This is a genomic window from Streptomyces sp. NPDC107550, from assembly GCF_055639095.1.
This window is the reverse complement of the sequence record NZ_JBVKBC010000018.1, coordinates 1-56,349: the sequence shown is the minus strand read 5'-3', so window position 1 is coordinate 56,349 and position 56,349 is coordinate 1. Positions and strand designations below refer to the sequence as shown.

The following is a 56,349-nucleotide window of genomic DNA, read 5'->3' as shown; positions in this document are numbered from 1 at the left end:
TCCGCGTGTCGGCGGGCACGGTCTTCACCGCCCTGCACCACGGCCCGGCCGTCTGGGAGCGCACCTGGGAGCACGTCGCGTCCATCGCCGCGCTGACCCGGGACATGGGCGCCGAGCACCTCGTCGTCATCCCGTCCTTCTGGCGCGACGACAAGAGCGGCGAGGTCCTGGAGGACGACACGCTCAGCGCCGAGCAGTGGCGGTGGCTGGCCGAGGGCACCGAACGGCTGGGCCGCGAGGTGCGTGAGCGGTTCGGGCTGCGGATCGCCGTCCACCCGCACGCGGACACGCACATCGACACCGAGGAGAACGTGACGCGCCTCCTCGACGCCACCGACCCCGAACTCGTCGCGCTCTGCCTGGACACCGGGCATTACGCGTACTGCGGCGGCGACAGCGTCAAGCTGATCGAGACGTACGGGGAACGGCTCGGCTATCTGCATCTCAAGCAGGTCGACCCCCGCGTCCTCGCGGACGTACGGGCGGCGGGCACGCCCTTCGGACCGGCCGTCGCGCAGGGCGTGATGGTCGAACCACCGCAGGGCGTACCGGAGTTGGAGCCGGTGCTCGCGGCGGCGGCCGCGCTGGACGTGGATCTGTTCGCCATCGTCGAGCAGGACATGTACCCGTGCGATCCGGACCGCCCGCTGCCGGTGGCGCGCCGCACCAGGGGCTACCTGAGGTCGTGCGGTGTGTAGCACTATCGGCGGATGACCTCACGTGCCCCTCGCACGCCGGGTTCGCCCGGCCTCGTGACGCGCTCCTCCCGTGGCCCGTACGGGAGTTGGGAGTCCGTCACCGCCCGCCCGCACCCCCGGCTGCGGCCCGGCGTCCTCGGCTACCGGGGCTTCCGGCTCGACCTGCCGTCCCCGCGCGCCCGCCTGGAGGCACCGATCGGGGCGGTGACGCTGATGCTCGGCTTCCAGGGTTCCGTACGGATCACGGAGGCGTCAGGCGGCTGGGTCGGGGTGGGCCGGCGCCCGGCCGAACGCCCGGCGGGGCTGCGCTCGGTGGAGCTGTCGACGGTGCTGTCCGCGCTGACGACGACGTCCGTCCTCGGCGAGCATGACGGCCATCTGGCGGGCGTGGAGGTGCTGTTGACGCCCTGGGCCGCGTTCTCCCTCTTCGGTACGTCCCTGCACGAGCTGGCCCGCTGGAAGGTGGACCCGGACGATCTGGGCGGCCTTCCCGCCGGGGCCGTCGCCGAACTCACGTACCGGCTCGGCGCGTTGCCGACCTGGCGGGCGCGGTTCCAGCTCCTGGACACGGTGTTGGACCAGTGGGCGCAGGCGGGCCCCCGTCCCTGCGGCGGTACCGTACGCGCCTGGTACGCGCTGACGCACAGCGGCGGCACCCTGCCGGTGTCCGGCCTCGCGGAGCAGGCGGGCTGGGGCGTACGGCATCTGGAGAACCGCTTCCGGCAGCAGATCGGCCTGAGCCCGAAGGCGGCGGCGCGCGTGCTGCGGCTCCAGCGGGCGCGGCGGCTGCTGTGCGCGGGCAGCACGCAGGCGGAGACGGCGGCGGCGTGCGGCTACTACGACCAGGCGCATCTGAGCGGCGAGTTCAAGGCGATGACGGGGTGCACGCCCCGCGAATTCGCGCTCGCGCGCGGCATCCCCGAGCCGGGCGGTCCGCCCGCGAACGACCGGCTGGCCGGTGAGGCGACGAGCCTGGTACTGCGCCGCCCGGCCGCGTGAGCCCGGGCCTGTCCTTCGGATCACGCCGGGGTCGCGGGCCCTGGCACCGCACCCTGATCCGGCCTGACCCGAAGGAAAGGCCCTGACAGCGACTCCTGTCCGCTCTCGCCCCGGTTCATGCGTCTACGCGCCGCCCTCTTTGCATCATTCCCGTCACAAACGACCCCTTCCTGTCACACATGTCCGCCCTACGCGGGTTCTGCGTCACAGGCGTCTCACAGGCCCACGCTCCCCCACCCGCCCCTCGTTGTCGGGGCACAGGGTGGGTGATCGCCGGCGGCCACCCCCGAGCCGCCGCAGCGACGCCCGTCAGGGAGGAGCCACTCATGACCGACCGCAGGCTCTGGTCGTACAAGGAGATCGCCGCGCACATCCGGGTCCAGCCCGACACCGTGCGCTCGTATCGCAAGCACGGCCTGCTGCCGCCGCCGGACCACGTGGAGGGCGGCAAGCCCTACTGGTACGCCGACACGGTCAGAGCCTGGGTCGCCTCCCGCCCCCGCAACCGGGGCCGCGCCGGCGACTGACGGTCCGGGGGCCGTTCACCGCCCCGGTTCGACGACGGTGACGCCCGCGCCCGCCCTGCCGCCCATCGCGGCGAGCGCGGCGGGCGCCGCGTCCAGCGGCAGCACCGACGTGACGAGCCGGTCGGGCCGCAGCACCCCGGCGCGTACGAGTTCCAGCATGCCGGGGTAGGTGTGGGCGGCCATGCCGTGGCTGCCGAGCAGTTCCAGCTCCAGCGCGACGGCACGGCCGAGCGGCACGACGGGGTCCTCGGGCAGCAGCCCCACCTGCACGTGCCGGCCCCGGCGCCGCAGGCTCCGGACGGACGCGGCGCAGGTGACGGCGGCGCCCAGCGCGTCGAGGGACAGATGGGCGCCGCCGCCGGTGAGGTCCCGTACCGCCTCGGCCGCGTCGGGCACCGCGCCCGCGTCGACGGTCTCGGCGGCGCCGAACGCGCGGGCCAGTTCGAGGGCGGCGGGCGACACGTCCACCGCGACGACGCGGGCGCCGGCCGCCGCCGCGATCATCACCGCCGACAGGCCGACGCCGCCGCAGCCGTGCACCGCGACCCACTCCCCCGCCGCGAGCCGGCCCTGCTGCACGACCGCGCGATAGGCGGTGGCGAACCGGCAGCCGAGCCCGGCGGCCGTCGCGTACGCCATGTCGTCCGGCACCGCGACGAGGTTCACGTCGGCGTGGTCCAGGGCCACGTACCGCGCGAACGAGCCCCAGTGCGTGAAGCCGGGCTGCGTCTGCCGCTCGCACACCTGCTGGTCCCCGGCCGCGCACGCGGCGCACCGGCCGCACGCGCACACGAACGGCACGGTCACCCGGTCGCCCGCCCGCCACTCGCGCACGTCGGCGCCCGTCTCGACGACGACACCCGCGAGTTCGTGGCCCGGCACGTGCGGCAGGACGATGTCCGGGTCGTGGCCCTGCCAGCCGTGCCAGTCGCTGCGGCACAGGCCCGTCGCCTCGACCTGGACGACGACGCCGTGCGCCGCCGGCGCCGGGTCCGGCACCTCCCGTACCTCGGGAATCTCGCCGAACCGCTCGAACACCACGGCCCGCATGCCGTCCACCCCATCTCACTGACACCACCGGCGACTCTCGCCGCCCCACGCTAACCCCGCCCCTCCCGCACCCCCGTCCGGACTGCGGCATATCGGGACTGACCGTAGGATTCCGGCACATCGTCCGACGCCTGCGCCAAGCCAAGGGAAGCCGAGGGAAGCGACGTGAGCCACCCCCAGCCCTCCGGGGCGCCCCAGGCCCGTATCCCCCAGCAGCCACCGCCGCCCGGACCGCACATCCGGGCGGGCCTGTGGAAGCGGTGCCTGTGGTCGGGGCTCGCCCTGTGGGTGCTGACGGCGCTCGTCACGTACGCCACGAAGAACACGACCCTGCTGCCGACGCTGATCCTGCTCGGCAGCTTCCTCGCGCCGGCCGTCTTCGTGCTGTGGGCGTACGAGCGGCACGGCCGCGACCTCGGCGTCAGCCTGATCCTCGGCTGCTTCCTGGTGGGCGGGGTGCTCGGCGTGCTCGGCGCGTCGGTCATGGAGTATTACCTCGTCCACCCGTCCGTGTGGATGTTCGTCGCGGTCGGCCTGATCGAGGAGGCCGTGAAGCTGCTCGCCCTCATGTACGTGCTCCACCGCCATCCCCGGGTACGGGGACTGCGGGCGGGCCTGGTGCTCGGCGCGGCCGTCGGCTTCGGCTTCGCGGCGTTCGAGAGCGCGGGGTACGCGTTCAACGCGGCGGTCACCATGCAGGGCATCGACCTGCGCTCCCTGCTGGAGACGGAGGTGCTGCGCGGGCTGCTCGCCCCCTTCGGGCACGGGCTGTGGACGGCCGTCGCGGGCGCGGCCCTGCTCTCCTTCCGGCGGCCCGACGGGCGTTGGCGCCTCGCGGCGCCGGTGCTGGTGACGTACCTGGGCGTCTCGCTGCTGCACGCCCTGTGGGACTCGATGCACGGGATCGCGATCTGGCTGGTGGTACGGCTGACGACGACGGACCTGGACCGGTCGCTGTTCGCGGAGGGGTACATCCCCGCGCCGACCGACGCGCAGAAGCATCTGTTCACGTTGTTCTCGGTGGGCGGGCTCGTGCTCGTGTCGTTGGTCGGGCTGGCGTGGGCGCGGGCGCTGGCGCGGCGCGACCCCTCTTGGAAAAATACCCCCTAGGGGTATAGAGTCGAGTGCGTCGGGCGGTGCCGGGGGTACTCGGTTCCGAACGACGACCCACGGCCCTCTTCCCCAAGGAGAACGACATGAGCGCCCAGACCGAGCTGCCCCAGATCGACGCGGAGACCGGTGGCTCCTGCTGCGGCGGTGCCTGCCACTCGGGTGCGGAGGCGCCCGCGGCGGAGGGTGCCGTCACCACCGTGTACCAGGTCAAGGGGATGACGTGCGGCCACTGCGAGGGGGCCGTGGCGGGCGAGATCTCCGAGATCGCCGGGGTGTCGTCCGTGACGGCGGTTGCCGCGAGCGGTCAGGTGACGGTGGTCTCCGACGGCGTGCTTGACCGGGAGGCCGTGCGGGCGGCGGTCGATGAGGCCGGCTACGAACTCATCGACGAGGCCTGACCTCGCCCACTCCCTCACTTCCAGCGGGGGCCGCTCCCACCCCAAGGGGCGGCCCCTCCGGCATCCCGGCCAGCGCGCACCCCGGTGGGGCCAGGTCGCGCAGTTCCCCGCGCCCCTGGGTTGTCGTTCACCTGCGGCCCGGTGGGGGCTGGTCGCGCAGTTCCCCGCGCCCCTTCGGGGCACGACCGTGCGTGGTCATCTGCGGCCCGGTGGGGCTTCTCGCGCAGTTCCCCGCGCCCCTGAAGCATGCACTCCGTGCAGCTTCCCCCAGGGGGGAGGGTGCGACGCAGTCGCCCCTCCAGGGGCGCGGGGAACTGCGCGAGCAACCACGACGCGACCGTCAGACGGAGAACCCGCCCGGAGGGGCTGTCACCCAAGGGGCGCCGCCGGCCCGACAGGCCGTCAGATGAATCCCCGCCCCCACAAAGCGCCCCCGTGAGACCAGGAACACGGTCCCCCAAAAACACCCGCCCCCAAGAAAGGGTGGACCTCCACACAATCCACACGGCACAATTGCACCACGCTCACGCGGAGATCCGATATCCCCATATCGGACCTCCGCGTATACACGGGACACACGAGACATCCGCAAGAGACGCAGGTCACAGTGATCTGAACGTAACCCTTCGCAGGTCTCGTGAGTCTATGGAGGCGATGCAGAAACGTCTTGGGGGGCGTTTCCGTATCGGCCGAGCCCGTCTTGGGGGACGGACTCGACTGCGTTGGCCGGGGCACGTGCACCGGGGAGCTTGAGCGGCCCACCCGTACGTACACGTGCCCCCGGCAGCCCGACGCGACCACAGACGCCCGGCCGGATCCCGTGGGGGGAATCCGCACCGGGAAAAGGAAAGCGCCCCGACTGCCGGCCCGTGGGGGGACCGGCAGCGGGGCGCTTTCCGCTAACTGGAGCTAACTGGATCTGTGCGGGACCCAGCGGCAGGCGCGGCGAGCGTTCAGGCTCAGCGCTGCTCGACGGGGACGAAGTCCCGCTCGACGACGCCCGTGTAGATCTGGCGCGGGCGGCCGATGCGCGACCCCGGCTCCTTGATCATCTCGTGCCATTGCGCGATCCAGCCCGGAAGCCGGCCCAGCGCGAACAGCACGGTGAACATCTCGGTCGGGAAGCCCATGGCCCGGTAGATCAGGCCGGTGTAGAAGTCGACGTTCGGGTAGAGCTTGCGCTCGACGAAGTAGTCGTCGGCCAGCGCGTGCTCCTCCAGCTTGAGCGCGATGTCCAGCAGCTCGTCGGACTTGCCGAGCGCGGAGAGGACGTCGTGCGCCGCCGCCTTGATGATCTTCGCCCGGGGGTCGAAGTTCTTGTAGACGCGGTGCCCGAAGCCCATGAGCTTCACGCCGTCTTCCTTGTTCTTCACCTTGCGGATGAAGGTGTCGACGTCGCCGCCGGACGCCTGGATGCCTTCCAGCATCTCCAGCACCGACTGGTTGGCGCCACCGTGCAGCGGACCCCACAGCGCGGAGATGCCGGCGGAGATCGACGCGAACATGTTGGCCTGCGAGGAGCCGACCAGACGCACGGTGGACGTCGAACAGTTCTGCTCGTGGTCCGCGTGCAGGATGAGCAGCTTGTCCAGCGCGGAGACGACGACCGGGTCGAGGTCGTACTCGGCGGCCGGCACCGAGAAGGTCATGCGCAGGAAGTTCTCGACGTAACCGAGGTCGTTGCGCGGGTAGACCACCGGGTGGCCGACCGACTTCTTGTACGCGTACGCCGCGATCGTCGGAAGCTTGGCGAGCAGGCGGATCGTCGAGAGGTGACGCTGCTTCTCGTCGAACGGGTTGTGGCTGTCCTGGTAGAAGGTGGACAGCGCCGAGACCACGGACGACAGCATCGCCATCGGGTGGGCGTCACGCGGGAAGCCGTCGTAGAACCGCTTCACGTCCTCGTGGAGCAGGGTGTGCTGCGTGATCTCGTTCTTGAAGGTGGAGAGCTCGTCCACGGTGGGGAGCTCGCCGTTGATCAGCAGGTACGCCACCTCAAGGAAGGTGGAACGCTCGGCGAGCTGCTCGATCGGGTAGCCGCGGTAGCGGAGGATGCCCTCTTCGCCGTCGAGGTAGGTGATCGCGGATTTGTAGGCGGCGGTGTTGCCGTATCCGCTGTCGAGGGTCACCAGTCCTGTCTGGGCCCGGAGCTTCCCGATGTCGAAGCCCTTGTCGCCGACGGTGCTGTCGATCACCGGGTAGGTGTACTCGCCATCGCCGTACCGCAGTACTACAGAGTTGTCGCTCACGTCATCCCTCACCGACGTAGTGCCTCTTCTTCGAGGTGCCCTGACTGTCTCTACCATCCCCCACTTGGCCCAGCAGAGTGCACTCGGGGTCGGCCGTTAGGCCTATAGGCGGCACTCAGTGCCGCCAACCTGTTCATCCTGCCCCCTTCGCCCTGGTTCCGAAAGTGCCGTGTGAGCTTTGCGACGAATTTGATCGATCAAAATTTTCGAAGCTGCGCGCCGGCCAGCCGGAAGTCCAGGGCGGTGCAGCGCCTGCCCGCGGAAACGGTACGGACAGCCTGCCCCAGAGCCTTGCGCGAACCCACCAGGACGACCAGTTTCTTGGCCCGCGTCACCGCCGTGTAGAGCAGATTGCGCTGCAACATCATCCAGGCCCCGGTGGTGACCGGGATCACCACGCAGGGGTACTCGCTCCCCTGTGAGCGGTGGATGGTCACAGCGTAGGCATGGGCCAGCTCGTCCAGCTCGTCGAAGTCGTACGGCACTTCCTCGTCCTCGTCGGTGAGGACGGTGAGCCGCTGCTCGTCGGCGTCGAGGGAGGTGACGACGCCGACCGTCCCGTTGAACACGCCGTTCGCCCCCTTCTCGTAGTTGTTCCTGATCTGGGTGACTTTGTCGCCGACGCGGAAGACCCGGCCGCCGAACCGCTTCTCGGGCAGCTCGGGCCGGCCGGGGGTGATCGCCTGCTGGAGCAGTCCGTTGAGCGTGCCCGCGCCGGCCGGGCCGCGGTGCATGGGCGCGAGGACCTGCACGTCACGCCGCGGGTCGAGGCCGAAGCGTGCGGGCACCCGGCGGGCCGCGACGTCCACGGTGAGCCGGCCCGCGGCCTCCGTGTCCTCCTCGACGAACAGGAAGAAGTCCTTGAGGCCCTCGGTGAGCGGCGGCGCGCCCGCGTTGATCCGGTGCGCGTTCCGCACGACGCCCGACTCCTGGGCCTGGCGGAAGACGCGGGTCAGGCGCACGGCCGGTACGGGACCGCCCTCGGCGAGCAGATCGCGCAGCACCTCGCCCGCGCCGACGCTCGGCAACTGGTCCACGTCCCCGACGAACAGCAGGTGCGCGCCGGGCGGGACGGCCTTCACCAGCTTGTTCGCCAGCAGCAGGTCGAGCATCGACGCCTCGTCCACGACGACGAGGTCCGCGTCGAGCGGCCGGTCCTTGTCGTACGCGGCGTCGCCGCCCGGCTTCAGCTCGAGCAGGCGGTGCACGGTGGAGGCGTCGGCGCCGGTCAGCTCGGCGAGCCGCTTGGCGGCGCGGCCGGTCGGCGCGGCGAGCACGACCTTGGCGCGCTTGGCGCGGGCCAGCTCCACGATCGAGCGGACGGTGAACGACTTGCCGCAGCCCGGCCCGCCGGTGAGCACCGCGACCTTCCGGGTGAGCGCGAGCCGCACCGCCTCCTCCTGCTCGGGCGCGAGGTCGGTGCCGGTGCGCTCGGCGAGCCAGGCCAGCGCCTTGTCCCAGGCCACGTCGCGGAAGGCGGGCATGCGGTCCTCGTCGGCGCGCAGCAGCCGCGACACCTGGGCGGCGAGCGAGAGTTCGGCGCGGTGGAAGGGGACGAGGTAGACGGCGGTCACCGGCGTCACGCCGTCCTCGCCGGGCACTTCTTCCCGTACGACACCGGGCTCGCCGGACTCCTCGTCGGGCAGCGCCAGTTCGGCCAGGCAGTCGATGACCAGGCCCGTGTCGACCTGGAGCAGCTTGACCGCGTCGGCGATGAGCCGCTCCTCGGGCAGGAAGCAGTGGCCCTGGTCGGTCGACTGCGAAAGGGCGTACTGGAGACCGGCCTTGACGCGCTCGGGGCTGTCGTGCGGGATGCCGACGGCGCGGGCGATGCGGTCGGCGGTGAGGAAGCCGATGCCCCACACGTCGGAGGCGAGCCGGTAGGGGCGGTTCTTCACCACGGAGATGGAGGCGTCCCCGTACTTCTTGTAGATGCGTACGGCGATGGAGGTGGAGACCTCGACGCTCTGGAGGAAGACCATCACCTCCTTGATCGCCTTCTGCTCCTCCCACGCGTCGGCGATCTTCTTGGTGCGCTTGGGGCCGAGGCCGGGCACTTCGATGAGGCGCTTCGGCTCCTGCTCGATGATGTCCAGGGTGTCGAGCCCGAAGTGCTGGGTGATGCGATCGGCGAAGACCGGGCCGATGCCCTTGACCAGGCCGGATCCGAGGTAGCGGCGGATGCCCTGGATGGTGGCGGGCAGCACCGTCACATAGTTCTCCACGGTGAACTGCTTGCCGTACTGCGGGTGCGAGCCCCAACGCCCCTCCATCCGCAGCGACTCACCCACCTGCGCGCCGAGCAGCGCGCCGACGACCGTGAGCAGATCGCCCGCGCCTCTGCCGGTGTCGACGCGCGCGACCGTGTACCCCGTCTCCTCGTTGGCGTACGTGATCCTTTCGAGGACCCCCTCGACCACCGCCATCGGGCGCGCCGCCGCTTGGTTGGACATGATCCGACGGTAGCGCCCGCCACTGACAGCGGGGCGGACGGGCGCATGCGGTGCCCCAGGCCGCCGGGCAACTTGATGGTTCGCGCGGCCAGTTGAGCGGGCCACCGACCAGGGGAGGGTTACCGCGGGTAGGGGTGGGCGTGGCCGAATCGAGACGTTCAGGACGACCGTGTTGTACGTCTTTGCCCATGCCGTCTGCGATGTGGCTGATGAGGCGCGTGGAGACGGATTGACAGGCGAGAAAGGCTCATTGAAGCTTCTACCTGTTCCCGGGTTCCGACCGGCCCGGCACCCTTCCACGACTTCCGGCTGTGCTCCCGGCCGCGCGCGCTGACCTGCGCGCGGCCGGATCCCCCGCACGCTCGCCCGGGGTCCCCCGATGTCCGCGCCACGCCCGTACGGGCCGCGCCGCGCCCGGGGCGAGAAGCGCGCCGCGTCCGCCGACGAGCCCTCCATCTTGCTCCAAGGGGGTACGCGCCATGACTCGGCGCATCGCCATCCGCCTCGCCGGCACCACGGCCTCGGCCGCGCTTCTCGCCCTGTCCGCCGCCGGTGTGGCCGCGGCTCACGGCGGCGGCCACGGCTGGAAGAACTCCGACAGCACGTACGAGTCGCAGCACACCGGGCCCGGCACCGCCGCGCCGTCGGACAAGTGCGTGTTCTCGGCGGACGGTTCGTCCTGGACCGGGCGTCCGGGGCTGCGGGACATAGCGCCCGACGCGAGCGGCAAGATCAGCCTCCAGGTCAAGGGCGACGGCAGCACCTGCACCGTCTCCCTCGCCTCCTACCTGGCGCACGGCGCGACCTTCGACGACGGCGGCGTGCAGCAGCTCGTCGACCACGCGTCGGTGTCGGTCGGCGCGGGCGAGACGGGCACGCTGACCATCGCCGTGCCGGACGCGGTCTGCTTCGCGCAGCTCGACCTGTACCGCGGCACGACCATCTTCGACGGCAAGGAGGGCGACGGCCACGGGCCCGTCCCCGCCGCCGGCAAGCCGGTGATCGGCAGCGCGCTCATCGCCTCCTGGAACGGCCCGTCGGAGGGCGGCACCGACTGCATCTCCAACCCGCCGAAGCAGACGGAGGAGCCGTCCGCGTCGCCGTCCTCCCCCGCGCCGGGCGGTGAGGCGTCGACGCCGGCCACGGACGCGCCGTCCGCGTCGGCCTCCGTCCCCGGTGACAAGCCGAGCGAGCCCGTCGGGTCCGGGACCCCGTCTCCCGTGTCGTCCGCGTCGCCCTCCGCGCCCTCGTCGTCGGCTTCCCCGGCGGCCGGTACGGGGGGCCAGGGCGGTGACGGTGACCTGGCGCAGACCGGTGCGGACAACACCGGGGTGCTGGTCGGGGGTGCGGCTGCGCTGCTCGCGGTCGGGGGCGGGGCCGTGTTCGTGGCCCGGCGCAAGGCGTCCGCTCGGCGCGCCTGACCTTTCGCCTCTCCGGCGCGGGTGCGGTTGAGCCCCGTACGGCTGTCCCCTTCAAGGGGGTTGCTGTACGGGGCTTTCCCTTACGGGGGGTCTTTCTCGGCGGGGCTGAATGTGACGTGCGCGGTTCCTCGCGCCCCTGGGGGGGGGAGACTCCGGGGCTTTGAACTGGGCGGGGTCCTAGCTGATGTGCGCGGTTCCTCGCGCCCCTGGGGGGGTGGGGCTCCGGGGTTTATCGGTGGGCGGGGTCGAAGGTGATGTGCGCGGTTCCTCGCGCCCCTGGAGGGGGTTGGGGGCGTCCCGAGAGGGTCGGTTCGGTTAATTCGGGCGGGGGGTGGGGGGTGTGGGGTTTTATGGGCGCGTCTTTTGCGCTCACCGAAACGGAGTTTCTCGCCATGTCCGATATGACAACTCCCCCCGCCCCCGGCCCTCGTGACGTCCTGGTCCGCTATCGGCAGGCGATGCGCGACATGTCCGCGGACGACCTCGCGGACCTGTACGCGGCCGACGCCGTGCACGAGTTCCCGTTCCTCTTCCCCGGGATGCCCGAGCGGTACCGGGGGCGCGAGGAGATCCGGGCGGGTTACCGGGCGGCCTGGGGCGCGAGCCCGGCGCGGCCCGAGGAGATCCGCGAAGTCGCCGTGCACGGGAGCACCGACCCGGAGGTGATCGTCGTCGAGCAGACCGTCTCGGGGACGGTGACGACGACCGGTCGGCCCTTCGCGTTCCCGGGGCTGCTCGTGATGCGGGTGCGCGATGGCGAGATCACGCATGTCCGCGACTACATGGACGGGCTCGGCGTGGCCCACGCGATGGACCGGCTGCCGGCGGTGACCGCCGCCCTCACCAAGCGCGCCTGAACCGGCCGCTGCTCAGGCGCGGTCGTGGAGGGTGACGTGGTAGCCGTCGGGGTCGGCGAACGTGAAGGTGCGGCCGAAGGGCCCGTCGACGGGCGCGGAGACGATGGTGTGGCCGTCGGCGGCGAGCGCGTCGTGGATGTCCTGGACGTCGGTGGCGTGGAGCCAGATCGCGGCGCCGACGCCGGGGCGTGCGCCGGAGTCGAGGTCGGTGCCGGGGACGACCTCGCGCAGCGCGAACGCGATCGGCTTCGTCTCGAAGACGACGGCGTGCGGAGGGCCGGCCGGCGAACGGACGAGACCGAGGTACTGCTCGTAGAACGCCTGCGAGACGTCGAGGTCGCGAGCCTGGAGCGAGATGAAGTCGGGGCCGGTGGCGGGCATGGTGATGCTCCTTCTCTCCGTGTCAGAATCCTGACACGAACCACCGTATGTCAGAATCCTGACATGAGTCAAAGCGGCGACGGCATCCACCTCGACACCTCCCTGGGCTATCTGCTGAAGGAGGCGTCGAGTGCTCTGCGTACGGCCATGGAGGAGGTGCTGCGGCCGCTCGGGATGAACGTGACGCGCTACTCGTGCCTCGAACTGCTCGCGCAGCGGCCCGGCCTGTCCAACTCCGAGCTGGCGCGCGGGGCGTTCGTGACACGGCAGTCGATGAACACGCTGCTTCAGGCGCTGGAGCGGGAGGGGCTGGTGACGCGGCCGGCGGAGGCGCGCGTCGGCAAGATCCTCCCCGCGCGGCTCACGCCGCTCGGCCGGCAGGCACTCCGGCAGGCGTCCGAGGCGGTCCGCTCGGTCGAACTGAGGATGCTGGCGGGCCTGACCGAACCCGAACAGGCGGCCACCCTGCGCGCCCTGCGCAGCATGACGAACTCCCTCCGGGAAGGGACAGCGGACGACGACCTCTAGTTTCCGGGCCCACGCCTGACTGTTCGCGTCAGTGCAGGCCCCGGTGCGTGGACCACTGGGTCGCCGCCTGGGTGGCCGCCGCTTCGATGAGTGCCGTCAGTTCGGGGGTGTCGGGGGCGGGGAACGAGACGTAGGCGCCCCGGCCGCCCGCGACCGGCCTGCCGTACGCCTTCACGGCGAGGTGGCCGTCGGGGAGGAGCCGGACGTTGAGCGTGGTCAGCGTGTACGTCTCACCGCGCCGGGTGTCCGTCCAGCGGAGTTCCTCCGGGACCGCCACGTTGATCGCCAGGGCGCTGACTTCCGGGGCCGGGTCGTTGCTCATCGGCGGATGCTCTCACGTCCGGAGAGCGTCCGGTTCCGGGCGGCTCTAGACGCCGCCCATCGGCTCGACGTCGACCTTCGTCGGGGTGCCCCAGACGCGGACCACCTCGTAGTCCGTGAACTCGTGCACCAAGCGGTACGCCATCGCCGCGTCGGGGCGCCTGCGCTGTGCCGCCAGATAGAGGTCCGCCTCGCGGCGGTCGTGGCGGGGCGTGCCGCACAGCTGCCAGACCTGGCCCGTCCACATCTCCGGGATCCAGCGCTGCTGCGGCTGCGGCCGGTCCTCGCGCGTCCCGTACCGGGACATCACCGCCTGCCGCGCCCCCCGCGCGGGGCCCGGCCCTCCCCCGTACTCGGCGCGGCGGGCCTGCCGGCGGCGTGTCTCGCAGAGCAGGCAGAGGTCGGGGGCCGACTCGTCCACCGCGCCCTGCGGGTGCTCCGGGCAGCGGGTCGTGGGGGCGGCACCCGTGACCGTGTCGTCTAGCAGTTCCAGGGCGCGCTTCACGTCGCCGCGGACCTCGTGGAGCTTGGCGTCCGACGTGTCGCCGCTCAGGCCCTCGCCGTGCTCGCCGAGCAGGCGCAGGGCGCGGCCCAGTGCGGTGAGCTGCGCGTGGTTCACGGTCTCGTACTCCGTCCGTCTTCTACATCCCGCGGTCCATGGTCCAACACCCCCACGATCCCACGCCCCACCGACAACCCCGGCACGGCTCCTCAATCGCCGGAGAGGCTGGAAGCACGCGCCGAGGCCAGCCCCCTCAGGGGCGCGGGGAACTGCGCGCCCAGCCACGACGCACCCGGCACTCTGGGGCGCCACCCCAGCCCCCGGCCCCTCAATCGCCGGAGGGGCTGGGAGTTGGCGCTGAGGTCAGCCCCGTAAGGGGCGCGGGGAACTGCGCGAGAAGCCCCACCGGGGCTGCACCCGAGGTACAACCTTCACGCACCCGGCGCTGGGGTGCCGCCTTGCCCACCCGTGCCGCCCCAGGCGGCAGACTGCCCAAGGCGGCGGGGCGCCTGAGAAGTACCGGGGCTGACAGCCCCCTCAGGGGCGCGGGGAACTGCGCGACCAGCCACGACCACGCCCGTCCCCGGCACCGACAGTCCCATTCATCACGATCCGGTCACGACAAGTGGAACCCCCCTTGCCAGCAACCCGTGTAATCGATTCCAATCCTCCGTGTAATCGATTCCACGCACATGTGCGCCAGCACCGCCCCACATGAGTACAACCGGCAAGCGGAAGCGAAAGAGGTGGCCCGCGATGGCGAGCATCAAGGATGTCGCGGCGGCGGCCGGAGTGTCGGTCGCCACCGTCTCGCGCGTCCTGAACAGCCACCCCTCGGTCAGCCCCGACGCCCGCACCCGCGTCCTCGCCGCCGTCGAGACGCTCGGCTACCGGCCCAACGCCGTCGCCCGCTCCCTGCGCACCGACCAGACCCGCACCCTCGGCCTCGTCATCAGCGACGTGCTGAACCCGTACTTCACCGAGCTGGCGCGGTCCGTCGAGGAAGAGGCCCGTTCGCTCGGGTACAGCGTGATCATCGGGAACGCCGACGAGCGGCCCGACCTCCAGGACCACCACGTCCAGAACCTGCTGGACCGCCGCATCGACGGCCTGCTCGTCTCCCCCACCGACGGCGGCTCCCCGCTGATGCTCGCCGCCGCGCGCGCGGGCACGCCGATGGTCTTCGTCGACCGCTGGATCCCCGGCGTCGACGTGCCCGTCGTGCGGTCCGAGGGGCGGGCGGCCGTCGCGGACCTCGTCGCCCATCTGCACGGCCTCGGTCACCGCAGGCTCGCCATCATCGCGGGCCCGGCGGCGACCACGACGGGCAGCGAGCGCGTCGCCGCGTTCCGGGAGGCGCTCGCCTCGTACGACATCGAGCTGCCCGACGTCTACATCGGGCAGGGCGACTTCCAGGCCGACAGCGGGCGCCGGGTCACCGAGGGGTTCCTCGACCTGCCCGAGCCGCCGCAGGTCGTCTTCGCGGCCGACAACCTCATGGCGCTGGGCGCGCTCGACGCCGTACGCGCGCGCGGGCTGCGCGTACCGGACGATCTCGCGCTCGCCGCGTTCGACGACATCCCCTGGTTCGTGCACACCGACCCGCCCGTCACCGCCATCGCGCAGCCCACCAAGGAGCTGGGCCGGGCGGCCGTGCGGGCGCTCGTGGACCGCATCGAGGGCCGGACGCCCGAGTCGGTGACCCTGCCCGCCCATCTGATCGTCCGCCGCTCTTGCGGCGAACCCCGTGAACCGCGTACCTCGACGGAGAGGAGCAACCGGTGAGCAACCCGGACGAGTTGCTGCGTATCGAAGGGATACGGAAGACCTTCCCCGGCGTGGTCGCGCTCGACAGCGTCGACTTCGACCTGCGCAGGGGCGAGGTGCACGTCCTGCTCGGTGAGAACGGGGCCGGCAAGAGCACGCTGATCAAGATGCTCTCCGGCGCCTACACGCCCGACGAGGGGCGCGTCGTCGTGGGCGGCGAGCAGGTCCGTATCCAGGGCGCGCAGGACGCCGAACGGCTCGGTATCGCGACGATCTACCAGGAGTTCAACCTCGTACCCGACCTCACGGTCGCCGAGAACATCTTCCTGGGCCGCCAGCCGCGCCGCTTCGGTCTCATCGACCGCAAGAAGATGGAGGCGGACGCGGAGGCGCTCCTCGCGCGCGTGGGCGTCGACGTGTCACCACGCGCGCGTGTACGCGAACTGGGCATCGCCCGCCTCCAGATGGTGGAGATCGCCAAGGCGCTCAGCCTCGACGCGCGCGTGCTGATCATGGACGAGCCGACGGCCGTGCTGACCTCCGAGGAGGTCGACAAGCTGTTCGCCATCGTGCGGGCGCTGCGCGCGGACGGTGTCGGCGTCGTCTTCATCACGCACCACCTGGAGGAGATCGCGGCGCTCGGCGACCGGGTCACCGTGATCCGCGACGGCCGCAGCGTCGGCCAGGTCCCCGCGACGACGGCCGAGGACGAGCTGGTCCGCCTGATGGTGGGCCGGTCCATCGCGCAGCAGTACCCGCGCGAGCGGCCCGAGACCGGCGAGCCGCTGCTCAGGGTCGAGGGGCTGACCCGCGACGGCGTCTTCCACGACGTGAGCTTCGAGGTGCGCGCCGGTGAGGTCGTCGGCATCGCCGGCCTGGTCGGCGCGGGCCGCACCGAGGTCGTGCGGGCGGTGTTCGGCGCCGACCCCTACGACGCCGGTTCGGTGGAGGTCGCGGGCGCGCGGCTGCCCCGTAACGACGTGAACGCGGCGATGGGCGCGGGCGTCGGCCTGGTGCCCGAGGACCGCAAGGGGCAGGGCCTGGTGCTCGACCAGTCCGTCGCCGAGAACCTGGGGCTCGTGACGATGCGGGCCGCGACGCGCGGCGGGCTCGTCGACCTCAAGGGCCAGTACACGGCGGCCGAGCGGATCGCGGGGCAGCTCGGGGTGCGGATGGCCGGGCTCGGCCAGCACGTGCGCACGCTGTCCGGCGGCAACCAGCAGAAGGTCGTCATCGGCAAGTGGCTGCTCGCGGACGTCAAGGTGCTGATCCTCGACGAGCCGACGCGCGGTATCGACGTCGGCGCGAAGGTCGAGATCTACCAGCTCGTCAACGAGCTGACGGCCGCCGGGCACGCCGTCCTCATGATCTCCAGCGATCTGCCCGAGGTCCTCGGCATGAGCGACCGCGTCCTCGTCATGGCGCAGGGCCGGATCGCCGGTGAACTCGCCGCCGCCGACGCCACGCAGGACTCCGTGATGGCGCTCGCCGTCAGCAACCAGAACAGCGCCTTCGAGGAGGAGGGCTCCCGTGACCACTGACACCGTCAAGAACACACCGGCCAAGAACGGGAGCCTGCTGCGGCTGCTCCTCGACAACGGCGCGCTGACCGCGCTCGTCGTCCTCGTCATCGCCATGTCGCTGCTCTCCGGCGACTTCCTCACCACGCAGAACCTGCTGAACGTGGGCGTGCAGGCGGCCGTCACCGCCATCCTCGCGTTCGGTGTCACCTTCGTCATCGTCTCGGCGGGCATCGACCTGTCGGTGGGTTCGGTGGCGGCCCTGTCCGCGACGGTCCTCGCGTGGGCGGCGACCAGCGAGGGCGTGCCGGTCGTCATAGCCGTCCTGCTCGCCGTCGTGACCGGCGTCGCCTGCGGCCTCGTCAACGGTGCGCTCATCTCGTACGGGAAGCTGCCGCCGTTCATCGCCACGCTCGCCATGCTGTCGGTGGGCCGGGGCCTCTCGCTCGTCATCTCGCAGGGCTCGCCGATCCCCTTCCCCGGCTCGGTGTCGCGGCTCGGTGACACGCTCGGCGGCTGGCTGCCGGTGCCGGTGATCGTGATGGTCGTCATGGGCGTGATCACGGCGGTGGTCCTGGCCCGTACGTTCATCGGCCGCTCGATGTACGCGATCGGCGGCAACGAGGAGGCGGCCCGGCTGTCCGGGCTGCGCGTGAAGCGGCAGAAGCTCGTCATCTACGGCCTGTCGGGCCTGTTCGCGGCGGTCGCCGGCATCGTCCTCGCCTCCCGGCTCTCCTCCGCGCAGCCGCAGGCCGCGCAGGGGTACGAGCTGGACGCCATCGCCGCTGTCGTCATCGGCGGCGCCTCGCTCGCGGGCGGGGTCGGCAAGGCGTCGGGCACGTTCATCGGCGCGCTGATCCTCGCGGTGCTGCGCAACGGGCTGAACCTGCTGTCGGTGTCCGCGTTCTGGCAGCAGGTCGTCATCGGCGTCGTCATCGCGCTGGCCGTGCTCCTCGACACCGCGCGCCGCAAGGCCGGCGCCACGCCCACGGCGGCCGGCGCGGGGTCTGGCGGGCCGAGGCAGCGGATGCAGTACCTGATCGCGGCCGTGGTCGCGGCGGCGATCGTCGGCGGGCTCGCGCTGTGGAACAACACGGGCTCCTCGGGCGGTTCGAAGGACCTCAAGCTCGGCATGGCCGTCTCCACTCTCAACAACCCGTTCTTCACGGAGATGCGGGCGGGCGCGCAGGCCGAGGCGAAGAAGGAGGGCGTGGAGCTGACCGTCACCGACGCGCAGAACGACGCCTCCCAGCAGGCCAACCAGTTGCAGAACTTCACCAGCGAGGGCATGGGCGCGGTCATCGTCAACCCGGTGGACTCCGACGCGGTCGGCCCGTCGGTGCGCGGCGCGAACAAGGCGGACATCCCCGTCGTCGCCGCCGACCGAGGCGTCAACAAGGCGAAGACGGCGACGCTGGTCGCCTCCGACAACGTCGCGGGCGGCAAGCAGGCCGCGAAGACCCTCGCGGACAAGCTCGGCGGCAAGGGCACCATCGTCGTCCTCCAGGGCCAGGCCGGCACGTCCGCGAGCCGGGAGCGCGGCGCCGGGTTCGCCGCCGGGATCAAGCGGTTCCCCGGCATCAAGGTCGTCGCCAAGCAGCCCGCGGACTTCGACCGCACCAAGGGCCTGGACGTCATGACGAACCTGCTCCAGTCGCACCCCGGCATCGACGGCGTGTTCGCGGAGAACGACGAGATGGCGCTCGGCGCGATCAAGGCGCTCGGCGCGAAGGCCGGCAAGTCCGTCACCGTCGTCGGCTTCGACGGCACCCCCGACGGCTTCAAGGCGGTCGAGGCGGGCACGCTGTACGCGTCCGTCGCCCAGCAGCCGCGCGAACTCGGCAGGATGGCCGTGCGGAACGCGATCGAGGCGGCCCGCGACAAGAAGATCCCCGGCGCGGTCAAGGTGCCCGTGAAGGTCGTCACCGCGAAGAACGTCGCCGACTTCGGGTGAGCGCGCCCCCGTACCCTCTGGGGCGACGTACGAAGAAAGGCTCAGCATGAACACGTACGACCTCCTTGTCGTCGGGTCGGCCAACGCGGATCTCGTCGTGGGCGTCGAGCGGCGCCCCGGCGCGGGCGAGACCGTCCTCGGCTCCGACCTGGCCGTCCACCCCGGCGGCAAGGGCGCCAACCAGGCGGTCGCCGCGGCCCGGCTCGGCGCGCGTACGGCACTGCTCGCGCGGGTCGGTGACGACGGGCACGGGCGGCTGCTGCGGGAGTCGCTCGACTCGGCGGGCGTCGACACGTCCGGCGTCCTGACCGGCGGCGCGCCGACCGGTGTCGCGCTGATCACCGTCGACCCGTCCGGCGACAACTCCATCGTGGTGTCGCCGGGCGCGAACGGGCGGCTGACGCCGGACGACGTACGGGAGGCGGGGGCGCTGTTCGCCGGGGCGAAGGTGGTCTCGGTGATGCTGGAGATCCCCCTGGAGACGGTCGCGGAGGTCGCCCGTTCGGTGCCCGAGGGCGCCCGGCTCGTGCTCAACCCGTCGCCGCCCGCGCCGCTGCCGGACGAGGTGCTCGCCGCGTGCGATCCGCTCATCGTCAACGAGCACGAGGCGAAGGTCGTCCTCGGTACGGATCCGGGGTCCGGGCCGGAGGAGTGGGCGCGGCGGCTGCTGGCGCTCGGGCCGCGGTCCGTCGTGGTGACGCTCGGCGCGGAGGGCGCGCTCGTCGCGGACGCGTCCGGTGCGGTACGGGTGCCCGCGGTGCGGGTGAAGGCCGTCGACACGACGGGTGCGGGCGACGCGTTCACCGCTGCGCTGGCGTGGCGGCTCGGGGGCGGGGCGGCTCTCGCGGACGCCGCCGCGTATGCCGCGCGGGTCGGGGCCGCCGCCGTCACCAAGGAAGGGGCGCAGGCGTCCTATCCGACCGCCGAGGAGGTCGGCTCGCTGTGAAGAAGTCCGGCATCCTCAACCGTCATCTCGCGGGCGCGATCGCGGAGTTGGGGCACGGGGACGGGGTGCTCGTGTGCGACGCGGGCCTTCCGGTGCCGGCCGTCGGGCCGCGGGTCGTGGATCTGGCGTTCCGGGCGGGCGTGCCGGGGTTCTGCGAGGTGCTGGACGGGCTGCTCGACGAGTTGGTCGTGGAGGGCGGGGTCGCCGCCGGTGAGGTACGTGCCGTCAACCCTTCCGTCGCCGGGGTGTTGGAGGCGCGGCTTCCTCGCGTGGAGTACGTCTCGCATGAGGAGTTGAAGGGGCTCGCGGGGGCGGCTCGGCTCGTCGTCCGCACGGGGGAGGCTTCGCCGTTCGCCAATGTGCTGCTTCGGTGCGGGGTGTTTTTCTGACGGGTGGTGTGTGAGGGGCGCTTCGAGGGGCCCGGGCCGTGCTTCCTACGGTCCGGGCCCCTCGGGCCCTTCCCCCTCGTCGCCGGGGTTCTCGATCCCCCCAGATCCCCTCCCCAGAACCTCCGGCACGACGTAGACCCTCCGGGTGGCGGGATGGTTGTACGCCCCGCCCGACGAATATTTCCCTACGGGGATTCTGGGGGGGCGGGGTCGCTACCGCGCGGGGTTCGCCAAGTCCGGGCCCGTCGTGGCCGCTCGCGCAGTTCCCCGCGCCCCTGGGTAGGACTGGGTAGGTGGGTGGCCCCGGCCGGTGGACATCCCCGACTCTCGTCGTGGCTGAGCGCGCAGTTCCCCGCGCCCCTGGAGGGGCGACTGCGTCGCACCCTCCCCCCGGAGGGGAACGGGGCTCCGCCCCTGGGAAGCTGGGGCGGAGCCCCGCTTCCGTCTGGGGGAAGCTGCACGAAGTGCATGCTTCAGGGGCGCGGGGAACTGCGCGACCAGCCCCCACCGCGCCGCAGACGACTACGCACCGTAGTGCCCCGATAGGGGCGCGGGGAACTGCGCGAGAAGCCCCACCGGCCCGCAGAAAACTACGCACGGTAGTGCCCCGATAGGGGCGCGGGGAACTGCGCGGGCGGTACTGCAAGCGGCCTCCGCCTGATGGCGCCTCCCGGCGAAGGGGGCCTCAGCGGATCGCGTTGAACGCCGAGATCGTTTCCGTCAGCACCGCCCGACCAGGCCGCTCCCACAACCCCGAGTTGAAAAGCTCGACCTCCACGGCCCCGGCGTACCCGTGCCCGTCCAGCAAGTCCCACCAGTACCGCAGGTCCACACTCCCCTCCCCCAACTGCCCCCGCCCCTCAAGCACCCCGGCCGGCAGGGGCGTCACCCAGTCGGCAAGCTGAAACGTGGCGATCCGCCCCCCACCCGCCGCCCGCGCGACCTCCGCCTCCGCCCGCTCGTCCCACCACACGTGGTACGTGTCGACGCACACCCCCACCTGCCCGGCGGGGAACCGCTCCGCGATGTCCAGCGCCTGCCCCAGCGTGGACACCACGCACCGGTCGGACGCGAACATCGGATGCAGCGGCTCGATCGCCAGCCGCACCCCGCATTCGGCGGCGTACGGGGCGAGTTCACCGAGCGCGTCGGCGACCCGCTCCCGCGCCCCGGCGAGGTCGCGGGACCCGGCGGGCAGCCCCCCGGAGACGAGGACGAGGATGTCGGTGCCGAGGGTGGCCGCCTCGTCCACGGCCCGTTTGTTGTCCGCGACGGCCCGCGCCCGCTCCCCCGCGTCGATCGCCGTGAGGAACCCGCCCCGGCAGTGCGTGGAGACGGACAGGTCCGCCTCGCGGAGCAGACGCGCGGCGGCCTCGACCCCGTACGCCTGGACGGGCTCGCGCCAGGTCCCCACGTACTGGACGCCGAACTCGACGCAGGCGGCGACGAGTTCGGGCGGGCTGAGCTGCTTGACCGTCATCTGGTTGAGGGAGAAGCGCGGGTGGGCTCTCACGGTCATCCTTCCACTCCGTGCACGGCGAGCAGGTTCCTCATACGGGCTTCGGCGAGCGCCGGGTCGGGGAACAGCCCGAGCCGGTCGGCGAGTTCGTAGGCCCGGGCGAGGTGCGGCAGGGAGCGGGCGGACTGGAGGCCGCCGACCATCGTGAAGTGGTCCTGGTGCCCGGCGAGCCAGGCCAGCAGGACGACCCCGGTCTTGTAGTAGCGGGTCGGCGCCTGGAAGAGATGGCGGGACAACTCGACGGTGGGGTCGAGGAGTTCACGGAAGCCGGTCGTGTCGCCGGTGTCCAGGACGCGTACGGCGTGGGCCGCGAGCGGTCCGAGCGGGTCGAAGATGCCGAGCAGGGCGTGGCTGAAGCCGTGCGCGTCGCCCGCGATCAGCTCGGGGTAGTGGAAGTCGTCGCCGGTGTAGCAGCGCACGCCGTCCGGCAGGCGGCGGCGCAGCTCGACCTCGCGGCGGGCGTCGAGGAGGGAGACCTTGATGCCGTCGACCTTGTCGGGGTGCGCGGCGATGACGTCGAGGAACGTCTCGGTGGCGGCATCGAGGTCGGCGGAGCCCCAGTAGCCGTCGAGCGCCGGGTCGAACATGGGCCCGAGCCAGTGCAGGACGACGGGTTCGGCGGCCTGGCGCAGCAGGTGCCCGTACACGTCGAGGTAGTCCTCGGGCCCCTTCGCCACCGCCGCGAGGGCGCGCGACGCCATGAGGACGGCCCGCGCGCCGGTGGACTCGACGAGCGCGAGCTGTTCCTCGTACGCGGCCTTCACCTCGGCCAGATCCCGTGCGGGCGCGGTCAGTTGGTCGGTGCCGGCGCCGCAGGCGATGCGTCCGCCGACGGCCTCGGCCTCGGCTGCGGAGCGGCGGACGAGTTCGGCGGCGCCCGCCCAGTCGAGGCCCATGCCGCGCTGCGCGGTGTCCATCGCCTCGGCGACCCCGAGGCCGTGGGACCACAGGTGGCGGCGGAAGGCGAGGGTGGCGTCCCAGTCGACGGCGGCGGGCCCGCCCGGGTGCGTGTCGGCGAACGGGTCGGCGACGACATGCGCGGCGGAGTACACGACGCGGGAGGCGGGCGGCGCGCCGGGCGCGAGGGCGAGGGGCTGGTCGCGCGGCTCGTAGGCGTACAACGCCCCGTCCGCGCCCGGGAGTCGGAGGGTCACAGCGCGATCTCCGGGACGTCGAGGCGGCGGCCCTCGGCGGACGACTTCAGGCCCAGCTCCGCGAGTTGGACGCCGCGCGCCCCGGCGAGCAGGTCCCAGCGGTAGGGGGCGTCGGCGTAGACGTGCTTGAGGAACAGTTCCCACTGCGTCTTGAAGCCGTTGTCGTACGTGGCGTTGTCGGGGACCTCCTGCCACTGCTCGCGGAAGGAGTGGGTGGCGGGGATGTCGGGGTTCCACACGGGCTTCGGGGTCGTCGCGCGGTGCTGGACGCGGCAGTCGCGCAGTCCGGCGACGGCGGAGCCCTCGGTGCCGTCGACCTGGAACTCCACGAGTTCGTCGCGGTGGACGCGGACCGCCCAGGAGGAGTTGATCTGCGCGACGGCGCCCCCCTCCAGCTCGAAGATGCCGTACGCGGCGTCGTCGGCGGTCGCTTCGTAGGGCTTGCCCTGCTCGTCCCAGCGGCGCGGGATGTGCGTGGCGGTGAGCGCCTGCACGGACGCGACCCGGCCGAACAGCTCGTGCAGCACGTACTCCCAGTGCGGGAACATGTCGACGACGATGCCGCCGCCGTCCTGCGCCCGGTAGTTCCAGCTCGGGCGCTGCGCCTCCTGCCAGTCGCCCTCGAACACCCAGTAGCCGAACTCGCCGCGCACGGACAGGACTTGGCCGAAGAAGCCGCCGTCGATGAGGCGCTTCAGCTTGAGCAGGCCCGGCAGGAAGATCTTGTCCTGGACGACCCCGGTCCGTACGCCCGCGTCCCGGGCGAGGCGGGCGAGTGCGAGGGCGCCGTCGAGGCCGGTCGCGGTGGGCTTCTCGGTGTAGACGTGCTTGCCGGCGGCGATGGCCTTCTTGAGCGCGTCCTCGCGGGCGGAGGTGACCTGGGCGTCGAAGTAGATGTCCACCGAGTCGTCGGCGAGGACCGCGTCGAGGTCGGTGGAGATGTGCGCGGGGTCGAGGCCGTGGCGTTCGGCGAGCGCGCGCAGGGCGTGTTCGCGGCGGCCGACGAGGACGGGCTCGGGCCACAGCACCCTGCCGTCGCCGAGGTCGAGGCCGCCTTGCTCGCGCAGGGCGAGGATCGAGCGTACGAGGTGCTGGCGGTAGCCCATACGGCCGGTCACGCCGTTCATGGCGATGCGCACGGTCAGACGACTCACGAACGTTCCCTTCGGGGGCGGGCGGAGAGCGGAGTGGGGAGGCGGAGTGGAGAAGCGGGGCGACAGGCGCCGCAGCAAGCGCTTTCTGTCGGGCATGACGCTAGCCTCTGCACAGTCACTCGGACAAGAGGCAGACCCGGCTCGTCCGCCCGGCCCCGCGTCCGCACCCCTCACCACCCCCCCAGCCCGGAGGCTGACGACCCGATGACCGTGACCCTGGCGGACGTGGCAGCCCGCGCGCAGGTGTCCCCCGCGACCGTCTCGCGCGTGCTCAACGGCAACTACCCCGTGGCCGCCGCCACCCGCGAGCGCGTCCTCAAGGCGGTCGACGAGCTGGACTACGTACTGAACGGCCCCGCGAGCGCGCTCGCCGCCGCCACGTCCGATCTCGTGGGCGTGCTGGTCAACGACATCGCGGACCCGTTCTTCGGGATCATGGCGTCGGCCGTCCAGGCGGAGATCGTCGGGCCCGGCGGGCGCGCCGGCGGCGAACGGCTCGCCGTCGTCTGCAACACCGGCGGGTCGCCCGAGCGCGAACTCACGTACCTCACGCTGCTCCAGCGCCAGCGCGCGGCGGCCGTCGTCCTGACCGGCGGCGCGATCGAGGACGCGGAGCATGTCGCCGCCGTGACGGGCAAGTTGAGGCGGCTGACGGAGGCGGGGACGCGGGTGGTGCTGTGCGGGCGGCCGCCGCTGCCGGACGCCGGGGCGGTGGCACTGCCGTTCGACAACCGGGGCGGGGGGCGGGCGGTCACCCGGCATCTTCTGGAGCTCGGGCACCGGCGGATCGGGTACGTGGCCGGGCCCGAGGAGCGGACGACGACGCGGCATCGGCTGGAGGGGCACCGGGAGGCGCTCGCGGAGGCGGGTGCCGGCGGCGGCCTGGACGGGCTTGTGGTGTACGGGGCGTACGACCGGGCGGCGGGATACGCGGCCACCGTCGAACTGCTGCGCAGGGAGCCGGGGTTGACGGCTGTAGTCGCGGCGAACGACACGGTGGCGCTGGGGGCGGGGGCGGCGCTGCGGGAGGCCGGGTTGCGGATTCCGGAGGACGTGTCGGTGGCGGGGTTCGACGATCTGCCGTTCAGTGTGGACGCGGTGCCGGCGTTGACGACGTTTCGACTGCCGTTGGGGGAGGCCGGGGGGCGGGCCGGGCGGATTGCCGTGGGGCGGGAGGGGGTGCCGGTGGGGGGTGTCGCACTTGTTCCGGGGGAGCTTGTCGTGCGCGGCTCCACGGCTCCGCTCCGCGGGTAGCGGGCGTTTTGCCCAAGGTCACCGTCGAGGTGCACGCCCCTTCTCTCAGCGCAGTTCCCCGCGCCCCTGGGTCGCACTTCGTCCGCGGACCGGTGGGGCTTCTCGCGCAGTTCCCCGCGCCCCTGAAGCATGCACTTCGTGCAGCTTCCCCTTGGAGGAAGCGGGGCTTCGCCCCTACTTCCCCAGGGAGGAGGTGGCGGCGCAGTCGCCCCTCCCGCTCCCTCCGGGGGAGGTGGCGACGCAGTCGCCCCTCCAGGGGCGCGGGGAACTGCGCGACCAGCCACGACGAGAGGCGAGGAGACCCACCGGCCGGGGCCACCCGCTCACCTCAGGGGCGCGGGGAACTGCGCGAACCGAGGTCCGAGCCGGCCCGCTTGGGGTACGTCACCCCGGGTACGTTCAGCGCCATGAAACTCGCGTTCTCCACCCTCGGCACCCCCACCCTCCCCGTAGAAGACGTCCTCACCCTCGCCACCACCCACGGCTACCACGGAGTGGAACTGCGCGCCCACCCCGAGGAGCCCGTCCACCCGGACCTGCCCCCCGCGGAGCGCGAAGCCGTGGCCGCCGCCTTCAAGGAGGCCGGCGTCGAGATCCTCGGCGTAGCGGGGTACGCCCGCGTGGCCGCCCCCGGCGACGACGCCCCGGTCCTCGACGAGATCCGCGCCCTGGTCGGCCTCGCCCGCGACCTCGGCGCCCCCTTCGTCCGCGTGTTCCCGGGCGGCGGCGACGAGCAGAGCGCCGAGGAGGCGGACGCGGTGGCGGCCCGGCGCCTGGGCGTGGCGGCCGAGTTCGCCGCCGACCACGGCGTACGGGTCCTGCTGGAGACGCACGACTCGCACCGCACCGGCGCCGACGCCTCCCGCGTCGTGGGCCAGGTCGGTCACCTCAACGTCGGCGTGCTGTGGGACGTCATGCACACCTGGCTCGGCGGCGAACAGCCGGCCGTGTCGCACGCGGCCCTCGCCCCCTACCTCGGCTACGTCCAGGTCAAGGACATCGCCGGCCCCGACGACACCACCCCGCTCCCCCTCGGCGCGGGCGCGCTCCCGCTCGGGGAGTGCGTGGAGGTGCTGGCCCGCGCCGGCTGGGACGGCTGGCTGTGCTGGGAGTACGAGGCCCGCTGGTACCCCGGCGCCCGCCCGTTCCCCGAGGCGATGGGCGCCGGCCGCGAGTCGCTCGTACGGCTGCTCACGGAGTCGGCGTAGGCGCTGCTGCCGCAGAGGGCGCGGGCAGCGGCGCGGCGGGCTTGCGGGCGCCGGACAGGGAGGTCAGGGCGACGCCCGCGACCAGCAGGGCCGCCGCGCACCAGCGCAGGGGGCTGACCGGTTCCCCGAGCAGCAGCGCGGCGGAGGACATGCCGAAGACGGGCACGAGCAGGGAGTACGGGGCGACGGTCGAGGCGTCGTAGCGCTGGAGCAGGCGGCTCCAGGCGCTGAACCCGAACAGGGTCGTCACGAGCGCCACGTACAGGATCGCGCCGATGCCCGGGGCGTCGAGGGAGCGCAGCGCGGCGGCGTCCCGGGCGGGCCCCTCGAAGATCAGGGAGAGCGCGAGCAGCGGCAGGACGGGCACGGCGCTCGACCAGACCATGAAGGTGAACGGCGCGGTCGGCGACGCCTTGCGCGTCAGGACGTTCGACACACCCCAGAACACGGCCGCGACGACGACCAGCGCGAACGCGCCGAGCGGCCCCGAGCCGCCCTCGTCGACGGCGGCGACGGCGATCCCCGCGACCGCGACGGCCATGCCGAGGAGGCGTACGGGCCGGGGGCGCTCCCCGAGGAACGCGCACGCGATCAGGGCCGTGAACACCGCCTGGATCTGGAGCACCAGGGAGGAGAGTCCTGCGGGCATCCCGGCGTTCATGCCGAGGAACAGCAGGCCGAACTTGCCGACGCCCAGGGCGAGTCCGACGCCCACGATCCAGCGCCAGGGCACGCTGGGCCGGCCGACGAGGAACACGGCGGGCAGCGCCGCGAGCAGGAAGCGCAGGGCGCAGAACAGCAGCGGCGGGAAGTGGTCGAGGCCGATGTCGATGACGACGAAGTTCACGCCCCACAGGGCGGCGACGAGGACGGCGAGGCCGATGTGCGCGGGTCTCATACGGCCAGGATCACGCGGGCGGACCATGTAGCACCAGCGATGATTCGTGCATGGTTGGATTAAGCAACGCTGAATCCAGGAGGGAAGGGCGGGCGGTCCGGGATGCTCGATCTGCAACGGCTGCGGGCGCTGCACGCGGTCTCCGTGCACGGGACGGTCGGCGCCGCCGCGGCCGCGCTCGGCTACACCCCCTCGGCCGTCTCGCAGCAGATCGCCAAGCTGGAACGGGAGACCAGGACCACCCTTCTCGTACGGGAGGGCCGGGGCGTGCGACTCACCGACGAGGCGCTGCAACTCGCCGCGACGGCGCAGGAGTTGATGGCGATCGTGGAGCGCGCCGAGACGGGCATCGAGGAACGGCGCGGGGTGCCGTCCGGGCGGTTGAGCGTGGCGGCGTTCGCGTCGGCGGCGCGGGGACTGCTGCCGGGGGCGCTCGCGGAACTGGCCGCGCGGTATCCGGCGCTCGACGTACGGATGAGCGAGGTGGACCCGCACCTGTCCGTGGACCTCGTCGCCAAGGGCGCGGTCGATCTCGCCGTCGCCCACGACTGGGACATCGCGCCGCTGCCGGCCCCTGCCGGGGTGGAGCAGGCGGTGCTCGGCGACGACCTGTGCGATCTCCTGGTGCCGCAGGAGCATCGACTGGCGGGGCGGGGGGCCGTCCGGCGGGAGGAGTTGAGGGACGAGCGGTGGGTGTCGCAGCCGGCGGGGCGGGTGTGCCATGACTGGCTCGTACGGACGATGCGGGCGGTGGGGGCGGAGCCGGTGATCGTGCATCGGGCGGAGGAGAACCACACGTTGGCGGCGTTGGTCGCGGCGGGGTTGGGGGTGGCGGTGTTGCCTCGGCTCGGGCGGGGGGTGTTGCCGGGGGGTGTGGCGGTCGTCGGGCTCGAGCCGGTTCCTCGGCGGAGGCTTTACGCGTTGTGGCGTACGGGGTCGGGCTCGCGCCCGGCGATCCAGGCCACGCGCAGCGCCCTCCGCGCCCAAGCCACCATCACCCTCACCCCTTGACTCCATCACCCCCAGCCCCCTGGGGTTGCCGTTCACCTTTCGCCGGGTGGTGGGCTGGTCGCGCAGTTCCCCGCGCCCCTGGGGAGTTCTCCAGGTGAGGCCCGCTGCCCTGAACGTCGCGCAGTTCCCCGCGCCCCTGGAGGCGGGGCTTCGCCCCTGCCTCCCCCGATAGAGGTAGCGCACGAAGTGCGCACCGAAGGGGCGCGAGGAACTGCGCAACCTCAGCTACAAGCAGCCTCCGCCCGGAGAACTCCCCAGGGGCGCGGGGAACTGCGCGACCAGCCCACCACCGGGCGAAAGGTGAACGACGACCCCAGGGGCGCGGGGAACTGCGCATCGGCGGTCACTTCAGGTGACCCCGGGAAGAAGGCGCCGCGAGGGAGAACTCCCTGCCCCCCGTTCACAAGCAAGGGCCACGTCTCTTGACTGGCAGAAACTTTCCGCATAACCATGACGCGCGGAAGTTTCCTTCACCACGCCCCTCCCCCGGAAGGAGCGCACGTGCAAGACCACCCCAGACCCGCCCTGTCCAGGCGCACACTCCTCGCCGCCACCACGGCGACAGCCGCCGCCACCGCCCTCTCCCTGCGCACCGCACCCCCCGCCTCCGCCGCCGCCCCCGGCAACGACCAGACCCTGAAGAAGCTCATCTCCGGGATGTCCCTGGAGGAGAAGGTCGGCCAGCTCTTCGTGATGCGGGTCTACGGCCACTCCGCGACCGCCCCGGACCAGGCCGACATCGACGCCAACCTCAAGGAGATCGGCGTCCGCACGGCGGCAGAGCTGATCGACCGTTACAAGCTGGGCGGCATCATCTACTTCGCGTGGGCGCACAACGTCCGCGACCCCCACCAGATCGCCGACCTCAGCAACGGCATCCAGCGGGCCGGCCTCGCCCAGCCCTCCCGTGTCCCGCTGCTGATCTCGACGGACCAGGAGCACGGCATCGTCGCCCGCGTCGGCAAGCCGGCGACCCTGTTCCCCGGCGCGATGGCCCTCGGCGCGGGCGGTTCGCGCGCGGACGCCCGCAAGGCCGGCCAGATCGCGGGCACGGAGCTGCGCGCACTCGGCATCCGTCAGGACTACGCGCCCGACGCCGACGTGAACGTCAACCCGGCGAACCCGGTGATCGGCGTGCGGTCCTTCGGCGCGGACCCGGGCGCGGTCGCCGGGATGGTCGCCGCGCAGGTCAAGGGGTACCAGTCGGCCGACATCGCCTCGACGGCCAAGCACTTCCCCGGCCACGGCGACACGGTCGACGACTCGCACGCGAAGCTTCCGTACATCCACCACACGCGCGAGCAGTGGGAGAAGCTGGACGCGCCGTCGTTCAAGGCGGCCATCGCGGCCGGCATCGACTCGATCATGACGGCGCACATCGTCGTCCCCGCCCTCGACCCGGCCGAGGACCCGGCGACCCTGTCCCGCCCGATCCTCACCGGCATCCTGCGCGAACAGCTCGGCTACGACGGCGTCGTGGTCACCGACTCGCTCGGCATGGAGGGCGTGCGCACCAAGTACGGCGACGACCGCGTCCCCGTCCTCGCGCTGAAGGCGGGTGTGGACCAGCTCCTCAACCCGCCGAACCTGTCGGTCGCCTGGAACGCGGTCCTGAACGCCGTGCGCGGCGGCGAGCTGACCGAGGCGCGGCTCGACGAGTCCCTGCTGCGCATCCTGCGGCTCAAGGCGAAGCTCGGGCTGTTCAAGGACCCGTACGTCACACACAGGGGTGTGGACAAGAACGTGGGGACGGCCGCGCACCTGGCCGCCGCCGACCGGATCGCCGAGCGTACGACGACGCTGCTGGTGAACAAGGACAGGCTGCTGCCGCTGAACCGGCGCACTCACCGCGACATCCTCGTCCTCGGCGCCAACCCCGCGTCCCCCTCGCTCAGCGACGGCCCGCCGACCACCGTGCTCGGCGCGACCCTGGCCGAACTGGGCTTCTCCCCCACGGTGTTGCCGACCGGCACCGCCCCGAGCAAGGCCGTCATCGACCAGGCGGTCGCGGCGGCGCAGGGCAAGGACGCGGTCCTCGTCGGCACGTACAACGTGGCGGCGGGCAGCGCGCAGCAGGCGCTGGTGAACGCCGTCGCGGCGACGGGCGTCCCGGTCATCACCCTGTCCATGCGCAACCCGTACGACGTTGCTCAACTCGCGGCGTCCAGCGCGCACTTGGCCGCGTACTCGTGGATCGACGTCGAACTGCGGGCGGCCGTACGGGTGCTGGCGGGGCAGGCCGATCCGCGCGGGCGGCTGCCCGTGCCGGTGCAGCGGGCCGACGACCCGGCGAAGGTGCTCTACCCGATCGGCTACGGCCTGTCCTACTGACTGACCGGGCAGGCAGCAGCGGGGCCGCACCCCCGAGAGAGGGTGCGGCCCCGCTTCGTCCGCCCGCGCTCAGGCGGTCACGCGATCAGGCGATCAGGGGCGCAGCTTCAGCTCGCGGGCCGGCGCCTTGTCCAGCTTCGCGTCGTGCTTGGCCTTGGCGGTCGTGCCCGACAGGCCCGCCCAGTCGAGGATGCGCGCGGTGGCGAGGGCCTTGTCGTCGGGGTTGAGGGCCGCGACGTTCGCACCGTGGTTGGCGTGCGGCGCGGTCAGCACGTACGAGTCGCGGGCGCCCTTGCCGAGGTGGAAGCGCTCGGCGCCCCACGGGTCGTTCTCGCCGTACACGTACAGCATGCGGGTGGCGTTGTGGCGTACCCACGTGTCGACGTCGCGCATGGCCTGCGGCTGGAACTTCATCGGGATGTCGCGCGGGACGAAGTTGCGCGGCGGCTGGTAGCCGTAACGGGACAGCTTGCCGAGCCAGGGCTGCTTGATGTCGGGCGAGCCGAGCTGCGTGCCCGCCTGGTAGTAGTACGGGGTGTAGCGCTCCAGGCCCTGGTCCGCGTAGGAGGACCAGCCGCCGACCTCGTCGACGTAGTCGAACAGCGCCTGGTCGCTGACGGTCTTGGCGTCCGGCACGTCCGCGCAGGCCGACTCGGGCTGGTACTGCCAGAAGCCCCACACGAGGTCGAGGACGGTCGCCTCGTACGCCTTGTCCAGCGAACCGACCGTGTTCACCGTGTAGTTGTTGGCGTCGAGGTACTCCTTGTACTTCTTCTCCAGGGCGTCGCGGCGCACGAGCGTCTCGCGCTGCACGTCCTGGAGCGCGACGCGGCACTCCTTGGGGCCGACCGCGGTGAAGAACTTGTCGTACGCCGAGTCCTCCTTGTTCACCACGTCGTTGGGGGCGACGTAGGCGACGACGCCGTCCATGTCCTTCGGGTAGAAGCGCTCGTAGTACGTGGCGGTCATGCCGCCCTTGGAGCCGCCCGTGGTCAGCCAGTTCTTGCCGTAGAGCGGCTTGAGGGCCTGGTAGATGCGGTGCTGGTCGCTGGCGGCCTGCCAGATGTCGAGCTTGGACCAGTCGGCGGGCGCCGGGCGCGAGGGGGTGAAGAAGCGGTACTCGACGGAGACCTGGTTGCCGTCGACGATGCGGGTGGGCTCGCTGCGCGAGGGCGACGTCGAGACGTTGTAACCGCTGGTGAACATGACCGTCGGGCGGCTGACGTCCTTGTGCAGCACGGTGATGCGCTGCTGGAAGGTGCCCTTGGACGGGTGGCGGTGGTCGATGGGCTGCGTGTAGTTGAGGACGAAGTACCGGTAGCCGGCGTACGGCTTCTCCTCGACGATGCTCATGCCGGGTATGGCGAGGAGCCGGTCCTTGATGTCGGCGGTGGCGGCGGCGTCGGACGCCGCCGGGGTCACCGTCTGGCGGGTGTCGGCGGCGGCACCTGCGGTGCCGGCCGTTCCCGCGGTGCCTATGAGCACCGCGAGGGACAGCAGCCATCTGGACGTCTTGCGCATGCACCCTCCCCTGGAGATACGCGCGTTCACGAGTGTCCCCGGAAACTATCGGAGCCGCTCGCGTACCACCAGAGGTACCGGGTGTCCGCTCAGCACAAGATCCAGCCCGATCTGACCGACTTCGACCCGACCTGTCCGGTGACGCGGACGCAGCGGTGCCCGGCGTGCACGGTGACCGGTCCCGCGCGGCGGGTGTACGTCCCCTTGTCCTTGACCGGGCGGTTGCCGCGCGCCTGGACGCTGACCGCGATGGTCTGCCGCACCCCGGGCTTCTTCGGGTACGTCACCGCGCAGACGTAGGCACGGGTCTTGTAGACGACCGTATGGCCGGTGGCGAAGGGCAGGGTGCGGACCTTGCGCCCGGAGCAGGGCGCCTTGGCGGTGTCGGCGTGGGCGAGCGCCGGGCCGCCGAGCAGCAGGGCGCACGCGACCAGAAGGGCCGTCAGCAGGCGTGGGAGGAGGCGGGATCCGCGGCGCGGGCGGGATCCGCGGCGGGGGCGGGATCTACGGCGGGGGCGGTGCCGGTCGGGACGCGGGGTGGTGCCGCGTATGCCGTCTTCCTCACCTCTGCGCACCCTCGCCCTCCTGTCACATCCGTCTCAGCGTACTGGTGTACGACGCGCCGGAGGCCGGGGTGGTTGCCCCCCCGGGCCCCGCCGGACCTCAGGCGCCCGTCAGAGGCAGTGGCCTCGGGCGCCTGCCTCAGGGGTGGCCTCAGGCGGTGGTGTCCGCGCGCTCGGGCGTGCCGAGGAAGGTGTGCCACAGGGTGGCGTACGGGCCCTGCTGCCGCAGGAGTTCGTCGTGCGGGCCGTCCTGGGCGACGCGGCCGTCCGCCATGACGACGACGCGGTCGGCGCGGGCGGCCGTGGTCAGGCGGTGGGCGACGACGAGCGTGGTGCGCTTGCCGGCGATCCGGTCAGTGGCCTGGTTGACCTGGGCCTCGGTGGCGAGGTCGAGGGCGGCGGTCGCCTCGTCGAGGAGCAGGATGTCCGGGTCGACGAGTTCGGCGCGGGCCAGGGCGATGAGCTGGCGCTGGCCCGCCGACAGGTTCCGGCCGCGCTCGGCGACCTCGTGCAGATAGCCGCCGTCGAGCGTGGCGATCATCTCGTGGGCGCCGACCGCGCGGGCCGCCGCCTCGACCTCGGCGTCGCTCGCGTCGGGCCGCCCGTAGGCGATGGCGTCGCGGATCGTGCCGGGGAAGAGGTACGCCTCCTGCGGCACGACCCCGAGCCGGTGCCGGTAGGAGGTGAGGTCGAGGTCGCGCAGGTCCGTGCCGTCGACGGTGACGCGGCCCGAGGTCGGGTCGTAGAACCGCGCGACCAGCTTGACCAGCGTCGACTTGCCCGCGCCCGTCTCGCCGACGAACGCGACGGTCTGCCCGGCCGGGATGCGCAGGTCCACGCCGCTGAGGGCGGCCTCCCCGTCCCCGTACGCGAAGTCGACGTTCTCGAAGGCGATCTCGCCGCGCAGGGAGAGGACGTCGAGGGGTTCGCGGGCGCTCTTGGTGGAGGTCGGCTCGCGCAGCAACTCCTGGATGCGGCCGAGGGAGACGGTGGCCTGCTGGTAGCCGTCGAAGACCTGCGAGAGCTGCTGGACCGGCGCGAAGAACAGGTCGATGTAGAGCAGGTAGGCGACGAGCGCGCCGGTGGTGAGGGTGCCCGCGCCGACCCGGTGTGCGCCCACCATGAGGACGGCGGCGGCGGCCACCGACGACAGGAGCTGTACGAAGGGGAAGTACACGGAGATCAGCCACTGGCCGCGGATGCGGGCCGCGCGGTAGCTCTGGCTGTGCGCGGCGAACCGGCGCCCGCCGTCCCGCTCCCGGCCGAACGCCTGCACGACGCGCAGCCCGGCGACCATCTCCTGGAGTTCGGCGTTGACGACGGAGACCCGCTCACGGGCCAGCTCGTACGCCTTGACGCTCGCGCGGCGGAAGAAGAACGTGCCGATGATCAGCGGCGGCAGCGTGGCGAAGACGACGAGCGCGAGCTGTACGTCGATGACGAGCAGCGCCACCATGATCCCGAAGAAGGTGACGACGGAGACGAACGCGGTGACGAGACCGGTCTGCAGGAACGACGACAGGGCGTCCACGTCCGTCGTCATCCGCGTCATGATCCGGCCGGTCAGCTCGCGCTCGTAGTAGTCGAGGCCGAGCCGCTGGAGCTGCGCGAAGATCTTCAGGCGCAGCGCGTACAGGACCCGCTCGCCGGTGCGGCCGGTCATGCGCGTCTCGCCGATCTGCGCGGCCCACTGCACGAGCACCGCGACGAGCGCGAGCCCGGCCGCCGCCCACACCGCGCCGAGCGCGAGCTTGCTGACGCCCTGGTCGATGCCGTGCCGGATGAGGATGGGCAGCAGCAGCCCGACGCCCGCGTCCACGGCGACGAGCCCGAGGCTGACGAGCAGCGCGGGCCCGAACCCGCGCAGCAGCCTGCGCAGCCCGTACGAGTCCTCGGGCGTGACCGCGCGGACCTCGTCCACGTCGGGGGTGTCGGTGGCCGGGGGCAGCGCGTCGACCTGGCCGAGCAGTTCGGGTGTGGCCGGCATGCCGGTCAGCGCGGTGTCCTTGGGCTCGCGGTCGCCGGTCCACAGCCGGGGCGTGACGCCGCGCTCCGCGTCGAACTCGGCGTCCAGCTCGTCGCGTACGGAGGTGTCCTCTGCGGGCTCGCCGCTCACCCGCGCGGTGTGGCCCGGGGAGGGGGCGCCCAGCTCGTCGGGGTCGGTGAGCAGGCGGCGGTAGAGCGGCGAGCCGGCCTCCAGCTCCGCGTGCGTGCCGATCGCGGCGAGCCGGCCGCCGTCGAGTACGGCGATGCGGTCGGCGAGGTTCAGGGTGGAGCGGCGGTGCGCGATGAGCAGGGTGGTGCGGCCCGCCATGACGTGCGCGAGGGCCTCGTGGATCTCGTGCTCGACGCGGGCGTCGACGGCGGAGGTCGCGTCGTCGAGGACGAGCAGGCGCGGATCGGTGAGCAGGGCGCGGGCGAGCGCGAGGCGCTGGCGCTGGCCGCCGGAGAGGGTCAGGCCGTGCTCGCCGACCTTCGTGGCGTAGCCGTCGGGCAGCTCGGCGATGAACCGGTCGGCCTGCGCGGCCCGGGCCGCCGCCTCCACCTGCTCGTCGGTGGCGTCGGGGACGCCGTAGGCGATGTTCTCGCGGACGGTGGTGGAGAAGAGGAAGGAGTCCTCGGGGACGAGCCCGATGGCCGAGCGCAGCGAGGTGAGCGTCAGCTCGCGCACGTCGTGGCCGCCGACGAGGACGGCGCCGCGCGAGACGTCGTAGAAGCGCGGCAGGAGCAGGGAGACGGTGGACTTGCCGGAGCCGGACGCGCCGACGACGGCGAGGGTCTCCCCGGCGCGGATCTCGAACGACAGGCCGTCGAGTACGGGCTTGTCGGCGCCCGCGTACGCGAAGGACACGTCGTCGAACTCGACGGTCGCGGGCGCGTCGGCGGGCAGGTCCTTGGTGCCGTCGGTGAGGGACGGCTCGGTGTCGACGAGTTCGAGGACGCGCTCGACGCCCGCGCGGGCCTGCTGGCCGACGGTCAGGACGACGGCCAGCATGCGGACCGGGCCGACGAGCTGGGCGAGGTAGGAGGAGAACGCGACGAACGTGCCGAGGGTGACCTGGCCGCGCACCGCGAGCCAGCCGCCGAGCGCCAGCATGGCGACCTGGCCGAGCGCGGGGACGGCCTGGAGGGCGGGGGTGAACTTCGAGTTCAGCCGGATCGTGCGCAGCCGCCCGGCGAACAGCCGCCGCCCGACCTCGCGCAGCTTGCCGGTCTCCTGGTCCTCCTGCCCGAAGCCCTTGACGACGCGGACACCGCTGACCGCGCCGTCCACAACACCGGCGGCGGCGGCGGCCTGCGCCTGCGCGTACCAGGTGGCGGGGTGGAGGCGGGAGCGGCTGCGCCGGGCGATGAACCAGAGGGCGGGGGCGACGGCGAGCGCGACGAGGGTCAGCGGCAGCGACAGCCAGGCCATGATCACCAGGGAGATCAGGAACAGCAGGACGTTGCCGATGGTCATGGGCAGCATGAACAGCAGGCCCTGGATGAGCTGGAGGTCGCTGGTGGCGCGGCCGACGACCTGCCCGGTGGACAGCTCGTCCTGGCGCCGCCCGTCGAGCCGGGTGATCGTGTCGTACATCTCGGTGCGCAGGTCGTGCTGGACGTCGAGCGCGAGCCGGCCGCCGTAGTAGCGGCGCACGTAGGTGAGGGCGTAGACGATGACGGCGGCGCCGATGAGCGCGCCGGCCCAGGGGCCCATGGAGCGGGTGTGGTTCCCGATCACGTCATCGATGATGATCTTCGTGATGAGGGGGACGAGGGCCATGACGGCCATGCCGCCCAGCGAGGCCCCGAGCGCGAGCACGACGTCCTTGGGATAGCGCCAGGCGTATCCCGCGAGCCTGCGTGCCCAGCCCCGATTCTCCGCCACCCTGTGCCGCCTCCACTCGTCGCACCCGCCCGGGACCATGCGGCCCCGCGGCCCTGACCTGCCGAAGGGCCCAACACACGGGGGTACGGATTTCATCCCGCGGCAACAATCGGGCGCGCGGGACGGCACTGCGGCGGGGCTGCCCTACAGATGTCCGCCACACGATCGCCGCACGGCGTTCACCCACTTCCTACGTGTCCATGTCACGCTCCCGGTGGCCACTCAACCCGCGTAGATCGGACGGTCACCCCCATGCCCGGAACGCGCATACGCACCCTCGCCCTCGCCACCTCCGTCGTCCTCGCCGCCCTCACCCTCCCGGCGGCGACCGCGACGGCGTCCTCATCGGCGGCGTCCACCACGTCCCCGTACGACGACACGTACTACAAGGACGCGCTCGGCAAGACCGGCACCGCGCTCAAGTCCTCCCTGCACACCATCATCAAGACGCAGACGACGGTCACGTACGACGGCGTCTGGAACGCCCTCAAGGTCACCGACCAGGACCCGAACAACAGCAACAACGTCATCCTGGTCTACAGCGGCGCCTCCCGCGCCAAGTCACTGAGCGGCGGCAACACCGGCAACTGGAACCGCGAGCACGTCTGGGCCAAGTCCCACGGCGACTTCGGCACCGCGACCGGCCCCGGCACCGACCTGCACCACCTGCGCCCCGAGGACGTCACGGTCAACTCCGTACGCGGCAACAAGGACTTCGACGAGGGCGGCACCGCGGTGGCCAACGGCGGCGGCAGCCGCACCGACGCCGACTCCTTCGAACCCCGCGACGCCGTCAAGGGCGACGTCGCCCGCATGATCCTCTACATGGCGGTCCGCTACGAGGGCGACGACGGCTTCCCCGACCTCGAACCCGACGACAAGGTCGGCAACGGCAGCGCGCCCTACATCGGCAAGCTCTCGGTCCTGAAGAAGTGGAACGACGAGGACCCGCCGGACGCCTTCGAGAAGAACCGCAACGAGGTCATCTACAAGACCTACCAACACAACCGCAACCCCTTCATAGACCACCCGGAATGGGCCGACGCGATCTGGTAGGACGTGCGGGGTACGGGCGCGCCCGGCGCCGGACGGCTCTGTCGCCGGGCGGTGGTAACTGTAAGCAGGGAATGTGCTGCACGGGATCGCTGGTGTGGAGAGGGAGCTTGGTCGGGTTTTCCGGCGGCCCGGACAGGAGCCTGGTACGCCTGTCCTCGTCCACATCGTGGTGACTCCGGACGGCGATCCCGAGGCGTACGCCGGGCGGCTGCGCGCGGTCTTCGCGGCGGTGTTCGCCCTTGCCGCGCACGAGGGCTTCGACGCGGACGACGTGTGCGTGGACACCCTTCCTGACTGGTTCCTCCGGGTCTGCGAGGGCGAGGGCGCCGCCGAGCGGTTCGCCTCCGACGGGCCCTGGGGGATCCAGGACTGGCTTTCCCGCTTCGATCCCGAACTGGAGGCCAGGGGCTGGGAGTTCTGGGACCTGACGCGTTCCGCCGACGACAGTGGGCGGCTGCGGTTGTGGCTGGACACGTGGGGGGAGCCGTTCTTCCCCTGGGAGGAGCTGCGCCGGCTCCTGTACGTCTGCGGCGCGGACTCCGTCGCCGACCCGGTGGTGACCACCTCCGACTCCTGGGCGCGGGAGCAGTCCGTATGAGTGACGATCCCGTGCGCCCGGCCCGGGAGGGTGGGGTCGGGGTCAGGTGCCGTAGAGGTCGGGGCGGCGGTCGGTGAAGACGTTGTTGTGGGGGCCCAGGCGTTTGTCCGTGGCCTCGGTCAGGTCGCAGGGGGCCAGGAGGAGGGCGGGGCCGTCGGTGGGGGCGTGGCCGGCCAGGGGGAAGCCGTCGGGGTCCGTGATGATCGAGCCGCCCGTCCAGCTCACCCCGCGCTCCTCGCCCGCGCGGTCGCAGGCGGCGACGTACATGCGGTTGACGGCGGCGTCGGCCTGGACGCGGACCGCCTCGCCGGGGCGTTCGCCCTCGGGGCGGGGGAACAGCGGCCAGTTGACCGGCGCGCACAGCAGTTGCGTACCGGCCAGCGCGGCGAGGCGGACCCACTCCGGGAACTCCAGGTCGTAGCAGACCATGACGCCGACGCGGCCGACCCCGGCGATGTCGACCACCGGGGGGCGTTCGTCGCCGGGGACGAAGAACTCCTTCTCCGTGCCGAAGAGATGGACCTTGCGGTAGACGGCGCGGACCTCGCCGGCGGGGTCGATGACGACGGCGGAGTTGCGGACCTGGTCCGACGCGTCGAGCTCGGCGAGGCCCGCCACCAGCGTCACCCCGTGGCGGCGGGCGGCGGCGGCCCACGCGGTGACCGTCGGGCCGTCGGCGGGCTCGGCGAGGGCGCGGGCCTCCTCGCGGGAGTCGAAGACGTAACCGCTGTTGGCGAGTTCGGGCAGGACGACGACGCGGGCGCCCCCGTCCGCGGCGGCCTCGATCGCCTCCTCGGCGGCGGCGAGGTTGGCCGCCACCTCCCCTACGCGCAGGGCGAGTTGGGCGCAGGCCACGGTCGTCGTCATCAGAGAGTCCTCACTCATCCCAGGTGCGTCGGGGCGAACATGCGCAGCAGCGCCGGGAGCACCACCACGCGCGGGCCCGGCGCGGCCAGCGCCTTCGCCAGGTCGTCGCGGAGCGCCTCGGGGCTCGTACGGACGGCGGGGACGCCGAAGGACTCGGCGAGCGCCACGTAGTCCGGGCGGGCCAGTTCGGTGGCGGTGGCCTCGCCGAACGCGTCGGTCATGTACTCGCGCAGGATGCCATAGCCGCCGTCGTCGACGATGAGCCAGGTGACGTCCAGGTCGTGCTGGCGGGCGGTGGCCAGCTCCGCGATGGAGTACAGCGCGCCGCCGTCGCCGGAGACCGCGAGGACCGGGGTCGTGGGGTCGGCGACGGCCGCGCCGAGGGCGGCGGGGAAGCCGTAGCCGAGGCCGCCGGCGCCCTGCGCGGAGTGCATCGCGCCGGGCCACGCCGACCAGGCCCAGTACGCGAGGATCGTCATGTCCCAGAAGGACGGCGACCCGGCGGGGAGCGCGTCGCGGACCGAGGCGAGGACCTGCTGCTCCAGGGTGAGGTCCTGCGCGTCGATGCGGTCGCGTACGGCCTTGAGAACCTCGGCCACCCGGGCGGGCGCGTCGGCGTGAGTGCGCTCGGGGACCGTCTCGGCCAGCGCCTGGAGGGCGAGGCGGGCGTCGGCGTGGATGCCGAGCGCGGGGTGGTTGGACTCCAGCTTGCCGGCGTCGGCCTCGATCTGGATGACGCGGCCGCGCGGGGCGAACGTGTGGTAGTTCGAGGAGAGTTCGCCGAGTCCGGAGCCGACGACGAGCAGGACGTCCGCGTCCTCCAGGAAGTCGGTGGTGTGGCGGTCCTCCAGCCACGACCGGAGCGACAGCGGGTGCTCCCAGGGGAAGGCGCCCTTGCCGCCGAAGGTGGTGACGACGGGCGCGTCGATCCGTTCGGCGAGCGCGAGCAGCTTGCCCGCCGCGTCGGCGCGTACGACACCGCCGCCCGCGATGATCGCCGGGCGCTCGGCGCGGGCCAGGAGATCGGCGGCGAGCGCGGTCAGCTCGGGGCGCGGCACGAGGTCGCGGGGGGTCGCGTCCATCGCGGTGACGACGGGCAGCGCGGCGGGGGCGAGCAGTACGTCCTGCGGGATCTCCACCCACACCGGCCCGTGCGGGGCGGTCAGCGCGGACTCCCAGGCGGCGGCGATCGCGGACGGGATCTGGGACTGCGTACGGACGGTGTGGACGGACTTCACGATGTCGCGGAAGGACGCCTGCTGGTCACGCAGCTCGTGCAGATAGCCGTGGCGGCCGCCGCCGAGGCCCGCGGCCGGGACCTGGCTGCCGATGGCGAGCACCGGGGCGGAGGCGGCGGCGGCCTCCTGGAGCGCGGCGAGCGACATGAGGGCGCCGGGGCCCGTGGACAGCAGCAGCGGGGCGACCTCGCCGGTGACGCGGCCGTACGCGTCCGCGGCGAACCCGGCGTTGTTCTCCACGCGGAGTCCGACGTAGCGCAGGTCGGAGCGGCGCAGGGCGTCGAACATGCCGAGGGCGTGCTGGCCGGGGAGGCCGAACACGGTGGACGCGCCGAGTCCTTGCAGCGTCTCCACGACGAGGTCGCCGCCGGTGCGGCCCGGGGGCGGGTTCAGGGCGGCCTCCGTCTGCGCCGGGGTGGGCGTGAGGTCCAGGTCGTGGTCGTGAGTCATACGGGTCCGCCTCCGCGGGGGGTTCGGTGTGCTCGGGGTGGGTTGTTGTGCGAGTTCTCCGGCGGAGGCTGCTTGTAGCTGAGGTCGCGCAGTTCCCCGCGCCCCTGAAGCATGCACTCCGTGCAGCTTCCCCAGGGGAGGAGGTGGCGACGCAGTCGCCCCTCCAGGGGCGCGGGGAACTGCGCGACCAGCCACGACGCGACCGTGAGACGAAAGAACCACCCTAGGGGGCAGCCCCGTGAGGGGCGCGGGGAACTGCGCGACCAGCCACGACGGGCCCGCGGTGCGAGACGTACGGGAGCCCTACGGCGGAGGCGCCGCCCGCCAGGGCAACCGCCCCCAGTGTCACTCGCCCCGAGCGGAAGCGATCTGGCGGGACATGATCGTCGTCAGTTCGTACGCCGTGTGCGACGCGGCCACCGCCGTGATCTCGGCGTGGTCGTACGCTGGCGCGACCTCCACCACGTCCGCCGACACGAGGTTGCAGGAGGCGAGCCCGCGCAGGATCTCCAGCAGCTCGCGGGAGGTCATGCCGCCCGCCTCCGGCGTCCCCGTACCGGGCGCGTGGGCCGGGTCGAGGCAGTCGATGTCGATGGAGATGTACAGCGGGCGGTCGCCGATGCGCTGGCGGAGCTGGTCGGCGACCTCGTCGGCGCCGCGCCGGTAGACGTCCGCCGAGGTCACGATGCCGAAGCCGAGCTTCTCGTCGTCGGTGAGGTCGGACTTGCCGTACAGCGGACCCCGCGTACCGACGTGGGAGAGCGCGGAGGTGTCGAGGATGCCCTCCTCGACGGCGCGGCGGAACGGCGTGCCGTGCGTGTACTCGGCGCCGAAGTACGTGTCCCACGTGTCGAGGTGCGCGTCGAAGTGGAGCAGCGCGACCGGCCCGTGCTTCTTGGCGACCGAGCGCAGCAGCGGCAGCGCGATGGTGTGGTCGCCGCCGAGGGTCATCATGCGGGCGCCGGAGCCGAGCAGGTCGTCGGCGGCGGCCTCGATGGTGTCGACGGCCTCGTTGATGTTGAAGGGGTTGGCCGCGATGTCACCGGCGTCGACGACCTGCGCGAGGGAGAAGGGCGAGCTGTCCTGCGCCGGGTTGTAGGGGCGCAGCAGGCGGCTGGCCTCGCGGATGGCGTTGCCGCCGAAGCGGGCGCCGGGCCGGTAGGAGACGCCGGTGTCGAAGGGGACGCCGACGACGGCGACCTCGGCGGCGGCGACCTCGTCGATGCGGGGCAGGCGGGCGAACGTGGCCGGGCCCGCGTAGCGCGGGATGCGGGAGGAGTCGACCGGGCCGACGGCGCCGGAGGGGCCGTTGGGTACGCGGGGCGTCTCGTTGCTGTTCATGGCGCGCATGCCTTCTTTCGACGGGTCGGCCGGGCCGACGGTGGGTGGGGGGTTACTGGGGGACGGCGACGGGCGCCGTCTCGGGGACGTCGCCGCCGCGGCCCGCGAGCCGGTCGCGCCAGTGGGCGAGGACGGCGGCGTCGGTGGGCTTCGTGGCCAGGGAGACGACGAGGTAGGTGACGAGGGAGGCGCTGAGGCCGTAGTAGACGGGCTCGTTGGCGAGGATGCCGTAGTGGGCCATCAGGCCGATGACGGCGACGCCGCCGACGCAGACGGAGGCGAGCGCCCCGGCGGCGGTGCCGCGCTTCCACAGCAGGCCGCCGAGGATCGGTACGAGGAGTCCGCCGACGAGCAGGTTGTAGGCGACGGTCAGCGCCTCGACGACGTTGTTCAGGGCGATGGCGGTGACGATGGTGGCGGCGCCCATGACGAGGATGAACAGGCGGTTGCCCTTGACCTCGTCGTGGCCGTCGCCGCTGTCGGCGCGGATGCCGCGCAGCCGCTTCCAGATGTCGTTGTTGGCGACGGTGGCGCAGGCGATCAGGGCGCCGGACGAGGTGGACATGACGGCGGCGAGGGCGGCGGCGAGGACGAGTCCGCGTACGCCGACGGGCAGCTCGTCCTTGACGATGCGGGCGAACGCCTCGTCGGCGGTGCCGAGCCCGGTCGGGTACATGACCTTGGCGGCCGTGCCGATGACGGCGCCGCCGATCGCGTACAGCAGGCAGTACACGCCGGAGACGGTGCCGCCCCAGCGGGCGACCTTGTCGGTGCGGGCGGTGAACACGCGCTGCCAGATGTCCTGGCCGATGAGCATGCCGAACGTGTAGATGAGGACGTACGTGAAGATCGTCTCGCCGCCGATGCCCAGCGGGTCGAAGTACGAGGTGGGCAGCTTGGCCTTCATCGCGCTGAAGCCGCCGGCCTTGACGACGGCCACGGGCAGCAGGATCAGCAGCACGCCGATGGTCTTGACGACGAACTGGACCATGTCGGTGATGGTGATGGACCACATGCCGCCGAGCGTCGAGTACGCGACGACGATGGCGCCGCCGATGACGATGGCGAGCGTGCGGGGCACGTCGAAGAGGACGTCGAAGATGGTGGCGTACGCGATGGTGGAGGTGACCGCCAGCATCAGCGTGTACGCCCACATGACGATGCCGGAGATGATCCCGGCGCGGCCCCCGTAGCGCAGGTCCAGCATCTCGGAGACGGTGTAGACCTTCAGCCGGGCGATGCGCGCGGAGAAGAACAGCGACAGGGCGAGGATGCCGAGGCCGATGGTGAACACCATCCAGGCGCCCGACAGGCCGTACTGGTAGCCGAGGCCGACGCCGCCGATGGTGGACGCGCCGCCGAGGACGATGGCGGCCATCGTGCCGGAGTACATGGCGGGGCCGAGCCTGCGGCCCGCGACCAGGAAGTCGCTCTTGGACTTGGCGCGGCGCATGCCCCACCAGCCCATGGCCAGCATGCCGGCCAGATAGGCGACGATCACGATGTAGTCGACGGCCATGGACGACCTCCTTTGCACACCTCGGTGGCGTGTCGTGCGGGGTGGATCCGGCTCGCAAGGCCCCGAGAGGGGGACCTTCGGCGACGGGGACATCCGCCCGTACCCGCGCCCGCCGGTCATGTCCTGACGAATCTAAGTGGCCGAAAAGCAACACAGAAGTGTAAGTTTCCTCCACTCTTCATGAAGCGAGTGGAGGAATCATCCATGCCAGCCTCGCCGGCCCCGGGGGTGCCGCCCACGCCGGGCGTGCCGCTCGCCGGGCTGCTCGCCCGCGCCGACCTCGGCCTGCGCCAGATCGCGGGCCCCGACGCGGGTGACGTACGGGTGTACGGGGCGCACACCTCGGAGCTGCCCGACCCGCGCCCCTATCTGCTCGGCGGGGAGCTGCTGCTCATCGTGGGCGTGCAGGCGAGCGAGGCGGCCTTCGACGCGGGCACGTCCTTCGACACGTACGTACGGCATGTCCGCCAGGCCGGGGCCGCCGCGCTCGGGTTCGGGGTGGCGCCGGTGCACGCGAGCGTGCCGCGGGCGCTGGTCGCGGCCTGCGACCGGCAGGGGCTGCCGCTGGTGGAGGTGCCGCCGCCGACGCCGTTCACGGCGATCGCGCGGGCCGTGTGGGAGCTGATGGCGCAGGCCCGCCACGCGGAGCTGCGCCGGGTCACCGAGGCGCAGCAGGCGCTCGCGTCGGCGGCGGCCAGGCCAGGGCCCGTGCGGGCGGTGCTGCGCCAACTCGCGCAGCGCACCAGCGGGTTCGCCGTCGTCGTCGACGCGGACGGCACCGAGATCGACGCGGTGGGACCGCCCCCGCCGGGCCCGGCGGCGAGCGCCCTGACCGCGCTCACCCAGGTCGTACGGCCCGGCACAAGCCGCCTGCTGCCCACCCCGTCGTCGGCCGCCGACACCGCCGGTGACCTGCACCTTTCGGCGTACGCGCTGAGCACGGGCGGCGCACTCGGGCTCGCCACCCCGGCCCGCACTGCCGGCGACCACACCATCGCGGGCGCGGCCGTCGTCCTGCTGTCGCTGCTCGCCGGGGCGCACCGCTCGGCCGACGACACGCAGCGGGCGGCGGCCCTCGTCGACCTGCTCCTCGGCGCCGACCGCGCGCAGACGGCGAGGGCCCTGCTGGGCACCGGCCGCTGGCGCGTCGTCCACGCCCGCCCGGTCCACCCGGCGACCCCGGCGCCCGCGCTCGGTACGCCACTGAGCGCGCCGGCGCCCGACACGGTGAGGCGGGCGCTGTTCCCGGCCGACCAGGACATCCCCCCGTACGACGGGTGCGCGCTCGGCATCAGCGCGCCGGCCGGGCCCGCCGAACTGCCGCTCGCCGACGCGCAGGCGGCCCGCGCCCTGGCCCGCGCCCGCGCCACCCGCACGGCGGTGGTCCGGCACCGGCCCGACGACGCGCCCGTGCCGACGCTCGCCGCGCTCGACGGGCACCCCCAGCTCGTGGCGACGCTGCGCGCCTGGCTGTCGCTGCACGGGAGCTGGGAGGGCACCGCGCTCGCCCTGAACGTGCACCGCAACACCGTCCGCCAGCGCGTCGCCCGCTGCGCGGAGCTGCTGGAGGCGGACCTGAACGACCCGGACGTACGCATGGAGCTGTGGTTCGCCCTGCGGCACGTGTGACGCTCGCCGCCCGACGAGGACGCGCGCCGCCCGATGCGCTCCCGGCCACCCGATGCGACCCTCGCCGCCCGATGTGACCCTCGCCGCCGACGCGCCCCTCGCCGCCCGATGCGACTCGCGTCGCCCGATCACCGCGCGCCGGGGCGCCCGGGCACAATGGGGCCATGCCGATACCCGGGATCCCCAGCGCCGTGCCCGCCCGCGCCGACCTGATCGCCCACCTGGTGCGCACCCGCATCGCCGGGGACGTGGCGACGCCGCGCGAGAACAACCTCTCCCACTACCGCCGCCTCGCCAACGGCGACCGCCACTACTGGCTGGGCCTGGAACTGGGCGACCGCTGGAGCGACGAGCAGGACGTCCTCGCGGTGATGGCCGAGCGCTGCGGCGTCGTCGACGACCCCGGCCACCGCCACGGCCAGGACACCATCGACCCGGAGCTGACGGTCGCCGCGCTGGAGCGGATGGCGGCCCGGCTGCGCAAGGCGGCCGAGGGCCGCGAGCGGGTGCTGCTGGCCACCGGCCACCCCGGCGGCCTGCTCGACGTGCACCGGGCGACGGCGGTGGCGCTGCGCGCGGCGGGCTGCGAGATCGTGGTGATCCCCGAGGGCCTGGCCACCGAGGAGGGCATGGTCTTCCAGTTCGCCGACGTGGCGATGCTGGAGCGCGGGGCGACCCTGTGGCACACCCACTCCCCCGACCCCATGACCCGCATCCTCGACGCGCTGGAGCACGAGGGCCGCCCCCTGCCCGACCTCGTCGTCGCCGACCACGGCTGGGCGGGCTGCGCGGCCCAGCGCGGCCTGGACTCCGTCGGCTACGCGGACTGCAACGACCCCGCCCTCTTCCTCGGCGAGGCGGAGGGCACGATGCAGGTGACGGTCCCCTTGGACGACCACGTCACGAGCCCCCGCCACTACGACCCGATGACGGCCTACCTCCTCGCCTCGGCGAACCTCCTGGACACCTGAGACGGGGCGCCCGTCACGTCACTCCGGAAGTCCCCGGGTCACCACGGGTTCAGGCCCTCCTCGCGGCGCTGGGCGTAGCCGGGGGTGGGGTCGAGGTAGACGCGGCGGATCGAGGGGAAGCGGTCCTGGAGGCGGCGGGCCGCGTCCTCGCAGGCCCACTCGATCTGGGCGGCCGTGGAGGCGTCGCGGAAGTCGACCTTGGCGGCGACGAGGGCCTCGCGGGGGCCCTGGACGAGGGTGGTCAGCTCCAGGACGTTCTCGACGTGCTCGACGCCCATGAGGAGTTCGCGGATCTCGGCGCGGACGGGCCGGGGCAGCGGGCGGCCGACGAGGAGTTCGGCGTTGGAGCGGCCGAGCACCCACGCCACCCACAGCAGCAGCGCGCCGATGCACAGGGACGCGGCGCCGTCCCAGACGCCGGAGCCGGTGAGGTGCCCGCCGATGACGCCGCCCGCGGCGAGCAGCAGGCCGGCGAGCGCGGCGCTGTCCTCCATGACGACGGCCTTGACGGCGGTGTCGGGCGTGCGGCGCAGGTACGTACGCAGGGGGGCGCGCAGGCGGGCTGCCTCGCCGCGGGCCTGGCGTACGGCGGTGCGCAGGGAGAAGCCTTCGAGGACGAAGGCGACGGCGAGGACGATGTACGAGACGAGCGGGTCGCCGGGTTCCTCGCCGGAGACGAGGGTGTGGATGCCGTCGTAGAGGGAGAAGACGGCGCCGCCGACGAAGGTGGCGACGGCGGCGAGGAGCGCCCAGACGTAGCGTTCGCCGCCGTGGCCGAGGGGGTGGTCCTCGTCGGCGGGTTTCGCGCTGCGTTTGAGTGAGGCGAGCAGCAGCAGTTCGGTGACGGTGTCCGCGAAGGAGTGCGCCGCCTCGGAGAGCATCGCGCTGGAGCCGCTGATGACTCCGGCGACCGCTTTGGCCAGGGCGATGCCCAGATTGGCCGCGGCGGCGACGAGCACCGTGAAGACGCTCTCGCCGCCGCTTTCCTCGTCCTGCTGCCCGGCCGTGTCCACCCGTACGTCCATGTAACGGACCGTATGTCCGATCAGCGGGGAACGCGAACGACGCCCTCCTGGATGACGCTGATCGCCAGCTTGCCGTCCTGCGTGTAGATGCGGGCCTGGCCGAGCCCGCGCCCGCCGGACGCGGACGGCGACTCCTGGTCGTACAGCAGCCACTCGTCGGCGCGGAACGGCCGGTGGAACCACATGGCGTGGTCCAGGGAGGCGCCGACGACGTCGCCGACGGCCCAGCCGCCGCGCCCGTGGGCGAGCAGCACGGAGTCGAGGAGCGTCATGTCGGAGACGTACGTGGCGAGGCAGACGTGCAGCAGGGGGTCGTCGGCGAGCTTGCCGTTGGTGCGGAACCAGACCTGCGAGCGCGGCGGCTGCGGCTCGCCCACGAAGGCGAACGGCGGCGCGTCCACGTACCGCAGGTCGACCGCCTCGCGCGCTTCGAGGAGCCGCCCGACGGTCTCGGGGGCGAGGACGGAACCGGCGTACCGCGGCAGCATCTCGGCGGCGGTCGGCAGCGTCTCGGGGTCGGGCGCGGCCGGCATGTCCGCCTGGTGGTCGAGCCCTTCCTCGTACGTCTGGAAGGACGCGGAGAGGTGGAAGATCGGCTGCCCGTGCTGGATCGCGACAACCCGCCGGGTGGTGAAGGAGCGGCCGTCGCGGATGCGGTCCACGGTGTAGACGATGGGCGCGCCCGGGTCGCCGGCGACGAGGAAGTACGCGTGCAGCGAGTGGGCGAGCCGGTCGGCGGGCACGGTGCGGCCCGCCGCGACCAGCGCCTGCGCGGCGACCTGGCCGCCGAAGACGCGCGGGACGACGGCGGACCTGGACCGGCCGCGGAAGATGTCCTCCTCGATCTGTTCGAGGTCGAGCAGATCGAGGAGGGAATCGAGTGCCTGATGCATGGCGTCAGTTGTATCCGGCAGCGATGTGCGGCGGGTTACAGGCCCATGTTCTTGGCGATGATCGACTTCATGATCTCGCTGGTGCCGCCGTAGATGCGGTTGACGCGGTTGTCCGCGTACAGGCGGGCGATGGGGTACTCGTTCATGAAGCCGTAGCCGCCGTGCAGCTGGAGGCAGCGGTCGATGACGCGGTGGGCGACCTCGGTGCAGAACAGCTTCGCGGAGGCGGCCTCGGCGGCGGTCAGCTCACCGGCGTCCAGCGCTTCGAGGGCGCGGTCGGCGACGGCCTCGGCGGCGTCCACCTCGGCCTGGCAGGCGGCCAGCTCGAACTTGGTGTTCTGGAAGGACGCGACCGGCTTGCCGAAGACGGTGCGGTCCTGCACGTACTGCTTGGCGAACTGGACGGCGGCCTTGGCCTGCGCGTACGCGCCGTAGGCGATGCCCCAGCGCTCGGAGGGCAGGTTGCTGCCGAGGTAGTAGAAGCCCTTGTTCTCCTCGCCGAGCAGGTCCTCGGCGGGCACCTTCACGTCGACGAACGCCAGCTCGGCGGTGTCGGAGGTGCGCAGGCCCAGCTTGTCGAGCTTGCGGCCGAGGGAGTAGCCCTCGGACTTGGTGTCGACGGCGAACAGGGAGATGCCGTGGCGGCGGTCATCGGCGGTCGGCGCGGCGGTGCGGGCGCAGACGATGACGCGGTCGGCGTGGACGCCGCCGGTGATGAAGGTCTTGGAGCCGTTGAGGACGTAGTGCGTGCCGTCCTCGGAGAGCTTGGCGGTGGTCTTCATGCCCGCGAGGTCGGAGCCGGTGCCCGGCTCGGTCATGGCGAGCGCCCACATCTCCTCGCCGGAGACGAACTTCGGCAGGTAGCGCTTCTTCTGCTCGTCGGTGGCGAGCATCTTGATGTACGGCAGGGCGAGCAGCACGTGGACGCCGGAGCCGCCGAAGGAGACGCCGGCGCGGGCGGTCTCCTCGTACTGGATGGCCTCGAACTTGTGGGTGTCGAGACCGGCGCCGCCGAACTCCTCCGGCACGTTGATGCCGAACAGGCCGAGGTCGGCCATCTTGGAGTACAGCTCGCGCGGGACGATGCCCTGCTGGAACCACTCGTCGTAGTGCGGGACGACCTCGGCCTCGATGAAGGCGCGCAGGGTGTCCCGGAACGCCTCGTGGTCTTCGTCAAAAACGGTACGGCGCACGGAGAACTCTCCCTCTACGACGGTTGCGCATCCAGAAAGCAGCACGACTAAGCGCTTGCTCATACGTACGTTACCGGCCGGTCACCGCACCGTCCAGAGATACAGGTCACGCCTGGGCGCGGGCCGCCCCGACCTCCCGGGCGCGGGTCACCGGCGGGCGCGGGTCACCGGCGGGCGCGGGTCACCGGCCGCCCCCGGGCGCGGGGTCACCCGGTCGGCGCCTCCGGCGCGGAGGCCGCCGCGGCGAACGCGCCCCGGGCCAGCCGGTGCAGGATCGTGGCGGTGGCCGCCCGACCCGGCAGGGACCCGGGCCGGCTCAGGTGCGGCGTGGAGTTCAGCAGGCCGAACACAGCGTGCACGGCCACGCGCGCGTGGCTCTCCCCGAGCCCCGGGTAGACCTTGCGCACCGCCTCCACCCACAGCTCGACGTACTGCCGCTGCAACTGCCGTACGAGCTTGCGGTCGCTGTCCCGCAGGCGGTCCAGCTCACGGTCGTGCAGGATGATCAGGTCCCGGTCGTCGAGGGCGAAGTCGATGTGCCCCTCGATGAGCGAGTCGAGCAGCGCCTCGGGGCCGCCCCCGTCCTCGGCGACGCGCCGCTTGGCGCCCGTCATCAACTGTCCGCTGATCCCGACGAGCAGCTCCGCCAGCATCGCGTCCTTGCCCGCGAAGTGCCGGTACAGGCCGGGGCCGCTGATGCCGACCGCGGCGCCTATCTCGTCGACCCCCACGCCATGGAAGCCGCGCTCGGCGAACAGCCGCGCCGCCTCCTTGAGGATCTGCTCACGCCGCGTCGGCGCGTCGGTTCTGGTGGCCATGAAATCAATTCTAGACAGCGAGGTTAGCGACCGTTAACCTGAACGCGGATCGGTTAACGCTCATTAACCTGTGAGGGGACCGCAGGATGCACGAGGCACCGGAGCTGACGAGCGCGGCAGACCCCGCGTCGGACGCCTGGCGGGCCAATGAGGCGGCCCACCGGACGCTCGGCGAGGAGCTGCGCGCCAAGCTCGCCGCGGCCCGGCTCGGCGGCGGCGAGAAGGCCCGCGCCCGGCACACCGCGCGCGGCAAGCTGCTGCCGCGCGAGCGGGTGGACGCGCTGCTCGACCCGGGCTCGCCGTTCCTGGAGCTGGCGCCGCTGGCCGCGGACGGCATGTACGACGGCCAGGCGCCCGCCGCGGGGGTGATCGCGGGCATCGGCCGGATCAGCGGCCGCACCTGCGTGATCGTGGCGAACGACGCGACCGTCAAGGGCGGCACGTACTACCCGATGACGGTGAAGAAGCACCTGCGCGCCCAGGAGGTCGCGCTGGAGAACAGACTGCCCTGCGTCTACCTCGTGGACTCCGGCGGCGCGTTCCTGCCGATGCAGGACGAGGTCTTCCCCGACCGCGAGCACTTCGGGCGGATCTTCTACAACCAGGCGCGGATGTCCGGCGCCGGCATCCCGCAGATCGCGGCCGTCCTCGGCTCCTGCACGGCGGGCGGGGCGTACGTCCCGGCGATGAGCGACGAGGCGGTGATCGTGCGGAACCAGGGCACGATCTTCCTCGGCGGCCCCCCGCTGGTGAAGGCGGCGACCGGCGAGGTCGTCACGGCGGAGGAGCTGGGCGGCGGCGAGGTCCACTCCCGGATCTCCGGCGTCACCGACCATCTGGCCGAGGACGACGCGCACGCGCTGCGCATCGTGCGCACCATCGTCTCCACGCTCCCCGAGCGCGGCCCGCTGCCGTGGTCCGTGCGCGCGGCGATCGAGCCGAAGGTGGATCCGGCCGGCCTGTACGGGGCGGTGCCGGTCGACTCACGCACGCCGTACGACGTACGGGAGGTCATCGCGCGCGTGGTGGACGGTTCCCGGTTCGCGGAGTTCAAGGCGGAGTACGGGCAGACGCTGGTCACCGGCTTCGCCCATGTGCACGGCCACCCGGTCGGCATCGTCGCCAACAACGGCATCCTGTTCGCCGAGTCCGCGCAGAAGGGCGCCCACTTCATCGAGCTGTGCGACCAGCGCGGCATCCCCCTGCTGTTCCTGCAGAACATCTCGGGGTTCATGGTCGGCAAGGACTACGAGGCGGGCGGCATCGCCAAGCACGGCGCCAAGATGGTCACCGCCGTCGCCTGCACCCGCGTGCCCAAGCTGACGGTGGTCGTCGGCGGCTCCTACGGCGCGGGCAACTACTCGATGTGCGGCCGGGCCTACAGCCCCCGCTTCCTGTGGATGTGGCCCGGCGCCAAGATCTCCGTCATGGGCGGCGAGCAGGCCGCGTCCGTCCTCGCCACCGTCAAGCGCGACCAGCTCGAGGCGCGCGGCGAGCAGTGGTCCGACGAGGACGAGACGGCGTTCAAGGCGCCGATCCGCGCCCAGTACGAGACCCAGGGCAGCGCCTACTACGCGACGGCCCGGCTCTGGGACGACGGGGTGATCGACCCGATGGAGACCCGGCAGGTCGTCGGCCTCGCCCTGACCGCCTGTGCCCACGCGCCCCTGCCGGAGAAGTCCGGCGGCTTCGGCGTCTTCCGGATGTGAGGGGAGGGACGAGATGAGCACGACCAGCACAGACACGACCAGCACAGACATGTTCGAGACGGTCCTCGTGGCCAACCGGGGCGAGATCGCCGTCCGCGTGATCCGCACCCTGCGGGCGCTCGGCATCCGCGCGGTGGCCGTCTACAGCGACGCGGACGCGGACGCCCGCCATGTGCGCGAGGCCGACGAGGCGGTGCGCATCGGGCCGCCGCCCGCCTCCGAGAGCTATCTCGCGGTGGACCGCATCCTGGAGGCGGCGGCCCGCACGGGCGCCCAGGCGGTGCACCCGGGCTACGGCTTCCTCGCGGAGAACGCGGAGTTCGCGCGGGCCTGCGAGACGGCCGGCCTGGTCTTCATCGGGCCGTCCGCCGACGCCATCGCCCTGATGGGCGACAAGATCCGCGCCAAGGAGACCGTCCGGGAGGCGGGCGTCCCCGTCGTCCCCGGCGGCCGCGACCCCGAGCTCGCCGAGGCGGCCCGGGAGCTGGGCGCGCCCGTGCTGCTCAAGCCGTCGGCGGGCGGCGGCGGCAAGGGCATGCGCCTGGTGCGGGACCTGAGCACGCTGGAGGAGGAGATCGCGGCGGCGCGGCGCGAGGCGCGGGCCTCGTTCGGCGACGACACGCTGCTGGTGGAGCGGTGGATCGACAGCCCCCGGCACATCGAGATCCAGGTCCTCGCCGACGCCCACGGCCACGTGGTGCATCTGGGCGAGCGCGAGTGCTCGCTCCAGCGCCGCCACCAGAAGGTCATCGAGGAGGCGCCGAGCGTCCTGCTCGACGAGGAGACGCGGGCCGCGATGGGCGCGGCGGCGGTCGAGGCGGCCCGCTCCTGCGGCTACCGGGGCGCGGGCACCGTGGAGTTCATCGTCCCCGGCGGCGACCCGTCCGCGTACTGCTTCATGGAGATGAACACGCGGCTCCAGGTCGAGCACCCGGTCACCGAGCTGATCACCGGCATCGACCTCGTGGAGTGGCAGGTGCGGGTCGCGGCGGGCGAGCCGCTGCCGTTCACGCAGGACGACATCACGCTCACCGGGCACGCCGTGGAGGCGCGGCTGTGCGCGGAGACCGTCTCCGTCAAGGAGGGCGCGCGCGGCTTCCTGCCCTCGGGCGGCACGGTCCTCGCCCTGCGCGAGCCCGAGGGCGACGGTGTGCGCACCGACTCCGGGCTCACCGAGGGCACCGAGGTCTCCTCGCTGTACGACCCGATGCTGGCGAAGGTCATCGCGTACGGCCCCGACCGGGCGACCGCGCTGCGCCGGCTGCGCGCGGCCCTGGCCCGTACAGTGACGCTGGGCGTGCCGACGAACGCCGGGTTCCTGCGCCGCCTGCTGGCCCATCCGGCGGTGGTGGCGGGCGAGTTGGACACCGGGCTCGTGGAGCGGGACCTCGACGCGCTGGTCGCCACCGAGGTGCCGGCCGGGGTGTACGCGGCGGCGGGCGCCCTGCGCCATGAGCGGCTGCGGCCGGCCGAGGACGCGGGGTGGGTGGACCCGTTCGCGCGGCCGGACGGCTGGCGGCTGGGCGGGCAGGTGGCCGACGCGGTGTTCCCACTGAAGGTGCCCGGCCACGATCCGGTCGAGGTGCGGGTGCGCGGTACGCGGATCCTGGTCGACGGCGAGCCGACGGCCCCGGCGCGGGTCACGGCGGCGGCGGGCGGCTGGCTGGCCCTCGACGGCGACGCGTGGCACGTCCAGGACCACGACCCGGTGGCGGCGAGTCTGAGCGGCGCGGGCGCGGGCGGCGCGGGTTCGCTCACCGCCCCGATGCCCGGCACGGTGACCGTGGTGAAGGTGGCCGTGGGCGACGAAGTGGCGGCGGGCCAGAGCCTGTTGGTGGTCGAGGCGATGAAGATGGAGCACATGATCACGGCTCCGCACGCGGGCGTGGTCACGGAGCTGGACGTCAGCCCCGGCACGACGGTGGCGATGGACCAGGTCCTCGCCGTGGTCGACCCGGCGGACCCGGGTGCGTCCGGACCCGGCGCGCCCGGCCCCCGGTCGTCCGGCTCCCAGGCATCCGAATCGGCTCCGCGCGGTGAGGGGGCGACGGCATGACGAGCGGCCTGCCCATGAGGTTCCCGGACCCGGAGCTGCCCGCGCGGGTGCGCATCCACGAGGTCGGCGCCCGCGACGGCTTGCAGAACGAGAAGACGACCGTGGCGACCGAGGTGAAGGCCGAGTTCGTGCACCGCCTTGCGGGCGCGGGCCTGACCACGGTCGAGGCGACCAGCTTCGTGCACCCCAAATGGGTGCCCCAACTGGCGGACGCGGAAGCCCTGTTCCCGCTCCTGTCCGACCTGGAGGGCGTCGCACTGCCGGTCCTCGTACCGAACGAGCGGGGCCTGGACCGGGCGCTCGCGCTCGGCGCGGACCGCATCGCCGTGTTCGCAAGCGCCACGGAGTCCTTCGCCAAGGCCAATCTGAACCGGACGGTGGCCGAGTCGCTGGCCGCGTTCGCGCCGGTCGTGGCCCGCGCCAAGGAGAGCGGCGCGCACGTGCGCGGCTATCTGTCGATGTGCTTCGGCGACCCGTGGGAAGGCGCGGTGCCGCTCGCGCAGGTCGTCTCCGTCGCCCGCGCGCTGCGCGACATGGGCTGCGACGAGCTGAGCCTCGGCGACACGATCGGCGTGGCCACGCCCGGGCATGTGGGGGCGCTGCTGACGCGGCTCGTCGAGGAGGGCGTGCCGGTCGGGGAGATCGGCGTGCACTTCCACGACACGTACGGGCAGGCCCTGTCCAACACGCTGGCGGCGCTGCGGCACGGCGTCACCACCGTCGACGCGTCGGCGGGCGGCCTCGGCGGCTGCCCGTACGCCAAGAGCGCCACCGGCAATCTCGCCACCGAGGACCTCGTCTGGATGCTCGACGGGCTCGGCGTCGAGACCGGGGTCGACCTCGGCCGTCTCACCGCCACGAGCAGGTGGATGGCCACGCAGTTGGGCCGGCCGAGTCCGTCCCGCACCGTTCGCGCCCTGTCATCGCAGGCCCAGGACCAGGAGCAGTGAGACACCCATGGACCACCACCTCACCCACGAGCACGAGGAACTGAGGCGCATCGTCGAGGAGTTCGCGCACGACGTGGTCGCGCCGAAGATCGGCGACTTCTACGAGCGGCATGAGTTCCCGTACGAGATCGTGCGCGAGATGGGCCGCATGGGCCTGTTCGGGCTGCCCTTCCCCGAGGAGTACGGGGGCATGGGCGGCGACTATCTGGCGCTCGGCATCGCCCTGGAGGAGCTGGCCCGCGTCGACTCGTCGGTCGCCATCACCCTGGAGGCGGGTGTCTCGCTCGGCGCGATGCCGCTGCACCTGTTCGGCACCGAGGAGCAGAAGCGGGAGTGGCTGCCGCGGCTGTGCTCGGGCGAGATCCTCGGCGCGTTCGGCCTGACGGAGCCGGAGGCGGGCTCGGACGCGGGCGGCACGCGCACGACGGCCGTACGGGACGAGGCCACCGGCGACTGGGTGATCAACGGCACGAAGTGCTTCATCACCAACTCCGGTACGGACATCACGGGCCTGGTCACGGTGACGGCGGTGACGGGGCGCACGGCGGACGGCAAGCCGCGCATCTCCTCGATCATCGTGCCGTCGGGGACGCCCGGATTCACGGTCGCGGCCCCGTACTCCAAGGTCGGGTGGAACGCGTCGGACACGCGGGAGCTGCACTTCGACGACGTGCGCGTGCCCGCGGCGAACCTGCTGGGCGAGGAGGGGCGCGGGTTCGCCCAGTTCCTGCGGATCCTCGACGAGGGGCGGGTGGCGATCTCGGCGCTGGCGACGGGGCTGGCGCAGGGCTGTGTGGACGAGTCCGTGAAGTACGCGAAGGAACGGCGGGCGTTCGGGCGGGCCATCGGGGGGTATCAGGCGATCCAGTTCAAGATCGCGGACATGGAGATGAAGGCGTATACCGCGCGGCTGGCGTGGCGGGACGCGGCGTCTCGGCTGGTCGCCGGGGAGCCGTTCAAGAAGGAGGCGGCGCTGGCGAAGCTGTACTCGTCGACTGTCGCCGTGGACAACGCGCGTGAGGCGACGCAGATCCACGGGGGTTATGGGTTCATGAATGAGTATCCCGTGGCCCGGATGTGGCGGGATTCCAAGATTCTGGAGATCGGGGAGGGGACGAGCGAGGTTCAGCGCATGCTCGTGGCCCGAGAGCTGGGCCTGCCTTCCTGACCCGGGGTTCGTCAGGCAGCCGGGTGGCTCCGCCGGTGGGTGACCTCGGCTTTCGTCGTGGCCGATCGCGCAGTTCCCCGCGCCCCTAGGTAAGTGGGTGGCCCCGCCCGGTGGGTCACCTCGACATTCGTCGTGGCTGATCGCGCAGTTCCCCGCGCCCCTAGGTGAGTGGGTGGCCCCGCCCGGTGGGTCACCTCGACATTCGTCGTGGCTTGGCGCGCAGTTCCCCGCGCCCCTGGAGGCGGGGCTTCGCCCCAGCCTCCCCCGATAGAGGTAGCGCACGCAGTGCGCACCGAAGGGGCGCGGGGAAC

46 protein-coding genes (1 of these 46 only partly in view) are annotated in these 56,349 nt (G+C 72.5%); 25 read left to right on the top strand and 21 right to left on the bottom strand.

Going from position 1 to position 56,349, the window contains the following annotated elements; translation table 11 throughout:
• The 3 genes from ACZ7LY_RS22870 to ACZ7LY_RS22860 all read left to right on the top strand — a co-directional run.
• Positions 1-698: the 3' portion of a sugar phosphate isomerase/epimerase family protein gene (locus tag ACZ7LY_RS22870; protein ID WP_471626514.1), read on the top strand. It extends 205 nt beyond the left edge of the window; only the last 698 of its 903 coding nucleotides appear in the window; its start codon lies off the left edge, out of view; the stop codon is at positions 696-698.
• Between the two features lie 12 nt (positions 699-710).
• On the top strand, positions 711-1,697 hold the full coding sequence (locus tag ACZ7LY_RS22865) for a helix-turn-helix domain-containing protein (RefSeq protein ID WP_471626513.1): 987 nt from the start codon (positions 711-713) through the stop codon (positions 1,695-1,697).
• Between the two features lie 326 nt (positions 1,698-2,023).
• A complete protein-coding gene (locus ACZ7LY_RS22860; RefSeq protein WP_471626512.1) occupies positions 2,024-2,224 on the top strand; it encodes a helix-turn-helix transcriptional regulator in 201 nt (66 codons plus the stop codon).
• A gap of 15 nt (positions 2,225-2,239) precedes the next feature.
• Here ACZ7LY_RS22860 and ACZ7LY_RS22855 read toward each other — a convergent pair whose 3' ends face one another.
• Entirely contained in the window at positions 2,240-3,274 is a 1,035-nt protein-coding gene (locus ACZ7LY_RS22855; protein ID WP_471626511.1) for a zinc-binding dehydrogenase, read from the bottom strand.
• Between the two features lie 165 nt (positions 3,275-3,439).
• On the opposite strand from ACZ7LY_RS22855, the gene ACZ7LY_RS22850 reads away from it, so the two are divergent.
• Together ACZ7LY_RS22850 and ACZ7LY_RS22845 are read left to right on the top strand one after the other, a co-directional pair.
• Positions 3,440-4,384, top strand: a complete 945-nt coding sequence (locus ACZ7LY_RS22850; protein WP_471626510.1) for a PrsW family intramembrane metalloprotease — start codon at positions 3,440-3,442, stop codon at positions 4,382-4,384.
• An 86-nt stretch (positions 4,385-4,470) separates the two neighbouring features.
• Positions 4,471-4,785 carry a heavy-metal-associated domain-containing protein gene (locus ACZ7LY_RS22845; RefSeq protein ID WP_471626509.1) on the top strand — a complete coding sequence of 105 codons (315 nt, stop codon included), beginning with the start codon at positions 4,471-4,473 and terminating at the stop codon, positions 4,783-4,785.
• 959 nt (positions 4,786-5,744) lie between these two features.
• Here ACZ7LY_RS22845 and ACZ7LY_RS22840 read toward each other — a convergent pair.
• Positions 5,745-7,034, bottom strand: a complete 1,290-nt coding sequence (locus ACZ7LY_RS22840) for a citrate synthase (RefSeq protein ID WP_471626508.1) — start codon at positions 7,032-7,034, stop codon at positions 5,745-5,747.
• Between the two features lie 197 nt (positions 7,035-7,231).
• On the bottom strand, positions 7,232-9,487 hold the full coding sequence (gene recD2, locus ACZ7LY_RS22835) for an SF1B family DNA helicase RecD2 (RefSeq protein ID WP_471626507.1): 2,256 nt from the start codon (positions 9,485-9,487) through the stop codon (positions 7,232-7,234).
• A 479-nt stretch (positions 9,488-9,966) separates the two neighbouring features.
• Between recD2 and ACZ7LY_RS22830 the strand changes: the two genes are divergently transcribed.
• The gene (locus ACZ7LY_RS22830) at positions 9,967-10,908 is read left to right on the top strand and encodes an LAETG motif-containing sortase-dependent surface protein (protein WP_471626506.1); all 942 of its coding nucleotides are present in this window, start codon (positions 9,967-9,969) and stop codon (positions 10,906-10,908) included.
• A gap of 392 nt (positions 10,909-11,300) precedes the next feature.
• A complete protein-coding gene (locus ACZ7LY_RS22825; RefSeq protein ID WP_471626505.1) occupies positions 11,301-11,765 on the top strand; it encodes a nuclear transport factor 2 family protein in 465 nt (154 codons plus the stop codon).
• A gap of 12 nt (positions 11,766-11,777) precedes the next feature.
• Here the strand turns inward: ACZ7LY_RS22825 and ACZ7LY_RS22820 are convergent, their stop codons facing one another.
• Entirely contained in the window at positions 11,778-12,146 is a 369-nt protein-coding gene (locus ACZ7LY_RS22820) for a VOC family protein (protein ID WP_471626504.1), read from the bottom strand.
• Positions 12,147-12,209: 63 nt separating this feature from the next.
• On the opposite strand from ACZ7LY_RS22820, the gene ACZ7LY_RS22815 reads away from it, so the two are divergent.
• A complete protein-coding gene (locus ACZ7LY_RS22815) occupies positions 12,210-12,674 on the top strand; it encodes a MarR family winged helix-turn-helix transcriptional regulator (RefSeq protein ID WP_471626503.1) in 465 nt (154 codons plus the stop codon).
• Positions 12,675-12,702: 28 nt separating this feature from the next.
• Here ACZ7LY_RS22815 and ACZ7LY_RS22810 read toward each other — a convergent pair whose 3' ends face one another.
• Complete coding sequence (locus tag ACZ7LY_RS22810) at positions 12,703-12,996, bottom strand: hypothetical protein (RefSeq protein ID WP_471626502.1); 294 nt, start codon at positions 12,994-12,996, stop codon at positions 12,703-12,705.
• 45 nt (positions 12,997-13,041) lie between these two features.
• Positions 13,042-13,614 carry a hypothetical protein gene (locus ACZ7LY_RS22805; protein ID WP_471626501.1) on the bottom strand — a complete coding sequence of 191 codons (573 nt, stop codon included), beginning with the start codon at positions 13,612-13,614 and terminating at the stop codon, positions 13,042-13,044.
• Between the two features lie 639 nt (positions 13,615-14,253).
• Between ACZ7LY_RS22805 and ACZ7LY_RS22800 the strand changes: the two genes are divergently transcribed.
• From ACZ7LY_RS22800 to rbsD, 5 genes are read left to right on the top strand one after another with little or no spacing between them, the layout of a single operon-like run.
• Positions 14,254-15,282 (top strand): LacI family DNA-binding transcriptional regulator, encoded by a 1,029-nt coding sequence (locus ACZ7LY_RS22800; RefSeq protein WP_471626500.1) that lies wholly within the window; start codon positions 14,254-14,256, stop codon positions 15,280-15,282.
• A complete protein-coding gene (locus tag ACZ7LY_RS22795) occupies positions 15,279-16,805 on the top strand; it encodes a sugar ABC transporter ATP-binding protein (protein WP_471626499.1) in 1,527 nt (508 codons plus the stop codon). The genes ACZ7LY_RS22800 and ACZ7LY_RS22795 overlap by 4 nt, the downstream gene beginning before the upstream one ends.
• Positions 16,795-18,738 carry an ABC transporter permease/substrate-binding protein gene (locus ACZ7LY_RS22790; protein ID WP_471626498.1) on the top strand — a complete coding sequence of 648 codons (1,944 nt, stop codon included), beginning with the start codon at positions 16,795-16,797 and terminating at the stop codon, positions 18,736-18,738. The genes ACZ7LY_RS22795 and ACZ7LY_RS22790 overlap by 11 nt, the downstream gene beginning before the upstream one ends.
• Before the next feature lie 46 nt (positions 18,739-18,784).
• Positions 18,785-19,684, top strand: a complete 900-nt coding sequence (locus tag ACZ7LY_RS22785) for a ribokinase (protein ID WP_471626497.1) — start codon at positions 18,785-18,787, stop codon at positions 19,682-19,684.
• Positions 19,681-20,073 (top strand): D-ribose pyranase, encoded by a 393-nt coding sequence (gene rbsD / locus ACZ7LY_RS22780; RefSeq protein WP_471626496.1) that lies wholly within the window; start codon positions 19,681-19,683, stop codon positions 20,071-20,073. Before ACZ7LY_RS22785 ends, rbsD begins: the two co-directional genes overlap by 4 nt.
• A gap of 685 nt (positions 20,074-20,758) precedes the next feature.
• On the opposite strand, the gene ACZ7LY_RS22775 is transcribed toward rbsD, so the two are convergent.
• From ACZ7LY_RS22775 to ACZ7LY_RS22765, 3 genes are read right to left on the bottom strand one after another with little or no spacing between them, the layout of a single operon-like run.
• Positions 20,759-21,592 (bottom strand): sugar phosphate isomerase/epimerase family protein, encoded by an 834-nt coding sequence (locus ACZ7LY_RS22775; protein WP_471626495.1) that lies wholly within the window; start codon positions 21,590-21,592, stop codon positions 20,759-20,761.
• On the bottom strand, positions 21,589-22,746 hold the full coding sequence (locus tag ACZ7LY_RS22770) for a dihydrodipicolinate synthase family protein (RefSeq protein WP_471626494.1): 1,158 nt from the start codon (positions 22,744-22,746) through the stop codon (positions 21,589-21,591). The genes ACZ7LY_RS22775 and ACZ7LY_RS22770 overlap by 4 nt, the downstream gene beginning before the upstream one ends.
• Positions 22,743-23,900, bottom strand: coding sequence for a Gfo/Idh/MocA family protein (locus ACZ7LY_RS22765; RefSeq protein WP_471626493.1), 1,158 nt, complete (start codon positions 23,898-23,900; stop codon positions 22,743-22,745). Before ACZ7LY_RS22765 ends, ACZ7LY_RS22770 begins: the two co-directional genes overlap by 4 nt.
• A gap of 204 nt (positions 23,901-24,104) precedes the next feature.
• Here ACZ7LY_RS22765 and ACZ7LY_RS22760 point away from each other — a divergent pair, with 204 nt between their 5' ends.
• Both ACZ7LY_RS22760 and ACZ7LY_RS22755 read left to right on the top strand, forming a co-directional pair.
• Positions 24,105-25,154, top strand: coding sequence for a LacI family DNA-binding transcriptional regulator (locus ACZ7LY_RS22760; RefSeq protein WP_471626492.1), 1,050 nt, complete (start codon positions 24,105-24,107; stop codon positions 25,152-25,154).
• 407 nt (positions 25,155-25,561) lie between these two features.
• Entirely contained in the window at positions 25,562-26,362 is an 801-nt protein-coding gene (locus ACZ7LY_RS22755; protein WP_471626491.1) for a sugar phosphate isomerase/epimerase family protein, read from the top strand.
• Here the strand turns inward: ACZ7LY_RS22755 and ACZ7LY_RS22750 are convergent.
• Positions 26,346-27,260, bottom strand: coding sequence for an EamA family transporter (locus ACZ7LY_RS22750; RefSeq protein ID WP_471626490.1), 915 nt, complete (start codon positions 27,258-27,260; stop codon positions 26,346-26,348). The genes ACZ7LY_RS22755 and ACZ7LY_RS22750 overlap by 17 nt on opposite strands.
• Positions 27,261-27,362: 102 nt before the next feature.
• On the opposite strand from ACZ7LY_RS22750, the gene ACZ7LY_RS22745 reads away from it, so the two are divergent.
• Entirely contained in the window at positions 27,363-28,271 is a 909-nt protein-coding gene (locus tag ACZ7LY_RS22745; RefSeq protein ID WP_471626489.1) for a LysR family transcriptional regulator, read from the top strand.
• 450 nt (positions 28,272-28,721) lie between these two features.
• Entirely contained in the window at positions 28,722-30,602 is a 1,881-nt protein-coding gene (locus ACZ7LY_RS22740; protein WP_471626488.1) for a glycoside hydrolase family 3 protein, read from the top strand.
• Between the two features lie 93 nt (positions 30,603-30,695).
• Here the strand turns inward: ACZ7LY_RS22740 and ACZ7LY_RS22735 are convergent, their stop codons facing one another.
• From ACZ7LY_RS22735 to ACZ7LY_RS22725, 3 genes are all read right to left on the bottom strand, one after another.
• On the bottom strand, positions 30,696-32,123 hold the full coding sequence (locus tag ACZ7LY_RS22735; RefSeq protein WP_471626487.1) for a S28 family serine protease: 1,428 nt from the start codon (positions 32,121-32,123) through the stop codon (positions 30,696-30,698).
• A gap of 89 nt (positions 32,124-32,212) precedes the next feature.
• Positions 32,213-32,572 carry a hypothetical protein gene (locus ACZ7LY_RS22730; protein ID WP_471626578.1) on the bottom strand — a complete coding sequence of 120 codons (360 nt, stop codon included), beginning with the start codon at positions 32,570-32,572 and terminating at the stop codon, positions 32,213-32,215.
• Positions 32,573-32,837: 265 nt separating this feature from the next.
• Positions 32,838-36,557 (bottom strand): ABC transporter ATP-binding protein, encoded by a 3,720-nt coding sequence (locus ACZ7LY_RS22725; protein ID WP_471626486.1) that lies wholly within the window; start codon positions 36,555-36,557, stop codon positions 32,838-32,840.
• 252 nt (positions 36,558-36,809) lie between these two features.
• Between ACZ7LY_RS22725 and ACZ7LY_RS22720 the strand changes: the two genes are divergently transcribed.
• Positions 36,810-37,613: an endonuclease I family protein gene (locus ACZ7LY_RS22720; RefSeq protein WP_471626485.1), complete on the top strand. Its 804-nt coding sequence runs from the start codon at positions 36,810-36,812 to the stop codon at positions 37,611-37,613.
• Positions 37,614-37,779: 166 nt separating this feature from the next.
• A complete protein-coding gene (locus ACZ7LY_RS22715) occupies positions 37,780-38,211 on the top strand; it encodes a hypothetical protein (RefSeq protein WP_471626484.1) in 432 nt (143 codons plus the stop codon).
• A 42-nt stretch (positions 38,212-38,253) separates the two neighbouring features.
• On the opposite strand, the gene ACZ7LY_RS22710 is transcribed toward ACZ7LY_RS22715, so the two are convergent.
• From ACZ7LY_RS22710 to ACZ7LY_RS22695, 4 genes are all read right to left on the bottom strand, one after another.
• The gene (locus ACZ7LY_RS22710) at positions 38,254-39,078 is read right to left on the bottom strand and encodes a nitrilase-related carbon-nitrogen hydrolase (protein ID WP_471626483.1); all 825 of its coding nucleotides are present in this window, start codon (positions 39,076-39,078) and stop codon (positions 38,254-38,256) included.
• 14 nt (positions 39,079-39,092) lie between these two features.
• Positions 39,093-40,766, bottom strand: coding sequence for a thiamine pyrophosphate-binding protein (locus ACZ7LY_RS22705; protein WP_471626482.1), 1,674 nt, complete (start codon positions 40,764-40,766; stop codon positions 39,093-39,095).
• Between the two features lie 345 nt (positions 40,767-41,111).
• Positions 41,112-42,107 carry an agmatinase gene (speB, locus tag ACZ7LY_RS22700; protein ID WP_471626481.1) on the bottom strand — a complete coding sequence of 332 codons (996 nt, stop codon included), beginning with the start codon at positions 42,105-42,107 and terminating at the stop codon, positions 41,112-41,114.
• A gap of 52 nt (positions 42,108-42,159) precedes the next feature.
• A complete protein-coding gene (locus ACZ7LY_RS22695) occupies positions 42,160-43,626 on the bottom strand; it encodes a sodium:solute symporter family protein (RefSeq protein ID WP_471626480.1) in 1,467 nt (488 codons plus the stop codon).
• Positions 43,627-43,830: 204 nt separating this feature from the next.
• Here ACZ7LY_RS22695 and ACZ7LY_RS22690 point away from each other — a divergent pair, with 204 nt between their 5' ends.
• Both ACZ7LY_RS22690 and ACZ7LY_RS22685 read left to right on the top strand, forming a co-directional pair.
• Entirely contained in the window at positions 43,831-45,255 is a 1,425-nt protein-coding gene (locus tag ACZ7LY_RS22690; protein ID WP_471626479.1) for a PucR family transcriptional regulator, read from the top strand.
• A 164-nt stretch (positions 45,256-45,419) separates the two neighbouring features.
• Positions 45,420-46,226: a phosphatase gene (locus ACZ7LY_RS22685; RefSeq protein ID WP_471626478.1), complete on the top strand. Its 807-nt coding sequence runs from the start codon at positions 45,420-45,422 to the stop codon at positions 46,224-46,226.
• Between the two features lie 38 nt (positions 46,227-46,264).
• On the opposite strand, the gene ACZ7LY_RS22680 is transcribed toward ACZ7LY_RS22685, so the two are convergent.
• The 4 genes from ACZ7LY_RS22680 to ACZ7LY_RS22665 all read right to left on the bottom strand — a co-directional run bounded on the left by ACZ7LY_RS22680 (position 46,265) and on the right by ACZ7LY_RS22665 (position 50,155).
• Complete coding sequence (locus tag ACZ7LY_RS22680; RefSeq protein ID WP_471626477.1) at positions 46,265-47,251, bottom strand: cation diffusion facilitator family transporter; 987 nt, start codon at positions 47,249-47,251, stop codon at positions 46,265-46,267.
• A 20-nt stretch (positions 47,252-47,271) separates the two neighbouring features.
• The gene (gene tesB / locus ACZ7LY_RS22675; RefSeq protein WP_471626476.1) at positions 47,272-48,144 is read right to left on the bottom strand and encodes an acyl-CoA thioesterase II; all 873 of its coding nucleotides are present in this window, start codon (positions 48,142-48,144) and stop codon (positions 47,272-47,274) included.
• Between the two features lie 35 nt (positions 48,145-48,179).
• Entirely contained in the window at positions 48,180-49,337 is a 1,158-nt protein-coding gene (locus ACZ7LY_RS22670) for an acyl-CoA dehydrogenase family protein (protein ID WP_471626475.1), read from the bottom strand.
• A 206-nt stretch (positions 49,338-49,543) separates the two neighbouring features.
• Entirely contained in the window at positions 49,544-50,155 is a 612-nt protein-coding gene (locus ACZ7LY_RS22665) for an SACE_7040 family transcriptional regulator (protein ID WP_471626474.1), read from the bottom strand.
• Positions 50,156-50,241: 86 nt separating this feature from the next.
• Here ACZ7LY_RS22665 and ACZ7LY_RS22660 point away from each other — a divergent pair, with 86 nt between their 5' ends.
• The 4 genes from ACZ7LY_RS22660 to ACZ7LY_RS22645 are packed head-to-tail and all read left to right on the top strand — an operon-like array spanning position 50,242 to position 56,038.
• Positions 50,242-51,864 carry a carboxyl transferase domain-containing protein gene (locus ACZ7LY_RS22660; RefSeq protein ID WP_471626473.1) on the top strand — a complete coding sequence of 541 codons (1,623 nt, stop codon included), beginning with the start codon at positions 50,242-50,244 and terminating at the stop codon, positions 51,862-51,864.
• A gap of 49 nt (positions 51,865-51,913) precedes the next feature.
• Positions 51,914-53,920 (top strand): acetyl/propionyl/methylcrotonyl-CoA carboxylase subunit alpha, encoded by a 2,007-nt coding sequence (locus tag ACZ7LY_RS22655; RefSeq protein ID WP_471626577.1) that lies wholly within the window; start codon positions 51,914-51,916, stop codon positions 53,918-53,920.
• Positions 53,917-54,870 (top strand): hydroxymethylglutaryl-CoA lyase, encoded by a 954-nt coding sequence (locus ACZ7LY_RS22650; protein ID WP_471626472.1) that lies wholly within the window; start codon positions 53,917-53,919, stop codon positions 54,868-54,870. The genes ACZ7LY_RS22655 and ACZ7LY_RS22650 overlap by 4 nt, the downstream gene beginning before the upstream one ends.
• 7 nt (positions 54,871-54,877) lie before the next feature.
• Positions 54,878-56,038: an acyl-CoA dehydrogenase family protein gene (locus ACZ7LY_RS22645; RefSeq protein WP_471626471.1), complete on the top strand. Its 1,161-nt coding sequence runs from the start codon at positions 54,878-54,880 to the stop codon at positions 56,036-56,038.
• Positions 56,039-56,349: the final 311 nt, after the last annotated feature.

What these genes read in the sequence shown, in the direction of transcription:
- ACZ7LY_RS22855 (WP_471626511.1), bottom strand. Translation starts at nt 3,274, where the DNA reads ATGCGGGCCGTGGTGTTCGAGCGGTTCGGCGAGATTCCCGAGGTACGG.
- ACZ7LY_RS22785 (WP_471626497.1), top strand. Translation starts at nt 18,785, where the DNA reads ATGAACACGTACGACCTCCTTGTCGTCGGGTCGGCCAACGCGGATCTC.
- ACZ7LY_RS22750 (WP_471626490.1), bottom strand. Translation starts at nt 27,260, where the DNA reads ATGAGACCCGCGCACATCGGCCTCGCCGTCCTCGTCGCCGCCCTGTGG.
- ACZ7LY_RS22815 (WP_471626503.1), top strand. Translation starts at nt 12,210, where the DNA reads ATGAGTCAAAGCGGCGACGGCATCCACCTCGACACCTCCCTGGGCTAT.
- recD2 (WP_471626507.1), bottom strand. Translation starts at nt 9,487, where the DNA reads ATGTCCAACCAAGCGGCGGCGCGCCCGATGGCGGTGGTCGAGGGGGTC.
- ACZ7LY_RS22645 (WP_471626471.1), top strand. Translation starts at nt 54,878, where the DNA reads ATGGACCACCACCTCACCCACGAGCACGAGGAACTGAGGCGCATCGTC.
- speB (WP_471626481.1), bottom strand. Translation starts at nt 42,107, where the DNA reads ATGAACAGCAACGAGACGCCCCGCGTACCCAACGGCCCCTCCGGCGCC.
- ACZ7LY_RS22845 (WP_471626509.1), top strand. Translation starts at nt 4,471, where the DNA reads ATGAGCGCCCAGACCGAGCTGCCCCAGATCGACGCGGAGACCGGTGGC.
- ACZ7LY_RS22740 (WP_471626488.1), top strand. Translation starts at nt 28,722, where the DNA reads ATGACGCGCGGAAGTTTCCTTCACCACGCCCCTCCCCCGGAAGGAGCG.
- ACZ7LY_RS22710 (WP_471626483.1), bottom strand. Translation starts at nt 39,078, where the DNA reads ATGACGACGACCGTGGCCTGCGCCCAACTCGCCCTGCGCGTAGGGGAG.
- ACZ7LY_RS22735 (WP_471626487.1), bottom strand. Translation starts at nt 32,123, where the DNA reads ATGCGCAAGACGTCCAGATGGCTGCTGTCCCTCGCGGTGCTCATAGGC.
- ACZ7LY_RS22685 (WP_471626478.1), top strand. Translation starts at nt 45,420, where the DNA reads ATGCCGATACCCGGGATCCCCAGCGCCGTGCCCGCCCGCGCCGACCTG.
- tesB (WP_471626476.1), bottom strand. Translation starts at nt 48,144, where the DNA reads ATGCATCAGGCACTCGATTCCCTCCTCGATCTGCTCGACCTCGAACAG.
- ACZ7LY_RS22695 (WP_471626480.1), bottom strand. Translation starts at nt 43,626, where the DNA reads ATGGCCGTCGACTACATCGTGATCGTCGCCTATCTGGCCGGCATGCTG.
- ACZ7LY_RS22800 (WP_471626500.1), top strand. Translation starts at nt 14,254, where the DNA reads ATGGCGAGCATCAAGGATGTCGCGGCGGCGGCCGGAGTGTCGGTCGCC.
- ACZ7LY_RS22830 (WP_471626506.1), top strand. Translation starts at nt 9,967, where the DNA reads ATGACTCGGCGCATCGCCATCCGCCTCGCCGGCACCACGGCCTCGGCC.
- ACZ7LY_RS22660 (WP_471626473.1), top strand. Translation starts at nt 50,242, where the DNA reads ATGCACGAGGCACCGGAGCTGACGAGCGCGGCAGACCCCGCGTCGGAC.
- ACZ7LY_RS22655 (WP_471626577.1), top strand. Translation starts at nt 51,914, where the DNA reads ATGTTCGAGACGGTCCTCGTGGCCAACCGGGGCGAGATCGCCGTCCGC.
- ACZ7LY_RS22775 (WP_471626495.1), bottom strand. Translation starts at nt 21,592, where the DNA reads ATGACCGTGAGAGCCCACCCGCGCTTCTCCCTCAACCAGATGACGGTC.
- ACZ7LY_RS22690 (WP_471626479.1), top strand. Translation starts at nt 43,831, where the DNA reads ATGCCAGCCTCGCCGGCCCCGGGGGTGCCGCCCACGCCGGGCGTGCCG.
- ACZ7LY_RS22760 (WP_471626492.1), top strand. Translation starts at nt 24,105, where the DNA reads ATGACCGTGACCCTGGCGGACGTGGCAGCCCGCGCGCAGGTGTCCCCC.
- ACZ7LY_RS22745 (WP_471626489.1), top strand. Translation starts at nt 27,363, where the DNA reads ATGCTCGATCTGCAACGGCTGCGGGCGCTGCACGCGGTCTCCGTGCAC.
- ACZ7LY_RS22865 (WP_471626513.1), top strand. Translation starts at nt 711, where the DNA reads ATGACCTCACGTGCCCCTCGCACGCCGGGTTCGCCCGGCCTCGTGACG.
- ACZ7LY_RS22860 (WP_471626512.1), top strand. Translation starts at nt 2,024, where the DNA reads ATGACCGACCGCAGGCTCTGGTCGTACAAGGAGATCGCCGCGCACATC.
- ACZ7LY_RS22825 (WP_471626505.1), top strand. Translation starts at nt 11,301, where the DNA reads ATGTCCGATATGACAACTCCCCCCGCCCCCGGCCCTCGTGACGTCCTG.
- ACZ7LY_RS22810 (WP_471626502.1), bottom strand. Translation starts at nt 12,996, where the DNA reads ATGAGCAACGACCCGGCCCCGGAAGTCAGCGCCCTGGCGATCAACGTG.
- ACZ7LY_RS22705 (WP_471626482.1), bottom strand. Translation starts at nt 40,766, where the DNA reads ATGACTCACGACCACGACCTGGACCTCACGCCCACCCCGGCGCAGACG.
- ACZ7LY_RS22650 (WP_471626472.1), top strand. Translation starts at nt 53,917, where the DNA reads ATGACGAGCGGCCTGCCCATGAGGTTCCCGGACCCGGAGCTGCCCGCG.
- ACZ7LY_RS22665 (WP_471626474.1), bottom strand. Translation starts at nt 50,155, where the DNA reads ATGGCCACCAGAACCGACGCGCCGACGCGGCGTGAGCAGATCCTCAAG.
- ACZ7LY_RS22820 (WP_471626504.1), bottom strand. Translation starts at nt 12,146, where the DNA reads ATGCCCGCCACCGGCCCCGACTTCATCTCGCTCCAGGCTCGCGACCTC.
- ACZ7LY_RS22755 (WP_471626491.1), top strand. Translation starts at nt 25,562, where the DNA reads ATGAAACTCGCGTTCTCCACCCTCGGCACCCCCACCCTCCCCGTAGAA.
- ACZ7LY_RS22720 (WP_471626485.1), top strand. Translation starts at nt 36,810, where the DNA reads ATGCCCGGAACGCGCATACGCACCCTCGCCCTCGCCACCTCCGTCGTC.
- ACZ7LY_RS22680 (WP_471626477.1), bottom strand. Translation starts at nt 47,251, where the DNA reads ATGGACGTACGGGTGGACACGGCCGGGCAGCAGGACGAGGAAAGCGGC.